This is a genomic window from Geobacter sp., from assembly GCA_009684525.1.
Classification (GTDB): domain Bacteria; phylum Desulfobacterota; class Desulfuromonadia; order Geobacterales; family DSM-12255; genus Geoanaerobacter.
The window spans coordinates 518,134-575,804 of the sequence record WKKR01000002.1 but is presented as its reverse complement, the minus strand read 5'-3'; the positions used below and the strand labels follow the sequence as shown (position 1 = coordinate 575,804).

The following is a 57,671-nucleotide window of genomic DNA, read 5'->3' as shown; positions in this document are numbered from 1 at the left end:
GTGAACGAGACTGCCCGGTCGACGGCATCACAGAATCGCGAGTCTTCCCGCACGTTGGGAATCAGGAGCGACTCGCCATGTTCCACAACCCAGCCTGCAATGCCGGTACCCTTTTCCAGGCGGGTCCCCTTGAGCAGCCGGGATGCGGTTGAAATGGCGATCTCGAATACCAGGTCGCCCGACTGTTGGTCAACCAGGAGCAAAGACCACGCAGTGGGCTGCAGAAGGCCGCTCACCCGCTCCATGATCGCCTGGAGCACCTCTTCCAGATCCAGGGATGCCGTGAGCGCCTTGCCGATCTCGACCATGGTAGCAAGCTCGGCGTTCCGTCTCTGGAGGGCTTCCTCCAGAAGATACCCAGTTGTGCCGTTCACCACGACTACCCCCTCTCGGAAAAACGGGCTGATGATCCTTTCACGGTCCGCTTACCGCGGCCTGCGCCTGGCGGGCCATGGATGCTGCCATCCTGATCGCCGCCGTCATGCTGGTTGCGCTTGCCGTGCCGCTTCCGGCAAGGTCATAGGCCGTACCATGGTCAACGGACGTGCGGATGATGGGAAGGCCGAGGGTTACATTCACACCGTCATCGAAATGGACCAGTTTCAGGGGTATCAGCCCCTGGTCGTGGTACATGCAGACCACGGCATCATAGCCACCGTCGATGGCAAAATGAAAGAGGGTATCCGCGGAAAGCGGGCCTTGCACCTCTATCCCCTCGCTCCGAGCCAGCGCAATTGCCGGCGCTATGATCCGCTGCTCCTCGTTGCCGAACAACCCCTCTTCACCGCAATGGGGGTTCAGCGCCGCAACCCCGATCCGGGGAGAAGGGATGAAGTAGCGTGCCAGATCACGGCTGGTGGTCCTGATGGTCGACAGTACCTTGTCAACGGTCAGGAGACCGGGCACGGCGGCCAGCGGCTCATGGATGGTCACGAGCGATACCCGGAGCCGGTCGCCGGCCAGCATCATGACGCACTCGCTGCTATTCGTCAGATGGGCCAGGAGTTCGGTATGGCCGGGATAGTGATGGCCAGCACGGTTCATCGCCACCTTGCTGATGGGCGCTGTTGCCATGCCTGCCACCCGCCCGGAACTGCAAAGCGTGGCAGCTTCGACGATGTAGCGGTAAACGGCATCGCCGGCGGTCGTTGACGGCTTGCCATAAACGATGTCGTCATCTGCGAGCCGCGAACAGGTCCGGAGGTAAAGCACTCCGGTGCGTTCATCCTCCCCGGGAAGGTCGTCGGTCTCCTCCACCTGCAACCGCACCCCGCTGTCCCTGATGCCCCTCTCCATGGCATTGCGATCGCCAACGACCAAGGGGCGGCAGCAGGTCTGTACGTCACTACCGGCTAGGGCCTTTGCGACGATCTCGGGTCCGATCCCCGCAGGATCTCCCATGGTTACGGCTATGATCGGTCTGTTCATGGTATTCTCCCGCTACAATCGCATCAGCGCCGATATACAATCTACGCCACGGCATGTCAAGAGTCGGCAAAAAAAAAGAGCGGCATAAGCCACTCTTTTCCCCATATCTGTTCCTGCCGGCGCTACTTCCGGGCAAGCTTGCTGGCAACCTGCATCCTGATCACGGCACGTTCCAGGGCAGCCTCCATGATCTTGTAGCTCTTGTCCTCGGGGGAGAGCTTCTTCAGCGCCTCCTCCGCCCGACCGAGCGCTGCCTTGGCCCGCTCGACATCGATCTCTTCGGCAGCTTCGGCGGTCTCGACAAGAACCGTGACCTTGTCGTCTTCGATCTCGAAGTAACCCCAGTTGACAGCCATATGCTCGACCTTGTTCCCGATTCTATAGGTAAACTCGCCTATTTTCAGGGAAGAAAGGAAAGGGGCATGGCCAGGCAGTATGCCGAATTCCCCAAGCGAGCCGGTAGCGGTTATCTCATCGACATCCTCTTCGAGGACCTTTTTATATGGTGTTACCAGTGTAAGCTTCAGTGATTCAGCCATGTATCAATCCTTGTAGGGGTGGAGTCAGTCCGCCCTTCATTTTGGCGCATGCAATGCGCCCCTCCAGAATTACGCGTTAAGCTTCTTGGCCTTCTCGATAACCTCTTCAATGGTCCCGACCATGTAGAACGCCTGCTCAGGGAGGTCGTCATACTTGCCGGCAACGATTTCCTGGAACCCTTTGACAGTGTCTTTCAGCTCAACGTAAACGCCCGGAGTGCCGGTGAAGGCTTCGGCAACATGGAACGGCTGCGAAAGGAACCGCTGGATCTTTCTGGCGCGGGAAACAACCAGTTTATCCTCTTCGGAAAGTTCGTCCATGCCGAGAATGGCGATGATATCCTGCAGGTCCTTGTACTTCTGAAGCACGTACTGCACCGAACGGGCAACGGCGTAGTGCTCTTCGCCGACGACCTGGGGATCGAGGATCCGGGAGGTGGAGTCGAGCGGGTCAACTGCCGGGTAAATCCCGAGTTCTGCAATCTGACGGGAAAGAACCGTGGTTGCGTCAAGGTGGGCGAAGGCAGTAGCCGGAGCCGGGTCGGTCAAGTCGTCAGCAGGGACGTAGATGGCCTGGACCGAGGTAATGGATCCTTTGTTCGTTGAGGTGATACGCTCCTGCAGCTCACCCATTTCAGTGGCCAGGGTCGGCTGGTAACCAACGGCGGAAGGGATACGGCCGAGAAGTGCGGAAACCTCGGAACCTGCCTGGGTGAAACGGAATATGTTATCGATGAAGAGGAGAACGTTCTGGTTCTCTTCGTCACGGAAATATTCTGCTACGGAAAGAGCAGAGAGGGCAACGCGGGCACGTGCCCCCGGAGGCTCGTTCATCTGGCCATAGACCAGAGCGGTCTTCTCAAGAACCCCTGATTCGCTCATCTCGACCCAGAGGTCGTTCCCTTCACGGGTACGTTCACCAACGCCGGCGAAGACGGAAAAACCGCCGTGCTGCTTGGCAATGTTGTTGATCAGTTCCATGATGAGAACGGTCTTGCCAACGCCGGCGCCGCCGAAGAGACCGATCTTGCCGCCTCGTGCATACGGTGCGAGCAGGTCAACGACCTTGATCCCCGTGGTAAAGGATTCGACTTTCGTCGACTGGTCCTGGAAAGACGGAGCAGAACGGTGAATCTCGTACTCTTTTTCGTTCCCTACCGGGCCTCTTTCGTCAACAGGCTCGCCTACGACATTAAGGATGCGGCCGAGTGTCTTGCGACCGACCGGCACGACGATCTGCTTGCCGGTGTCGAGCGCCTGCTGGCCACGAACAAGACCGTCCGTAGCGTCCATGGCGATGGTCCGAACTGCATTCTCGCCAAGGTGCTGGGCAACTTCGAGAACCAGGTTCCATTCCTTGTCATCAATGGCCGGGTTGGTCACGCGGAGGGCGTGGTAGATCGGGGGGAGCTTGCCAGGCTCGAACTCGACGTCAACAACTGCGCCGATAACCTGCGATATTTTACCGAAATTCTGACTCATGGTTTTTCTTTCCTCCTGCGGCCGGTCAGGCCATATGTTTTCGTAACGGAACGGTTTATTAGCCTTTAATCGATTCGGCGCCGGAGATGATCTCCATCAGCTCCGTAGTAATAGCCGCCTGACGGGCGCGGTTATATTGAAGCGTCAGCCTGCCGATCATCTCGGAAGCGTTTTTCGATGCACTGTCCATGGCGGTCATACGCGCACCGTGCTCGGAAGCGACAGACTCCAGCATCGATTTGAACATGGTGACTTCCACATATTTGGGAAGCAGCTCGCTGAGCAGTGCGGCCTTGGACGGCTCGTAGATGTATTCAGGCACATACTCGTCAACTGCGTCATTGGCCGCCTGGGGCGGCGTTATCGGCAGCAGCTGCTGAATCGTTATGTCCTGGGACATGACGCTGCGGAAAGCGTTGTATATCAGGTACACGGCATCATAGTCTTCTGCCACATAGCCATCGATGACTTCATGAGCAATGCTTGCGGCGGTCTGGTAACTGGGAGCAGCAAGAACCCCTGTATAGGTCTTGTGGATCTGCTGGCGGCTCTTCAGGTATTCATGACCTTTCCGGCCGATGCACATGACAGAGATTTCGGAGATTTCGCCTTTTTTCTCCTTGGCGAAACGGTCGGTCGCCTTGGAGATGTTGGCATTGAAACCGCCGCAAAGTCCGCGATCCGACGTTACCAGTATCAGCAAAGCCTTTTTCTGCTCCCGTGTCTCCAGGAGCGGATGACAATCGGCGTCCTGCTGACGCGCCAGGCGCTGTAGCACTTCCTCCACCTTCTTTGCGTAGGGGCGGGCGGCAACAACATTTTCCTGGGCCCGGCGGAGCTTCGCAGCCGAGACCATCTTCATCGCCTTGGTTATCTGGCGAGTATTTTTAACGGAAACTATCCGCTTTTTTATTGCCTTGAGATTTGCCATGTGTGGCTTTCCGTCCTTTTTAGGCAGTGAACTCTTTTTTCAGCTCATTCAATGCGGCGATCATCTTGGCTTTCAGTGCGTCGTCGATCGCCTTTTTCTCACGAAGTTCGGCAAGGATATCGCTCTTCCGGGTATCGAAGAAGGAGTTCAGCTCCTGCTCATACCGCTTGAGTTTCCCAACCGGGTATTCGTCGATAAAGCCGTTGTTGGCGGCAAAGATGATCAGAACCTGCTTCTCGAACGGCAGCGGCTGGTACTGGCCCTGCTTGAGGATCTCAACGAGTCGCTCACCCCGAGCGAGCTGCGCCTGGGTCGCCTTATCGAGGTCCGACCCGAACTGGGCAAAAGCTGCCATCTCGCGAAACTGGGCGAGATCGAGACGGAGAGTACCGGCAACCTGCTTCATCGCCTTGGTCTGGGCAGAACCGCCAACCCTGGAAACCGAGATACCGACGTTGATTGCAGGCCGTACGCCCGAATAGAAAAGGTCGGATTCAAGGAAGATCTGGCCGTCGGTAATGGAGATAACGTTGGTCGGGATGTACGCAGAGACGTCACCGGCCTGGGTCTCGATGATCGGCAGTGCGGTGAGCGACCCTGCGCCGCAATCGTCGGAAAGCTTGCAGGCACGCTCGAGGAGGCGGCTATGGAGATAGAAGACGTCGCCGGGATAGGCTTCACGTCCTGGCGGACGACGGAGAAGAAGTGAAAGCTGGCGATACGCCACAGCCTGCTTGGAAAGGTCATCATAGATGATCAGGGCGTGCTTCTTGTTATCGCGGAAATATTCGCCCATGGTAACGCCGGTGTATGGCGCGATGAACTGAAGCGGTGCCGACTCGGAAGCAGTGGCGGCAACAACGATGGTGAAATCCATTGCCCCGTGTTCCTGGAGCTTGGAAACAACCTGCGCCACCGTGGAACGTTTCTGGCCGATAGCGACGTAGATACAGACAACGTCGCCGCCCTTCTGGTTGATGATCGTGTCGATCGCAACCGCGGTCTTGCCGGTCTGGCGGTCGCCGATGATCAGCTCGCGCTGACCGCGGCCGATCGGAACCATCGAGTCGATAGCCTTCAGTCCGGTAGCCATCGGCTGATGAACCGATTTACGCTGGACGATACCAGGGGCCTTGATCTCGACCTGGCTGAACTTGTCGGTATTGATCGGGCCTTTGCCGTCGATCGGCTGACCGATGGCGTTGACGACACGACCGATAAGGGCGTCGCCGACCGGAACCTCGACGATACGACCGGTCCGCTTGACGGTGTCGCCTTCCTTGATACCCTCGAAGTCGCCGAGAATGGCAGCACCGACGTTATCTTCCTCAAGGTTGAGGGCCATTCCGGATATCCCGCCAGGGAACTCCAGGAGTTCGCCGGCCATCGCCTTGTCCAAACCGTGGATGCGGGCGATACCGTCACCAATGGAGATGATGGTGCCGGTCTCGGCAACCTCGACCTCCTTGCCATACTCCTTGATCTGCTTCCTGATGATCTCGCTGATTTCTTCGGCTCTGATTTCCATGGAACCCTCTTACCCCTTCTGTAATATATCTTGGATTCTATCAAGCTGAGTTTTGACGCTGCCGTCGTAGACACGGTCGCCGATCTTGGTGACAACCCCGCCGATGAGGGCAGGATCGACCTGGACCGTGAGCAGCACCTTTTTACCGGTGGATTTTTCGAGCGAAGCCTTGATCTCTTCCACCTGCCCGTCGGAGAGCGACATGCCCGAGGTTACCACCGGGCGGACAACCCCGGAAAGCTCGTCGGCAAGCTGGGCAAAGGTTGCCACAATCTGCTGCAGACAGGCCATGCGGCTCCTGTCGAGCAGCAGATGCAGAAAATTGCAGATGATCGGTGACAGGGAAAGCCTGGAGGCAATTTCCCCGAGAATTGTGTGCTTTGCATCAGCACCGTAGGCGGGATTGCGGAAGAGTGCCGAGAGGGGCGGATTGGCCGTCAAGGTATCATTGAAACTGACCAGCTCTGCATTGAATGCCTCAACGGTACCGGCTTCTGCACCCAGCTGCACCAGTGCCTTGGCATAACGTCTTGCTATTGCGCTTGCGCTCACTGTAGATGTACCACCTTGGCAAGATATTCGCCAACCAGACGATCCTGGTCGGTCTTCTCGATTTTTTCCTTCAGGGTCTGCTCGGCAAGCTGCACCGCAAGACGGCCAGCCTCCTCGCGCAGCTCAGTGCGGGCCTTGACAATCTCCTGGCTGGCGGCCTGAGCTGCCTGCTCGCGAATCTTGACCGCAGCAACCTTGGCTTCAGCGATGATCCGCTCCCTTTCGAGCTCCCCTTCGCGCTTCATTGCGGCATGGATCTCATCGATCTCCTTGTTTGCCTGCGCCAACTTGTCGGCATACTCGGCAAGCTTCCGCTCTGCAGCTTCGCGGGCAGTGACCGCTTCGGAGAGAGCCTTTTCGATCCCTGCCCGGCGATCTGACAGTGCCCCCTTGACATTGGCCTTCTTCAGCGCCCACCAGAGGATCAGGGCAAGCACTGTAAAATCGAGCACACGCCAGGCAAAATCCTTGAGCTGGGCACCGGTATCGGCATGGTGTGCTCCGCCGCCCCCCTCGGACGCAATACAGATCGCGGCGAACCCGACCGTTGCCAGGCCGGTGATAACAGGTATCAGCAGGGAACGCTTCCCCTCACGCTGAACAGAGTGTTGCATCTACAGACTCCTTCCGAGAACCTTCTCGCAGATCTCAAGCGACAGACTGCGGGCTTGCTCCTGCAGAGCAGACCGGGCATCTGCAGCCTCCTTGGCGATCTTCTGCTTGATACCGGCCAAGGATTCACCGGCCTCACCGCGAGCAGCATCCAGCAGCTTCGCCTCTTCGGCGGCAGCTTCCTTCTTCAGCGCCTCACGCTCTTCAAAACCCCTCCCCTTAACCTCTTTGAGGCGGGCCTCGTACGATGCCATTTTGTCGGCTACATCCTTATCCACTGCAGCCGCACGCTCACGAGCCCCCGCCAGCTCGGCGTCGCGATCGGCGAGTACCTTGCGGATCGGCTTGTAGAGGGCGAAATTGAGAATAACGAGCAGCAGCAGGAAATTGACAATCTGGATTATGAAGGACAGGTCAATATTGATCACACCAACACCCCTTGCCGCAAGATGTATACAGCATACATACTAGCGAGAACCTTTTGTTGTTACTGGAAAAACCAGAGATTGCTAACACAGGTATACAGTTATGTCAAGCATTTTTACCCCCGACGAGTATTTTTCATGAATGTGCCGGGAAGCAAAAATACCTGCATCAGAGCGATAATGCCTCGATAATTCTGGAGAGTTCATCCTGACTGGCAAAACTGATTTCGATGCGGCCACCTTTGCCGCTCGGCCGGATGGCGACCTTTGCCTTGAAGTGACGCTTCAGGCGCTCGGCAAGGTCGGTCATGTGCAGGTCGGGCTCTTTTTTCGGCTTCGGCCGCGCCCCGCCCTTGACCCGTTTGACCAGGGCTTCGGCGGCCCGTACCGTCAGGTCTTTCCCGACGATCTCATCGCGACAGCTCTTCATCTCTTCCGGACTCTCCAGGGCGAGCAGTGCGCGCGCATGCCCCATGGATAGCCGATCGTCCACCACATCCCGCTTGATCTCCGTCGGCAACCTGAGGAGCCTCAGAGCATTGGCCACCGTGGACCGGTCCTTGCCGACCCGCTTCGCCAGCTCCTCCTGGGAGAGCGAGAACCGTTCCTGCAGGGCGTGATAGGCCTCGGCCTCCTCGACTGCGTTCAGGTCCTCGCGCTGGATGTTCTCGATGAGCGCCATCTCCAGCGCGGTATCGTCGGAAACGTCCTGGATGACAACCGGGACCTCACGCAAGCCAGCTTTCTGCGCGGCCCGCCAGCGGCGCTCCCCGGCAATCAGCTCATAATGGTCGGCCTTCCTCCGCACGACCAGCGGTTGAATGATCCCCTTTTCCCGAATGGATGCTGCCAGCTCTTCGAGCTTGTCGGGAGAAAAGGTCTTGCGCGGCTGTCCCCGGTGCGGCCTGATCTCTTCGATGGGGCAGGAGAAAAAGGTCCCCTGCTCCGTCTCCTTCACCGGCAGAAGCGCTGCCATCCCCTTACCGAGGCCGGTCTTCTTAACCATGCGCACCCTCCCGCTGGAGCAGCTCCCGGGCCAGCTCAAGATAACTGGCAGCTCCCCGGGAGGCAATATCATACAGAATAATCGGCTTGCCGTGGCTCGGAGCCTCCGAGAGCCGGACATTCCGCGGAATCACCGTTGCAAAGGTCTCACGCGGGAAATGGGTGCGGATCTCGTCGCTCACCTGCCGGGCCAGATTGTTGCGGGCATCGTACATGGTGAGTAGTATCCCCGCAATGCTCAGACGGGAATTCAGCCCTTTCTGCACCAGGCGAATGGTCGTCAGGATCTGCGAAAGCCCCTCCATGGCGTAAAACTCGCACTGGATCGGGATGAGCACCGATGCGGCTGCGGTCAGGGCATTTACTGTCAGGAGATTCAGCGAAGGGGGGCAGTCGATGAGGATATAATCGTAGTCAGCATCAATAGTCGACAGCGCCTGGCGCAGCTTGAGCTCCCGCCCGGTGGTTGAGACCAGTTCCAGCTCGGCACCGGCAAGGTCAGGCGTAGAGGGGAGAAGGTGTAGCAAGGGGAGCCCGGTGGGAACGATCACCTGTGCCGGTGCCACATCGTTGATCAGGACATCGTAGATCGATTCTTCAAGAGAGGCCTTGTCGATCCCGACGCCGCTCCCCGCATTGCCCTGCGGATCTATATCCACGAGCAGCGTCCGCTTTTCTGCCGCGGCCAGCGAAGCTGCCAGGTTTACGGCGGTGGTGGTTTTTCCCACCCCACCCTTCTGATTGGCTATGCAGAGAATTTTGGCCATGGATGATCGAACATAATGGAATTATCTATGGAATTTGAGCATGACTAGGCTGCGAACGGTGCACTGTAGCATACTCCTCCCTGGATGAAAAGGGTGTTTTTCCCCTCATAAATTCACCCGGCAAAGCCGGGCCGATCATTCGGCAGGCGCCCCCGAAACGGTGGGGAACGGCCCGCCCGCAACGACGGTCATCGAGAATCGGGCTTCCTTGCACATCCCTTGCCGGCGGGTATACTGTCCTGATATGCCCGTTGGTGGAGGTCTGCATGTCCATTTTCAGCTCGTTGCGGCTCAATGCCAAGTTCAACATCATCCTGGCATCGATCTTCATCGCCATTCTCGTGTCCAACGCCATCGACGACTATCTGCGGCAGCAATCACTCATTCTGCGTGATGCCATAGATTATTCCCGCACCATGGCCCGCCAGATCATCGAAACCCGAACCTACCTCTCCGACGTGCTCAAAGGTGAGGCCCGCACCAACCCTGCGCTCATCCCACAGGTTGCAGCAACACAGGTTGCCCTGCGCATCAGCAAGGACAGCAAATTCACCATCAGGCAGGTTTCACTCCGTTATCGCAACCCTCATAACAGTCCCGACCCCTACGAAGCAGAAGAACTCAAGGCATTCTCCAAGGGTCCGGCCCGCGAGAAACACCAGATTGTCAGGGTGAACGGCCAGAAGGTCCTTCGCTACATGCTGCCGATGATTGCGGAGGAATCGTGCCTTGAATGCCACGGCAATTACGATTCCGCCCCTTCCTACATCCAGCAGCGCTTTCCGCGCGGACATTTCTCCTATAACTACCATGTCGGAGAGGTCATCGGCGCGGTTTCCGTATCGATCCCCATGTCCGAGCTCTACCGGACCATCGGCCGCAACCTCCTGAGCGACATCCTCTTCAGTGGCGGACTGGTCTTCCTCATCATCATCCTCCTCGGCAGCCTGATCAGACGCACCATCATCAGCCCGGTTCTGCGCCTTTCGGATTCCATAAATCAGGTCACCCTGACCGGCAGCTTCGACCAACGGCTGCAGGCCGCCACAAAGGACGAGATCGGTCAGCTCATTACCGCCTTCAACGCCATGATGGAGGAGATGGAGCAGCGGACCCTCCAGCGCCAGGAATCGGAAGAACGCTACAGGAACATGATCGAAATGGCCCAGTCCGCCATCGTGACCTTCCTGGGGGACGGCAAGATCGTCATTGCCAACCGGGCAGCCGAACGGCTTTTCGGCCTTCCCACCTCGGATCTCCTCGGGATCAGCTTCTACGACTTCCTGATCCAGGGGAACCAACTGCGCCAGGAGATCGACCAACGGGCCGATATGGACACGGCGTGGAGCGGCGAGGTCGTCCCCTATGTCTTCAAGGACATCCGCGGCCATCGCACGGCTGTGGAACTGGCGCTCTCGGCCACGCTCAGTGCCGGGCATCGCATGTTCACGGTCATCATCCGCGAAACCGGCAATGTGCGGTAACAGCTCCGATTTCTCATTCCAGCTGCCGTGCAATTACTGTTGCCAACCTGCCGTCACTCCTTTAGAATAGGTCCGTTTTGACGGTCCCAGCCAGGAGTGCCATGTTCAACGTTCTTCTCATATCCGACCAGCCGCGGCTGCACACCATCGTGTCGTCCGCCTGCGACCTGCAGGAGGGGACCTTCCGGATTGCTACCAGCCTCAACCAGGGATTGCAGGAGATCGGCAGGGATCTCCCCGATATCCTTTTCCTTCAGAACCGCCTATCAGGATTATCCGGGTCGATCCTCGTCCGCCATGTGCGGAGTCAGCTCAATGCTGCCACGCGCCTCGTACTCTTTACCGACGGCGGTGCGGACACCCCGCGTAGCGAAACGTCTGGCGATATCGAACTGGACGTCTCCGTTTCCGACACGGAGCTGTCCGACGCCATCTGCGAGATCATTGCCGACCAGATTGCCGCATTGGGGCAGGCCGGAGCGGAAGAGCCGCCGCAAACAGACGCAGCAGCTGTCGCGATCACATATCCGCCACCGGTTGCAGATGCAGATGTCGACAGCGTCATCCTTTCTACGGCACGACCCGTTTCCGGGGCCGGCACCGGATTCATGAACGACGAAACCAGACACGCCCAGGAGCCAGAACCCATTGACGATCCGCTCCCCCGGCAGGCAACGATCCTTTCCAGCAGCCCCCCCCCGATTCAATGGGAAAAGAAACGCGTCAAGGTGGCTTTTGCGATCATTGCCGCCGCATCTATCCTGGGATCGGGCGCTTTCCTCCTGGTCAGGCAGTCGGCCCAGCCCATACCCACTGCTGCGCCGTCTTCGAGCAAGGCAGCCGTCCGCCCAACCCCGCCCCCGCCCATGGCGGCTCCGATGGGGGCACCGTCGGCTCCACTCCCATCTTTCATACCTGTCCAGGCCCGCGATGCCGGATACTCCGCAGCAAACCCCGGCTGGGAGCGTTACACCAGCAGTGCGCGGGAGTACAAGATCTTCCGGGAACAGGGTGCCATGAAAGCGCTGCAGGTGCTTGATCGACGTAACGCCGGGATCGACCCGGCATTTTTCACCTCGGTGCTGCAGAATCTGGCGAAAGTCAGCGATTACCGTCTAGAATCCAGGGAAACCAAGGGAGAATTCCTCATGAAACGAGGGCGGCTCACCCCAACATCCCATGTAATTCTCTATAAAAGCAGATCGGACAAGACGCTGCATGCATTTGTCATCTATTTCGACGATGCGAGCACAGCTCCGTCTGACCGCAAGGGATTGCCATGACCAGAGATGCCCGACAGATCGGAAGATGGGGATGCTTTATCATGACTTTGGTAACATCCGGAACCCTGGCGTGGGCTGGCGGCCCAGCCCCCTATGAGATCAACATCAGGGATCTGGAAAGGCTGCGCAGCGGCGGGACAAAGGCGCGGAAAGTAAAGCCGGCCAAGCGGGCAACTGCAGCCAAACAGGCTCCAGCCGAACACCGCGACGAAACGCAACCCGCTGCCACAGACAGCTTCAGCATCTACACCGTGAAACCCGACGACAACCTCTTCAAGATTCTCATGCGCGACTTCGGCATGTCGAACCGCCAGGCAGAACTGTTGATTCCCGACGTCATGCGGGAAAACGGCCTATCGAGCAGCACCCGTCTCACCATCGGGCAGAAACTGCGCATTCCCCGGCAACACAGGAAATCATCTGCTCACAAGGCGCACAAGAGCCCACATCCCCCGCAGGCGGCAGAAACTGCAGAAGCCGAAACACCGGTTACAGCGCCTGAGCCCAGCAAAGAGGAGATCGCCTCTGTCGCGGAGAAACCGGCAGTGCCTGAACCGACCCCGGCAGCGGCAGAGCAGCCTGGTGCAACCGTGCACCCGATCACCAGCAGCGATCCCGACCAGATCGTGGACGGCATCCTTACCGCTCTCTCCCTGCCCTGGAGCCGGGATCGGGTCATTGAAGGGACTACCGGCCCCAAAGACGGCGAGCGGTTCAGCATCAAGGTGGATTGCTACGTGGAGAAAGAGGGAAAACGCTTCATCCTGACACGGGGAAAACAGGACCCCTTTGCCTATACCATGCTGCGACTCCTGGCAATGGCCGGCTACACCATCATCGAGCTGAACCGGGATGGGGGGTTTGCCTCCCTTGCCACACAGATCCTGACGGGATTGGAACTCCCCTACACCTCCGGCACGTTCCGGTTCATGCTGGCCGGAGGGGAGAACGGTGCTCGCGAGATGACCGGCTTCCTGACGTCACTGCCGCAGAAGCGGACCCAGGTCTTTCTCACCGACACCCCCCTGGATGCCATCGCCGTGGAACAGCTCGGTCACAGCAGCATCGAAGCGATAACGGTTCCTGAACCGGCGGTTCAGGAACCTGCTGCTCCGGCACCTGCCGAATAAGGCCACCTTGCTGCGCAGGGCAATCCTCTGTTCGGGACCTCCCTTGCAACATTCTGAAAACTACAGTCTGAACACAAAAAGGGCGATCATCCGATCGCCCTTTTTGTGTTGTCATATCTTGCCGGCAGCTAGTAGGTGTTACCCAACTGATCCTGGTAGCGGAGCAGGTTTTTCACCTGCAGGTTGGTGCCGACGGCGACACCGGACTTGACCCGGATGGAGACCCGCGCCCCCTTCTTCTCCCCGGCGCCCAGTTCTTCGAACTTCCAGGCATATTCACCGGCTCTCCCCCGGCTCACGGCCGGATCAGATGCCACCAGCTCGAGCGCCTCGGGAAGAATGGTCTGCAGCTCCACAACCCGTGCAATGCTCGAGCCGCGATTGATGCAGGTGAGATCGAAGGTTGCCACCTCGCCCGGCCGGAGCCTGCCTCCCCTGCCCGTCATGGCCAGCTCGACCAGCGGTCGGGAATAGGCGATCTTCAGATTAACCAGCGCGCTCTTGCTCCGCACACTTTCCGGCTCAAAGGCAACGCTCATCGGCATAACGGAACCGTCGCTCTCGCTGGACGGCGTCTTCAGCTCGAATACCACGTATGCCTCTTCGCGGGGGGCCAGCGGCCCGACATGATTGATCACCGGCTCGTTGGGCTGGCGGATCCCATCGCGGTTCAGGTCCTGGTAGACGGTATAGGAGAGACTGTCCGGCATGGTCGGCCGGATGGTGAAATCCTCGCGCTGGTTGCCGGTATTCGTAACGATGAAGGGAATGGTGACGGTCTGGCCGGGAATCACCACCAGCCGCTCTGCCGTGGTGCGGGCCGTGACGCCGCTGATGCCGGCAACCTGAGCCAGGGCGGAGACGAACGAATCAGAGGTTTCAAGCTCGTTGTTGATCAGGTCTCCGCGCAGGAACAGTTCCTGGCGCGCAATCGCCTCGTCCTTGAGCTGGAACGTAACCGTCAGCTCGCGGCTCTCCCCCGACTCCAGCTTGATGCCGTCGAGCACCAACGCAGCCTTCATCTCCTGCTTGAATCCGGCCTTGATGAAATCCACCGCCTCATACAGCGGAGGGTAGTTCAAGCGGAGCATCACGCCGCTGGCAGGGGCGGAACCGATGTTGAGCAACGCCACGCGGTAGGTAACCTTCTCGCCGGGAACCACCTCTTTTTTCTCGGTATTGATCACTGCCCGCAAGAGAGGTGCCGATGCGATCAGGGTTACCTGTCGCGACTGGGAGACATCGCGGGCATACTGGGAGGCGAGCTTCACCGGATAGCTGATCTTCTGGCCATCGATGGTGCCGCGGGGGATGGTGAGCGCCATGACACCGCGGAACCGCTCGCCCGGAGCCAGTTGCGGCGTGAGATTTACCGGCACATCAGGTTTCCCCTCGGCGACGAACTGGACGCCATACTCGGCTGGGAAGCCCGATTCGAGATAGAAGCTGTCCGGACCGTTGCCGCGGTTGAGCACCTCAAAGGGAACCATGAGCCGCCGCCCCACCGGGAAGGCCTGGCCGGCAGTCGCCACGGTGAATTCGACATCCGCAAACTGCCCGACTTCGAGGGTAAGGACCTGGGCGGTTGCTGGGGGTTCTTTTATGCGTGCAGCAGCCCTGACAGGCCCGGCAGGATAATCCACACCCATGGCCTTCAGCTTGGAAGATGCGGCCTCGGCAGCACTGCTCGCCGGAGCGCGGTCAATGATGGCCTTATACTCGGCAATCGTCTTCTCACGGGCTGTTTCGGCCCGCTGCACACCCTTGCGCTTGCCGGATGCCGCCTTGGCTGCTGCCCGTTTATCCTCGGCAACCCGCTTCTGCTCGGCTGCCGCCTTTTTCTCGGCCAGGCGCTTCTGTTCCGCTTCCGCCTGCTGGCGGGCATGGCGCTCGTCCTCGGCCTTGCGGGCGGCACGACGCTCCTGTGCAGCCTTTTCAGCTGCAGCTTTTTCCGTCTCGGCTTTTTCCATGGCCAGGCGGTTCTGTTCCGCATTGGCCTTAGCTTGCGCGAGCCGCTCGGCCGCAGCCTTTTCCCGCGCCAGGCGTTCTGCTTCCGCCTTGTCCCTGGCTGCCTGCTCAAGAGCGAGCCGTTCACGTTCAGCCTTTTCCTTGGCGGACTTCTCGGCTTCCGCCTTTTCCGCGGCCAGACGTTTGCGCTCCTCTAAAGCCTTCTGCTTAACAAGCCGCGCGGTCTCGGCTTTCTCTTTTGCCAGCCGCTCGGTTTCCGCTTTTTTCGCGGCAGCCTTCTCGACAGCGAGCTGCTCCTGTTCGGCTTTTTCACGTGCAGCCTGCTCGGCCGCTGCCTTTTTGGCTGCCAGGCGGTCCTGCTCCTCTGCAGCCTTCTCCTTGGCCAGCCGCTCGGCTTCGGCTTTCTCTTTTGCCAGCCGCTCGGCTTCCGCCTTTTTCTCAGCGGCCTTCTCGGCAGCCAGACGCTCGCTCTCGGCCTTTTTCCGGGCAGCCTTCTCGGCAGCTGCCACGCGACGCGATTCTTCTTCGGCCTTGGCCGCAGCAACCTTCTCGGCCTCCGCCTTTTCAGAGGCAAGCCGCTCCTCTTCAGCCTGTGCCTTCTCCTTGGCCAACCGCTCGCTCTCGGCCTTATCCCCGGCAACGCGGGACTTCTCATCCTTGGCATAGGCAGTGGCAAGGCCTGCCAGTTCATCCTCTACCGTCCCCTTCAGGGGGCTTTCGGGATACTCGCGGAAAAACTGGGCCATGTACCTGGCCGCATCCTGCCGGTTCCCCGCCTTGAAGTTGGCCCGCGCAAGCCAGAACAGGGCCATGTCGCGCAGCTGCGTATCCGGATACTTCTGCAGCACCTGGGACATCTTCTCGATGGAGGTCTGGTAATCCTTTTTCTGATAGGCATTGAAGCCGGCGATGAATATCTGGGAATCCTGTGAATCAAGGGCAAACGAGGGAGGGACTGCAAGAAAGAGACACAAGACAATAAGCCCGAGGAGGTATCTGGTCGCTATGGTCCGGATGCTTGATCGAAATGCCACTGGCGTGCTCTTTCCCGGCTTAATGTCTGGATCTGGAATCTGACGAAAAATATCACCATCCCCAAGGGTTGTCAATGAAGAATGCCTGGCTTTGGCCCCTCTTCGAACGCCTGATCCGCGCTCTTCCGCTCCGGCAGCCGATTGCATACCGGCCGGCGCAGGAGTATACTCTCGCCATGATCAGCGCCGACCGCATCAAAGCCATCTCTACCGCACCGGGCGTCTACCTGATGAAGGGAGCCCAGGGGACCGTTCTCTATGTCGGCAAAGCGAGAAACCTCCGCCAGCGCGTCCGCTCATATTTCGGTCCGGCACGCGATTCCCGCTACCAGATCCGCTTTCTGCTGGAACAGGTGACAGACCTGGAAATCATCGTCACCGACACGGAAAAAGAGGCGCTGATCCTGGAAAACACCCTTATCAAACAGCACCGCCCCAAGTACAACATAAATCTCCGCGACGACAAGACCTATTTTTCGCTCCGGTTGAACAGCGACGAAGAATTTCCCCGCCTTACCGTGGTCAGGAAGGTGGCCAAGGACGGAGCCGACTATTTCGGCCCATATGCCTCGGCTTCCGCCGCCCGTGCCGTGGTCAAGCAGCTCTATCGGCTCTTTCCGCTGCGCCATTACCCGCTGGAAACCTGTCGCCGGCGGCGGCGCCCCTGCCTGTTCTACCAGATCAGGCAGTGCTCGGCCCCCTGCCACGGCCTGATTTCCCGCGATGAATACCAGCGCCTGGTTGACGGCGTCGCCCTGTTCCTGTCCGGTCGCAGCCGGGATCTGGTCAAGTCGTTTCAGCAGTCCATGTCCGAGGCCGCAGCAGGCCAGCGCTATGAGGAGGCAGCACGCTATCGCGACCTTCTGCGCGACATACAGGTCACCCTGGAGCGTCAGAAGATGGTCACCCAGGGTGGCGATCTGGATGTCGTCGGCCTGCACAGCGAACAGTCGCTGCTGGTGGTCGTCCTCCTCTTTATTCGGGGCGGAACCGTTACCGGCAGCCGCAGCTATCATTTCTCCTGGGAACTGGACCTGGCCGAGGCCGTGGCATCATTCCTGGCCGAATACTACAGCCAGGAGGTTACCATCCCCGACGAGGTACTGCTCCCCCTGGCGCTCCCCGAGGGGGGCGGCCTTGCGGAGCTGCTCTCCGAACGCCGGGGACGCAAGGTGCTGCTCACCACCCCGCGACGCGGCATCAAGGCGGAACTGGTCGAGCTTGCCGCGAAAAACGCCATGACCGCTGCCAGGGAGTACCTGCGAGGTACTGAGGACGCAAACACCATTCTTGAGGAACTGGCGTCACGTCTCCACCTTTCCCGCCTCCCCCATCGCATTGAATGCTACGACATCTCGAACTTTCAGGGGGGGCATGCAGTCGGCAGTCGGGTCACCTTCGTGGGGGGGAAACCGGACACCTCGCTGTATCGCCGCTACCGGATCAGGACCGTCACCCAGTCCGACGATTTTGCCATGCTTGCCGAGGTGCTGAGCCGCAGGATACGCAGCAGCGACGAAGATCCGCTTCCCGACCTCATTATCGTCGACGGCGGCCTCGGCCAGTTGAACATCCTGGTCCACCTTCTGGAATCATTGGGGATTTCCGGGATTGAAGCAGCGGGGCTTGCCAAAAGCCGGGTCCGCCCCGCGCCGGGGCAGGCCGACGTGGTGCGTAGCGCAGAGCGGGTCTTTCGGCCGGGCCGCAAAAATCCCATCGTCCTTCGCCAGAACTCGCCGCCGCTGCTCCTTCTGGCGCGGATTCGGGACGAGGCGCACCGTTTCGCCGTCAGTTACCACCAGAAGCTGCGTGAGCGAGAGAGCAGCCGTTCGCTCCTGCAAGAAGTGCCGGGTGTCGGCCCGAAGCTGAGCAGGGTACTGCTCCGCCACTTCGGCAGCCTGGCCGAGGTGCGTAGCGCCACCATCGAACAGATTTCCGCAGTCGGCGGGATTACCCGCACGGTGGCAGAAGCCGTCAGCGCCGCACTTGACAGGCAGCACTCCATGGAAGAGACGCCCGAAACCGAATGACATCTTGGCTTGGCAGATCTTTCTGCTATACTGCGCAGCTGATACCTACACCAAGGAGCCGACACCATGCCCATCAATAAGTCACGCATCGTATCCTGGCTCGTAGGATTCGTTGTCCTCGCAATCGGACTCTTTGCGCTCTATACCTGGTTCTCCCTGACCTGGAGCTATTCCAAAGGCGACCGGACCGGCTATGTCCAGAAATTCTCCCACAAGGGATGGCTCTGCAAAACCTGGGAGGGAGAGCTCACCATGCTTCCCATGCCGGGCATGCTCCCGGAAAAGTTTCCTTTCAGCGTCAGGAGCCAGGCGTTGGCCACGGCGATCAACCAGTCCATGGGCAAAAAGGTGGTGCTGACCTACGAACAGCACAAAGGAGTCCCCACCCCCTGCTTCGGCGAATCCGAATATTACGTCACCGCAGTCAGGGTGGCTGAGTGAACGGGAGTGTCACGGAATCCGTGACGCCGCTCCGCGTCCGCTTGGCCGGTCTGCTGGCCATGCTGAACGCCCTTCTTGCCATCCCCTGGTTCATCCTCACCATCTACCTTGCCGAGAAGAGCGACCCCTGGACAAAGCTGGCAGAGGTCTCCATGATGCTGCTCAGCACCATTCTGTTCGTCTACATCATTGTCACCCTCCGCATCCTGGTGAACAGGCGCTACACCTTTCACGCCGCAGACCAGCTCATCCTCTGGCAGATCAAGCTCAATATCATTGCCCTTGCAGTCAGCCTCGTCGGCATCGCACTCCCCGATATCGCTTCTACGGCAAACATCCTGGCTCTTGTCCTTGTCGTCCCCATGGGGATCCTGCAGCTGATGTTCGGCCAGCGGCTCCTGCATCTCCCGGCTGACCTGAACGGACTCCTCCGCCCCTACTGCTACCTGAACATGGCCGCAGGTTTCTGTCTGGCCTCCATAGTCCTGATCCCCCTGGGCATCCTGGCCGGTGCGATCTCGGACATCATGCTCGGCACCATCTTTTTCCAGGCGCTCCCCACCAGGCCAATGATCGATACCGAGGCATGACACCGATTTTTGTGCCGACCAATTGAAGTAAGGAGGAACAACGATGGTAACGCAAGATCAAATCGACGCTTTTTTCCGCTCAGCGGCCTTCGGCGTGGTCGGCGCCTCTTCAGACCGCCACAAGTACGGCAACAAGGTGCTGCGCTGCTACCAGCAAAGCGGGCGAAAGGCCGTACCGGTAAACCCACGCGAAACGGAAATCGAGGGAATTGCCTGTGTTGCAGGTGTCGCGGATCTGCCGGACGAGGTGAAGAGCATTTCGGTTATCACCCCGCCACAGGTGACGGAACGGGTGGTGGAAGAGGCCATCGCCAGGGGGATCACGGCCATCTGGATGCAACCGGGAGCGGAGAGCCCCAAGGCAGTCCAGCGATGCCGGGAAGGCGGCATCAATGTCATTGCCGATGGAAGCTGCATCCTGGTGGTTGCGGGATATCGGGACCACTGACCTCTCCCTTGCCCGAAAAACGCAAAACGGCCCGTGCAGAAGCTTCTGCACGGGCCGTCTCAGTCTGGGCTGACCAGAGAGCGCCTATCTCCCTTTTTTCAGATCGATCAGAATCAGCTTGGCCACTGCCTTCAGGGTTTCGAAGACCCCTTCGCCGGTGGTGGCGCACGCCTCGAACTCGGGGACACCGGTAGGATTCAACTCGCGCCGCAACTCGTCCACGGTAACCGCGGTCGGCAGGTCGCGCTTGTTGTACTGAACCACATAGGGGAGCTTGTCAAGGTCGTAACCCTGCTCGTTGAGATTGATGCGCAGGTTGTCCAGCGACTCCACATTGGCATCCATCCGCTCTTCCTGGGAGTCGGCAACAAAGACGACGCCGTCGACCCCTTTGAGGATCAGCTTCCTGGACGCATCGTAGAATACCTGGCCAGGAACCGTGTAGAGATGGAAGCGGGTCTTGAAGCCGCGGATCTCCCCCAGCGCCAGGGGGAGGAAATCAAAGAACAGGGTCCGTTCCGTTTCGGTGGCAAGGGAGATCATCTTCCCTTTCGCCTCGGGAGCGGTCTTCTGATAGACATACTGGAGGTTGGTGGTTTTGCCGCAGAGGCCGGGACCGTAGTAGACGATCTTGCAGTTGATCTCCCGGGAAGCATAGTTGATGAAGGACATCGAGCTTACCCCTCTGAGTTATCGGAACAGATTGTCAATGTCATCGTCAGTGATCTCGGCAAAGGGGAATTCGGTATCACCGCTCCGCTCGCGTTCTTCGGCCTTCTCCATGAGTTTGGCGAAGATGGTGGTCAGCTCGTCCGAGGCCTTCTTGACCCGCAGACGGACCAGGCCGAGTGACGAACGGTTGTCGAAGAGGACAACCAGGATGACCCGGCCGCCAACAATGGAGATATGGAGGTTGTCCTTCTCTCCCTCGTGAAAAAGGATGGAGAATTCTTTTTCGCCGATCAGCTTGGCCAGCCCGCCGGTAGCGGCGATATTGCCGGCTGTCAGCGATGCCAGGGATGTGGTATCGAACCGTTCAACCTCACCGACCCCGGCAATCAGTTGACCATTCTTGTCCACAAGAAAGATCACCTTGGAATTGGCTTCCCGCAGCAGCTTCTCGATCACTGCCTGGATCTGCTTGAACTCCTCGTCGTACATCACCAACTGAGGATCGGCCATCCACAACTCCTTGCACCGCGGGAAGATATGCCAGACGCTCGTTTATAGCAGAATTATAACCACCCATCAACAAATTTCAATGGTTGCCCACAAGCGAAAGAGCCCCGGCAGAACTCTGCCGGGGCTCTTTCGCTCCATGTCAGGAACAATTACTTTTCGCAGGCGTCATCGTAATTGAGTGCCGCCAGCTTCTGGTAGTAGCCGAAGTGGGCCTTAGACCATGCGGCTGCCTTCTTCATCAGTTCGTCATACCCTTTCGGGTTGTTCTTCTTCAACACGCGGTAGCGGTTCTCGCTGGTGGCGTACTCGTTGAATTCAATGCTCGGCACCTTGCTGTCGAGCTGCAGCGGGTTCTTGCACTCCGCCACCAGGGCCGGGTTGTAGCGGTACAGCGGCCAGTAACCAGAATTGACGGCGCGCTTCTGGGCATCGATGCCGGCGGTCATGTCGATACCGTGGGCAATGCAGTGTGAGTAGGCAATGATCAGCGACGGTCCGTCGTAGGCCTCGGCCTCGATGAGGGCCTTGATGCACTGAGCCGGATTGGCCAGTGACACTGCGGCAACATAGACCGAACCGTAGGCCATGGCCATCATCCCCAGGTCCTTCTTGGAGACGGGCTTGCCGCCTGCGGCGAACTGGGCCACCGCGCCGAGCGGGGTCGACTTGGAGGCCTGGCCGCCGGTGTTGGAGTAAACCTCGGTATCCAGAACCAGCAGGTTGATGTTCTTGCCGGAGGCGATGACATGGTCGAGACCGCCGTAACCGATGTCATAGGCCCAACCGTCGCCGCCGATGCACCAGACCGACTTCTTGACCAGGTAATCGGCCACGGTCAGGAGCCGCTTGGCGTCTGCTTCGGGGCAGCTGGCCAGGGCCTTCTTCAACTCGGCAACCCTGTTGCGCTGCGCTTCGATCCCTGCCTGGGTCGACTGGTCCGCCCCCTTGATTTCGTTCATGAGGGGAACCGCGGTCTTGCAGGATGAACAGGAGCAGGACGAGGAGAGCTTGTCGATCAGCTCGGTCGCCATGACACTGAACTTGTCCACTGCCAGGCGCATGCCGTAGCCAAACTCGGCGTTGTCCTCGAACAGCGAGTTGGACCATGCCGGCCCGAGGCCGTCTGCCCGCTTGGCATACGGGGTGGTGGGCAGGTTACCGCCGTAGATGGAGGAACAGCCAGTGGCGTTGGCAATGAGGGTCCGGTCGCCAAAAAGCTGGGTGAGGAGCTTGAGGTACGGGGTCTCGCCGCAGCCGGCGCAGGCACCGGAAAATTCGAAGAGCGGACGAACCAGCTGCGAACCGCGAACCGTGTCCAGCTTGGCAACGGTCGAATCGACATCGGGCAGGGCGAGGAAGAATTCCCAGTTCTCGGCTTCCGGAGCACGCAGCGGCGGCTGGAATGCCATGTTGATCGCCTTGTGATTCGGGTCTTCCTTGCTCTTGGCCGGACAGTTGTGGACGCAGGCGCCACAGCCGGTGCAGTCTTCGGGGGCAACCTGGATGGTCAGCTTCTGCCCCTTGAACTCGGGGATCTTGCAGTCGACCGACTTGAAGGTCTTGGGTGCGCCGGCAAGGGCCGCTTCAGGGTATGCCTTCATCCGGATGACGGCGTGGGGGCAGACGAAGGAGCAGATGCCGCACTGGATGCAGAGCTGCTCGTCCCATACCGGGATGTCGACGGCGATGTTCCGCTTTTCGAACTGGGCGGTCGCAGTCGGGAAGGTACCGTCAGCCGGCATCCTGGAAACCGGCACATCGTCGCCGAGACCGGCAATAATCGGCGCTGTGGTATCCTGCACGAACTGGGGAGCCTTTGCGCTGACAACGGGCGGCTTCTTGATGGTGCTGGTGGCGGTTGCAGGAACCTTGACCTCGAAGAAGTTGTTCAGGCCGGCCTCAACTGCCTTGTAGTTCATCTCGACGACCTTCTCGCCGCTCTTGCCGTAGGTTTTCTTGATGGCATCCTTGATCTCGGCCACGGCCTGATCCAGCGGGATGATATTGGAGATCTTGAAGAAGGCGGTCTGCATGATCACGTTGATGCGGGGTCCGAGACCGATCTCGTTGCCGAGACGCACGCCGTCGATGACGTAGAACTTGAGGTTCTTGTCGATGATGGTCTGCTGTACGTCGGCCGGGATTTTATCCCAGATTTCATTCTGATCGAAGGGGGCGTTGAGCAGGAACGTTGCCCCTTTCTTTGCCTTGGCCAGCATGTCGTATTTCTCGACAAAGGCGAAGTTGTGGCAGGCGACGAAGTCGGCCTCCTGCACCAGATAAGGTGCGCGGATGTACTTTTTGCCGAAACGGAGGTGCGACGTGGTCATGGAGCCGGCCTTCTTGGAGTCATAGACGAAGTAGGCCTGGGCATTGTTGTCGGTCATCTCGCCGATGATCTTGATGGAGTTCTTGTTGGCGCCGACGGTGCCGTCGGAGCCCAGCCCGAAGAACATGGCCTGGTAGGCACCTTCCATCGGGTTGAAGAATGTCGGGTCGAAGTCGAGGCTGCAGCCGGTGACGTCTTCGGTGATGCCGGCAACGAAGTTCCTCTTCGGCTTGGCAGCGTCCAGGTTGTCGAACACGGCCTTGACGTGGGCCGGGGTGAACTCCTTGGATCCGAGGCCGTAGCGGCCGCCGACGATGAGCGGATAGCCGTCGAACTGGATCTTGCCGTCGGCCATGGCCTCGCCGATGGCGGTGCGGACATCCAGGTAGAGCGGCTCGCCAAGGGCGCCCGGCTCTTTGGTCCGGTCGAGCACGGCAATCTTCTTGACAGTCTTCGGCAGGGCGGCGATGAAGGCGTCCAGCGGAAAGGGGCGATAGAGGTGAACCTTGACGACACCGATCTTCGCACCCTTGGAATTCAGGTGCTCAACGGTTTCCTGAACGGTATCCGCACCGGACCCCATGATGACGATCACTTTCTCGGCATCGGGAGCGCCGACATAATCGATCAGCTTGTACTGGCGGCCGGTCAGCTTCGCGAACTTGTTCATCTCCTGTTCGACGATCTCGATGCACTTGGGATAGAACGGGTTGACCGTCTCGCGCCCCTGGAAGTAGACATCGGGGTTCTGAGCGGTACCGCGCATGACCGGATGATCCGGGGAGAGGCCGCGGGCCTTGTGGGCAGCGACCAGCTCATCGTCCATCATGGCGCGCATATCGTCAAAGGTCAGCTCTTCCACCTTCAGGACTTCGTGGGAGGTGCGGAAGCCGTCGAAGAAGTGGAGGAACGGCACCCTGGAACGCAGGGTGGCTGCCTGGGCGATCAGGGCGAAGTCCATGACCTCCTGTGAGTTGTTGGAGGCGAGCATGGCCCAGCCGGTGGAACGGCAGGACATGACGTCGGAATGGTCGCCGAAGATGGAAAGGGCCTGGGCGGCAATGGCGCGGGCAGAAACATGGAAGACCGTGGAGGTCAGTTCTCCGGCGATCTTGAACATGTTGGGGATCATCAGCAGGAGCCCCTGGCTGGCAGTAAAGGTCGTGGTCAACGCCCCGGCCTGGAGGGCACCGTGCACCGCACCGGATGCTCCCCCTTCCGATTGCATCTCGACCACGGACGGGATCGAACCCCAGATGTTTTTCTCGCCCATGGCGCTCTTCATGTCGGAAATTTCACCCATGACCGACGACGGAGTGATGGGATAGATGGCGATCACCTCGTTGGTGGCATGGGCCACATGTGCAGCCGCGGTGTTGCCGTCGATGGTTACCATTTTACGACTCATGTAGACTCCTCCTGTTTCTCCTTTTGGTAAAGCGGAACGCTTTTCTATGCAGCCGTTCACACCTAATACTCAGATCGACCTTCAACAGCTCGCTGCACTGTCGCGGCATCGATATATTCGATATCGCTTCCCAGCGGAATCCCGTGGGCAAGGCGGGTGACCCTGATCCCCAGCTCCTTGATCGCACGGCTCAGGTAGAGGGCGGTTGCTTCTCCCTCGACCGTAAAGTTCGTTGCCAGGAGTACTTCCTTTGTCCGCCCCTGCCGAAGCCGCTCCAGCAGCTCGGCGATGCGGAGCTGCGACGGGGTAATCCCGGAAAGCGGCGAAAGAGCCCCCTGCAAAACATGGTATCGGCCACGGAACGAGTGACTTCGTTCAATGGCCAGCATGTCCTGGGGCTCTTCCACTACGCAGATAACCGTATCGTCCCGGTCGCCCGTACATATCCCGCAGGGGTCGGCCTCGGTGATACCGAAACAGACCGAACAGAAGCGGACGCTGGCACTGACCAGGCGCAGACTCTCCGCCAGATCGTGCATCTGTCCGGGGGACTTCAGAAGATGAAAAGCAAGCCGCAAGGCGGTCTTTTCTCCGACGCCCGGCAGCTTTTTTAGTTCTGATAAAAGTTTCCCGAATGACGTTGAAAAATGTAGCATATTTTCACCAAAGGTAAAACAATTTTTTATAATAAGTTTTAGTAAAAAAATTTACCCATGATAAAACAGCCTAACATGCCGCTATCATTTGCTATTTTTATTAAAAAACCTGTCGAATTGGTGCCTGGTCGGAACGGAGTGAAGAGCCGGGACAGAAAATGTCCCGGCGTTGTGCATCTCGGGGGAAGACAGGCGGAGGTGGGGCAATTTTTATCCTCGCTAAAACATACCCGGAATATTGAGGCCTCCGGTCACCTTGCTCATCTGCTCCGCCATCTCGGCCTGGACCTTTGCCAACGCCTCGTTGACAGCCGCTTTCACCATATCCTGCAACATTTCAACGTCTTCCGGATCAACCGCATCCTTCTGGATGGTCAGGGAGAGGATCTGATTCTTCCCAGTCACCACGGCGGTAACGGCTCCCCCTCCTGCCGACGCTTCGGCGGTTCTCTGGGCAGCCTCTTCCTGCAGTTTGGCCATCTTCTGCTGCATCATCTGCGCCTGCTTCATGATCTGCGCTAAACCCTTGGACATCCCTGTCGCCTCCTGTCGTGCGTGGTAGTGTCCGGCAGTGATCCCGTTCGCCGCAGGGCAACGGGGACAGCCGACATCATTCCTTCAACTCTTCGATCCTGCCGAGCGAACCGCCGAAAACATTCAGGGCGGCCCGGACCGCTGGATCGGTATGAACCGATTCCTCCAGCTCCCGGCGGCGGTCGGCATCGTCACGGCTTTTTTTTTCCGCAAGACTCATCGGAGCGCCGTCACTTGCGTCGGCAACAGCCACCTTGAGCCTGACAACCGTCTCCACGCCGAAATGGGTCCGGCCGAATGCAGCAAGATCGGCAAGATTCGACGGCGTATTGAGCGCGCTGTACTCGAAAGAGTTCGGCGCAAAGCCGAATTCCAAAAGACCCGGCGCAACAGCAAGCGGGCGGGCATGCTCCAACAGCGAGCCGATCATCGGCTTTTCCCGCTTGACCAGCGCCACGAACCCGGCCCAATCGCAACCCGGCGCCGCAACGGCGGTATCGCCCGGAGCCGGAACAGGAGCCGCGGTCGTTTCAGCAGGCCGGGCAGGAGATGGTTCGCGCACTGCCCGCGCAGGCTCGGCACTTGCGGCATGCCCAGCGGGCTCAGGCCGGCGGGGCGGGGTACGCTGGGCAGCCGGCGCCGAACGCTCCCAGACCGGAGCACCCGAGGCAACGCCTCCCTGGGCGCCGCGGCCGGCAGCCAGGGCATCGAGGCGAGAGAGGATCTCCTGCACGGGAATTGCAGGGGCGAGCATGGCCATTTTGAGCAGCGCCATCTCCAGGACGAGACGGGGGAAGCCGGACTGGTTCAGCTCGCTTTCCGCCTTGAGGAGGATGGCGACGTGCCGCTGCAGGTCTGTCAGCTCCAGACCGGCAGCCTGCCGGACGATCTCGGCCAGCTCGGCCTCGGATAGTTCGGTAAGGTCGGCGATGTCGCCCACGGCGCGGCAGAGGGTCAGGTTCCTGAAATGGTCGATCAACTCCTGGCAGAACTGGCGGATGTTGTAACCGCTGGCATCGACCTGCTTGACGATATCGAGCACGCCCCGGTTGTCCCTGGCAAAGACCGCCTCCGAGGCCGCGACCAGCAGCCGCCGGTCCACCACTCCCAGAAGCGTCATCACATCCTCGTCAGCCACCTCGCTGCCGCAGAAGGCGAGCACCTGGTCGAGGGTGGAGAGCGAATCGCGCATGCTGCCGTCACCCTTCCGGGCGACCACGGTGAGGGCCGTATCGGAGATGGCCACCCCTTCCTGCTCCACGATGCTCCGCAGCCGCGCAACAACGGTGGAGAGGGCTATGCGGCGGAAGTCGAACCGCTGGCAGCGCGACAGGATGGTGATCGGGACCTTATGGGGCTCGGTAGTGGCGAAGATGAACTTGACGTGGGGTGGGGGCTCTTCCAGGGTCTTGAGCAACGCATTGAAGGCGTTGGTGGAGAGCATGTGCACTTCGTCGATGATGAAGATCTTGGACCGCAGGCGCGACGGCAGGTATTTGACGTTTTCCCGCAGTTCGCGGACATCGTCGACGCCGGTGTTGGAGGCGCCATCGATCTCGATCACGTCCACGGCAGTGCCGGCGGTGATCTCCTGGCAGGCCGGGCAGGCGTTGCACGGCTCGGCAGCAGGCCCCTGCTCGCAGGTCAGGGCCTTGGCCAGGATCCTGGCGGCGCTGGTCTTGCCCACCCCGCGGGCACCGGTAAAGAGGAAGGCATGCGCCACCCTCCCCGTTTCGATGGCATTCTGCAGGGTCTGGCTGACGTGCTCCTGTCCGATGAGATCACGGAAGGTCTGCGGACGCCACTTTCTTGCTAGGACAAGGTATGACACGACGATGGCCTCGTTGGGTGCCGAGCGATCAGGTTGGGAGCACGGGCTGGAAAAACTTTGCGGACACGGCTGATAGCTGGGTTACCCCACGGCACACGGAGGCGGTTACTGCCGCTGCTTCCTTCCGGACCTGACGGGGTTCATAACCTTCCATTGCGTGGGACCCAGCTATCAGCCGTATCCGCAAAGAGCTGGACGTGGGCAAGACCTGCCTGTGGGGGCTCCGGCTGACCAGCCTTGGGTGGCACTGAGCGGGACGTTGGGAATAAATCTGGCGGAGAGAGAGGGATTTGAACCCTCGGTACGGTATTAGCGTACACACGATTTCCAATCGTGCTCCTTCAGCCGCTCGGACATCTCTCCGCAGCAACGGACTATAGAATAAAGCTGCCCGGTTTGTAAAGGATTTTATGGCGGGCCAGCCGGACACCCCCTTGATTTTCGGAAAGCGCTGCTTATATTTCCGCCAGAAGCAGCCAACACTCTCGACAGAAGGAGGAGACAAGCAATGGCAAGCTGGGATGTATTCAGAGAACTCGACAGCCTGCGGCGCGAAATGGACGAAGCCCTGCGAGGGGCGGGCATGGGGCGGGTCCTGGTACCTGCCTTTCTGAGCCAGGGGGGGAGCCGGCGCTTTCCCTTGCTGAATCTCACCGAGGATGACAATGCCATTTACGTGGAGGCCCTGATCCCCGGCGTAGATCCGACACGGCTGGACATGACGGCCCTGCGCAACACCCTGACCCTGGCCGGAGAGCGCAAGCCGTTTGCCGGCGAAGGGAACAACCACGTCTGGCACCGCAGCGAACGGGGCAGCGGCAGTTTCTCGCGCACCATCGAGCTCCCCGTGGAGATCGACAGTGACAAGGTATCGGCCACCTGCCAGAACGGGGTCCTGACCGTCACCCTGCCCAAGGCGGCAGCGGCAAAACCGAAGAAGATCGCCATCCAGGCGGCATGAACATGAGCGAAAGGGGGAACCTGAACATGACAAACGATAGATTGACTACCCAGGAGCAGACACCGGCTCCCCGCGAGGAGACCCGCTCGGATGAGCGCTATATCAGGCCGGCAGTGGACATCATCGAAACAGCGGAAGGGATGACCATCCTGGCGGACATGCCGGGGATCGGCAAGGAAGACCTGGAGATCGGCATCGACAAGGGGATTCTGACCATCCAGGGGCAGGTGAAACCGAAGGGGGAAGCCAAAGAGATCTACCGGGAATTCGAACTACACAGCTACTACCGCCAGTTCCAGCTCCCTGAGACCATCGACCCGGACAAGACCAGGGCGGAGTTCGTCCAGGGGGTGCTTGCCCTGCACCTGGCCAAGCTGGAAGCGCTCAAGCCCCGCAAGATCGAAGTACAGGTGCAATGATGTCCGGTGCAGCGAGAGGCCGTGCAGCGCGGCGGCCTCTCATGCGCTACTCCGCCCCCGGAGTCTCGCCGCAGCCGGGATCGACATCGTCCCATTCCTTGCGCCCGGCATAGCCCCGCCCCCGACACCCCCCCCGGCAGTCGGCCTGTCGCCCACAACCGCTACACGCCTCAGGCAGCGCCAGAATCCGCCGGCGCACCTCCTGCTTTTTCCCTGAAGCGACGATCTCGCGCCACGACTGCGTTAAAAGGCTGCCGAGCCGGACCGGCATGGCCGGGCAGGGGTAGACGTCCCCCAACGGATCGACATAGAGCATGGTATTGGCGGCCTGGCAGACCCCATCGGGAAACGGGACCCGCGGATGGAAGATCCTCCAGAGAAAGGGATCGTGGATGGTTACCGAAAGGGCTTCCAGAGAGCATGCCGCAGCCAGTCGCCCGGAGAGTTCCGCCTGCTCCTGCCGGTCGAGACAGAGCGGGTCCTCTCCCGTAACCAGCCGCTCCATGGGCAGCACCAGCTCGACGCGGTGCCGCTCGCACCATGCCGCCACCGTCGGCAGATCGGCCAGATTCTCCCGGCCCACCCGGAAGGAGACTCCGCCAGGCTTGTCGCTTCGTGCCAGGAGCGCGGTGCCGGCCTCCTCCACCTCGCCGGCATGGGCGCAGTCCACCAGGAGTTTCTGAGCCTTTCCCGCTTCAGGGAGGGCAAGCGCCTGCTGCAGGGCCTTGGCGGAAACGGTGAGCGACAGCTGCGGCAGGGAGAGATCCCGCAGCACCAGGAGCGTTGCAGGGCTCAGGGAGGGGCCGAGATCGGTGAGGTTGAGGCTTAGGACCCTGCTGACCGCAACCTGGGCAGAGATGCGGCCGTAGTCGGGGGGAGCAGCGGGAAGTGGGGAGATGTCCCAGTAGAGCCTGATGGGAGAACGGAGCTCCATCCCCGCGTCACTCTTCCCAGCAGTGGGGGTCGGGGGCATTGAAATCGCCGCCGATGGCAAGAGCGCGGGCGCTGCAGCCGCCGAGACATTCATCGTAATGCCCGCAGGAGACGCACTTCCCGGCAGGCTCCTTGTGGCGCAGCTTGCCGAGGACCGGCGAACTCCGCCAGAGTTCGGCCAGGTCGTCGGTGACGACGTTGCCGATGACGATGGGGATGAAGCCGCAGGGGGTGATGTCACCGTTGCTCTTGATGTTGAGGGAGAGCTTGCCGCAAACGCTCCCCTTCACCAGCGAGCCCGCCCCCCCCTTGAGTCCGAGGGAAGCGATGATCGGATCGTCGAAGGAAAGGTCGATACCGACGCCCCGCTCCCGCGCAGCCAGGGCTTCGCGGTAGAACGCGCGCCATTCGCCGGGGTCGAGATCCAGTTCGTCCCGGTTGGCCAGCCCGAGCCCGGCGCACTTGAAGTTATGTACATTGAGCTGTTCCACCCCGTGGCGCAGGGCAAAGGAGACGAGCTCTTCGAGCTGGCCGTGATTGATCCGGCAGATGACCGTAGAGAGGGAGGTGCGGACCCCGGCAGCGGCAAGGTGCCCGAGTGCCGCGCAGGCCCGCTCGTGACTGCCGGGAACGCCGCGGAAGGCATCGTGCACCTCGGGGAGATGGCTGTCGATGCTGATGCCGATCTTGGCAAACCCGGCGTCTTTGAGGGCGCGGGCAGTCGCGGCATCGATCAGGTAGCCGTTGCTGTTCATGGAGACCTGCAGGCCGCTTTCCGCCGCGCACGCGGCGATCTCCAGGAGGTCGGGGCGCAGAAGCGGCTCCCCGCCGCCGAAGTTCACCGCCAGCACCCCTGCCTTGGCCACCCTGGCCAGGGCGGCGCACAGCGTCTCACGGTCGAGTTCCCGGTCGGTGTCGACCCGGCTGTAACAGTGGCGGCAACGGAAGTTGCAGCTGTTGTTCAGCGCCCAGTTGATGGTGAGCGGTGCCTTGACGATCCAGTCATGCATACCGGATGAACCCCTTGCCCGTGAGCTCGGCGAGGAATGCCGTCACATCGGCTCGGAGCACCGCCTCCTCCACCTCGTACTCCTCCAGAAGCCCGGCAACCAGTTCGTCGATGCTCTTCCCCTCGCAGCTCTGCCAGATGTCGGCACCGAGCATGTTCAGGACCAGCATCTGCCCGTTGGCAAAGAGGAGGGCAGTCCCGACCTCTGCCGCATCCTCGCCGCGGTCAAGCCCGGCCATGGCCTCTTCGCGGGCACCTTCCTCCTCGCGCCAGAGCACATCGGGGTTACGCTGGATTTTCTGCATTGGCCTGCTCCTTCATCGTTCATTATACGTCCGACTGTCGTGCGCGAGACATCCCCGCAGCAACCGGTCAGTCGCCCGATGCCATGATCGATGCGATCACCAGGTTTTCCCCGGAGACGTTCCGGATACCGTGATCCTCAAGCGGGGGGACGACAACTATCTGCCCGACCGCGATGGTCTGCGGACGGCCGCCGGAAAGGAATTCGCCCGACCCTTCCATGACCATCCAGATATGGCTGCCATGATGGGTGTGGGTGACGATCTCCTGGCCCGGCTTCATGCAGATCAGGCTGATCCTGGCATGGTCGTCGGACCAGATCGTTTCCTGGTGACGCTTTTCATCGCTGAATTTCTTCAGCTCCTTGACATCGAGTACCTGTGTCTTCATTTTTCCCCCTCGCACGAACATTGATAAGCGGCCGGTACGGCTGCCGCCAAGGCGCATCAGGCCTTATGGACAAGTTTGAGCAGCCTGCCGAGGAGTTCGGCAGACCGGTTGAACAGATTGGAGGCAACGGAGACGGGGAGCTCGCTCCCCTGATCGGCAACCCCGGCGAACTCGACCCCGAACCGGGTAGCGAGACTGTTTGCCCCGGACAGGTCATCGGTCCCGCCGGGCGATTGCCCCGCCACCACGAGCAGCCCCTTGCCCCCGGCGACGAATTGAGAAACCCTCTCCAGCTCGGCCGCCGTGAGCCGGCTTTCCGGGCCGGCCCCGCCGCAGAAGACCCAGAGCTGGCCGGTACGGTCGAGCATCGGTTCGGAGAGCTGCGGCGCAGTGCGCCGGGTCAGCACGCTGACCGAGTAGCCTTCGCGTGCAAGCCGGTCGAGCACCCCCTTGCCCAGGTAGGGGAGGTCGTCGTGCAGCGTGTAGACGAGGATCTGCCTCCCCACTGCGGAACTGTTGTTCTCTTCCAGCCAGCGGGCGATATTGCCGACATAGGCGCGGTTATCATAGAGACCGGCCGACCGCTCCAGGAACCTCTCCCTGCAGCCGTCGAACACCACCCCTCCCTGCCCCTCCAGATCGTTGGTGCAGGTGGCAATGGCATTCTGCCGCGTCGGATCCATGACGATCCTGACCGTGCTGCTCTGCTTCTTGATGACTGCCGACACGCCGCCGGACAGGGATCGGACCCCCCGCAGCAGGTCATTGCCGGTATCGACACCGGGGACGAAGAGTGCGGCCCTGAACCCGTAGGCGATGAGGAGCGTCCCGGTAAGGCAGACAAAGAGATAGAGGAAGAAGACCCGCTTCTTGAACACCGACCAGAAGAGCACCATGGTCGGCATGGCGGTTACCGGCCCGCCGATCATGAATGCCAGGCCGACACCGCCGTCCAGGGTCCCGTCCAGCGAGCTCTTGATGTGGTAGAGGATGCTCGATGCGCTGATCTGGTGCAAAAAGACCGGGACCGACCCGAGGGTGACCCAGACGATGTTCAGGGGGTCGTCCTTGCCGAAAAACCGGTAGATCCACTGGGCGGGCATGTACCGTTCCACGATGGCTCCAATGGCAACGCCGACCAGGATGTACTTGCCTACCGTCCAGACCATCTCAGCCGATTTGGCCAGGAAGACGAGGAAGGTGTTCCCGGTCCTGACAGCAACCCGGTTGCCGAACTTCTGCCGACAGTTGCATCGCAGGCGCTCGTCAGGATAGTCCTCGTCGTGGAAATCCCCCCTGACGACGGCCCCTTCGATAAAGAGGTTTTCTCCCAAGAGCCCCCGCTTCCAGAGGAAGTGGGTGACCAGACCAGCGAATATCCCCATGGAAAAGGCGGACAGGGTCCTGATCACCGTCCACTCCGGGCCAAGGTCGTTCAGCGTCAGGAGATAGGTCGAGGGGCTCAAAAGGGGCGAAGTCACCATGAGCGCCATGACCGGCGCCAGCGGCAGGCCGGCGAACAGCAGGCTCACCGCGGTCGTCAGGGTGCCACAGGCGCACAGCGGCGTGATGATCCCGACAAAGGAAGCCAGGAATACGCTCAGGACCCCGTACTTGCGCAACATCGCCTGCAGTTTGACAGCGATCTTGTAGGTGCGCAGATACCCCGCCAGGAGCACCCCGACGATGAAATAGGGGAATACCTCCCGTAGTTCCGCCAGGATACCGTGTTTGTTGGTGAGAAGATCCCAGACCTCGGCGCCGAGGAGCAGCGGGAACGACCTCGCCTCCCCCTGGTAAGGGGCTGCGTGGCCGCTCGGGCCATAGACCCAGACATGCCAGATGACCAGGGAAATGGAGGCCAGCACCATCCAGACGAGCGCCCGGTTCACCGTCCGCGCCGAGCTGCCATGGATATCGCACTGCGGTGCCCGTCTCATTTCCAGCAATCTACGCAACATGCTGCACGCTCTCCATTCCTCTCACCCCTGTTCCGGAGCCGCGGCAGGTCGGTTCCCACGGCCGGACATCCTCCGGACAAAGGCAAGCACTACCCCCAGCGACGTTATCAGCAGACCGGCAAAGGCGACCTGGCGACCGGGGTCCTTCACGATCTGAATGCCGGCATACAGCCGGCCGGCCTCATCCGAACTGACCCTGGTATTGAAGAACGAGAACCCGTCCCAGTCCAACGGGCTGTTGACCTCGCTCACCCCTTCGGCAAGGAGCTCTCCCCCCCGGCTCAGGCGAAGGGATACCCACATCCGCTTGAGCTTGGGATTCTGGAAGGCCACCAGCTTGAACGTGTAGGGGAACCCCGCGGGGAGATCCGTTTTACCGTCGGTAACGGCCGTACCGACCCGTTGGCCCTTCTGCGACACCGTCAGCCCGAGCTGCCGGCCGGCCGGGTCGAGCCGGTTGACCTGTACCCGGTAACCGCCCAGGTCAAAGCTCTCCCCCGTCTTCAGGGTGAAGAGCCCTTCCTTTTCCCCGTCGTGCAGGACACCCACCTTGACCGGAACCGGGTAGTAATCGGTGTTAATGTCGGTGACCGTCAGGGAGAAGCCCAAGGGAGCATCCTGCTCCAGGTCCCAGCGAAAGGCAGTATCGACCGTATCCCCCTCGTAGATGTTGACGGTCGCAACCGAGCCGAGTCCGCCGATCATCCCGCCTGCCAGGGTCAGGATCACGCCGGCATGGACCAGATGGACCTGCCAAGCGATCCCCTTCCACCTGCGCACCGTGCAGCAGAGGGTACAGAGGCCGAGGATCCCGAGCAGCCCCCGGAACGGCATCTGACGGTAGATCGTCTCCAGGCCGGGAATGGTTCCCACGAGCGACAGGCAGGCGATCACCCCGAAGAGGATGATGGCGAACCGGGTCGAAGTGAGGAATCTCCAGAGGCGATCGAGCATGACGGGGAAGGAGGCGATGCCCCTCAGATCAGCCGTTTGGATTTGAGGAAATCGCGCGCCACCTTTTTCGTCCTGTCATCACCCCTGGCAGCCTTGACCAGCCTGGCACAGACATCCTCGGTCAGCATGCCGGCCAGCTTGTTCAAAAGCTTGGGCAGCGCGGGGAGCGAACTCAGGGTCTCGGTGGTAATGACCGGCGCATAGGGTGGATTCCCGCCGAAGGGCTCCAGCCAGACCATGTTCAGGGTACGCTGGTACTCACGGCGTAGCGTTTCCATGGCTGTTTTCGGATTGCTCTCACGCGGCCGGCCCAGGACGTCGAAGCCACGGTCGCGGTTCTCGATCACCAGCCCCACGCTCCCTTTCTTCACCGCTGCATAGAGTTCACGGGAATCCTTGAACGGAAGGATCTTGACCGTGGTGCCGGTCCGCTCGCTGACGAGGGTGGCGACCAGTTCGGCCAGTACCTGCTCGGCCGGGGCATTGGGGATGCCGATATAGAGGATCTTGCCGACACAGGCCCCGGCTTCGCCGGCCGTAACCAGGAGCAGGGCGAGCAGGACACCTGTCAACCATCTCTTCATGTTCTTCCTCCTTCCGGACAACCGTCTTCTGTTCCGGCTGCCCGGCTATTCATCGCTGATCGACAGTCCGTCGCCCGGCGAACCGCCTGCGTTGAGGGCTGCGGGTGCAGGCTCTTCGGTCGTTAGCTGCAGGTCCAGGACCAGCGCCTTCTCCCCCTCATGGATCACTACCCGGTGCAACTCCGCGCGGGGCGGTGGAGGAGGAAACGTGGCAGTAGGCGTCATTGTGTACGTCCCTGCCGGCAGAAAGAGGAGATAGCCGCCATCGGCATCGCTCCAACCCGAAACGACATCCGGCAGGCGCGCGGTTACCGGTTCGCGCCAGACAGAGACGGCAGCTCCGGCAACCGGCTTCCCTTCCTGATCGGTAATGCGCCCTGCCACCCGCGCCAGGTCGCTACGGGTCTTTTCCCTGGCCCTGGCCGTGGCGCGGATATCGGCCACGGTAAAGTCCGCCTGCAGGTCGCTGCCGGAGAGGTCGAGTTCCTGGGGGTCGCCTGAATGCAGGTCCCCCGGCATGAGCGGACCGAATTTGTCCCCGTGCCGCACCCGTGCCACAGCCCAGTACGTGGCAGCAGGAACCTGGAGGGAATACCTGCCATCGCTGGCGGTCTTTGCCGAGATGAAATCGGCAGGGCGCTTGATCCGGGGGGAATCGTAGAGAAAAAGCTCTGCCCCGGCCACTGGCCTACCGGCCTCATCCAGGATCACCCCCTGCAGAAGGCGGCCTTCTCCCTGGGCGACCGCGGCGATCAGCAGCACGAGGAGCAGCACTCCGAATCCAAACCTGGCCCTCACCCGTTATTCCTCCGGTCCGGTCTGCAGCGGCCCGTTCAGCACCGGCTCGAAGCGGACAAAACCGATGCCGCTCTCCTGGCGGGCATCGAAGATCATGCTACCCGGCTCATCGACCCCCCACCAGTTTTCCGGGGCCCGGACATCCTCGTCATTGAAATCGCCTACCCTGATGGCCACGCCGTTGTTGCCGGCAAGACTGTTCCGCCTGATCTCCAGACCGCTCCCCTTTTCCCGCACGAAGATGCCGGTCTCGTTGCCGGTGATGACGTTCTCAGTGATGTGGGCATTCCCCCGGTAGGAGCGGATGCCGATGACATTGTCGCGGAACAGCGAGCGGGACACCTCGACCGGGCCGCTCCGGAAGCGCATGCCGCCGTAGTTTCCGCTGAAACGACAGTTTTTCACCACCAGGTTTGTGAAATGACTGTGGATTCCCCAGGTGGCCGACGTGATGTCACAGTATTCCAGTCGGCTTCCGGTGGCATGCTCAAGGAGGATTTCCCCCCATGCAGCGGGCTGCGGGGCGCCATCCGCCCGGAAAGTGATACGTTGCGCCTTTTCTCCTGTTGCAAGGAGCTTGCCTTTTACGGAAAGGCCGGCATCGGCGGAAAAACGGACCGTGCTCCCCGGCGTCACGGCCAGGGAAACCCCGGAGGGGACCGCGACCTGCCCCTTCACCGCCACCGTCCCCTGCCAGGTGAGACTCACCGGCACCTCGGCCAGGGGCCAGACAAAGGGGAGCGGGCCGGTGCTCGGGGAACCCGCCACGACCCTCCCCCGGCCGGGGATGTCGTCACGGTCGCAGATCACCGTTTCCGGCTGTTTCCCGCCCCACCAGTTGGCCGGAGCCGATACGTCCCGGCTCCCTTCCAGGTCGATGGCATAGAGGCCGTTGTCGCTAAAGGAGTTGCCGGTGATGGTCCCGTCGAAGGAGATGATCCCCAGGCCCCGTTCGCCGTTGCCGGTGAAGCTGTTGCCGCGGACCAGCGCCCTGACGTCCTGGAGGCTCATGCCGTTTATGCCGTTAGCGGCGACAAAGTTCCCGGAGATCTCCAGGTTGTCCAGGTTCTTCAGGGAAAAACCGATCTCGGCATTGCGGACCACGACGTTGCCGGTATACCTGCCGTAGAGCGTGTCCTGGGCCATGACGCCATAGCGGTTGCCGTCGATCGTGTTCTGTTCCACCACGGCCGAGGAATCCCTCAGCCTGAGGCCATCCAGGGCATTGTGCGAAAACCGGTTGTCCCTGACGACGGCATCGGCGCGGAAGAAATTGACCCCACGCAGATTGGCGACGACGCGGTTGCCCGTGAACGAAACCTCGGAATCCCTCCCCTGGACAGCGCTCTTGTTGCCGCTGAAACGGTTGTTGCGGAGATCGACCCTGGACTCCTGGAACTGGATCCCCCGATAGTTGTTGCTGAACTGGGAGCGGTTGACCAGCACGTTGGAAAAGTGGAAATGCAGCCCGCGGTAGGCGTTCTCGATCCGGCAGTACTCGATCAGGTTCTGGATGCCGTCGCTGTTCATGATGTTAATGGCATCCCAGTCGGCCATGGTCGGTTGCGGCTCTGCCGAGCGGAACAGGATCTGCCGGTCCGGCATCCCCTTGGCCACCAGGACCCCCTGGATCAGGAGCCCGTTTTCGCCGATACCGTCAGCGTTGGTGTCACGCCGTCTGAATTCCACGATGGTTCCCGGCAGGATGACCAGCCGGGCGGTCTCCGGGACCCTGACCTGGCCCGCCACCTCGATCCGACCCTGCCAGACGGTCTCCCCCAGAAGGACCTCGTCGCGGTAGACCCTGGCGACCGGCAGTTTTGTGGGCGCCGGCGGATTCGGCGAAACGTCCGTCGGGGGATCGTCCCAGGCGCGACGGTCCCGTTTCCGGTTGGCCGCGACCTGCCCCCCCTTCTCGTCAAGCCGGGCACCGTCGAAGAGGGAGACCCCGTAGTCGTTCTCCCGGATGCTGCTGCCGGTCAGCCGGACCCGGCTCAGCTTCCCCTGGGCAACCAGACCGTAACGGTTTCCCGTAAGGGTGGAGCTGTCAAGCTCTGCCTCCCCGGCCAACAGATGCAGGGCGGCCTCGGCATCCTCGATCCGGCAGTGGCCGAACCTGGCTGATCCGCCGTCGATCATGATCCCTGCCCATGCGCCGGGCGTGCCCGGCGCCACCCCGGCGATCCGGATCGGTGCAGCACTGCTCCCTTCTGCCTTCAAGACACCGCGGACGGTAATCTCGGTCAAGGGGGAGAGGTATTCAGGATCGGTCTTGGTGCTCTCTGCCGCCACCACCCTGACATCGGTGCCGGGCAGAATGGTGAGGGTGATTCCGGAGGGGACAAGCAGATCCTCGTTAAGGGTGACGGTCCCGCTCCAGACCGTATCGGCAGTCAGGACCGTCGCAGCTGCGGGAAAAGCCCCGCAGCAGACGACCAGCACCTGGCAGATGAGGCCGGCCAGCCAGCCGGCAGCAGTGCTGCCGCGGCGTCCGGCAACGGCGACCGGCCCGCTTTCCGAAACGCTAGCAGCCTTTTTCACAGTCTCTCACGCAACGCCTTGATCTTTTTCTCCGTCTCCTGCACCTGCCGGAACAGTTCGTCCGCCTCGGCGGTGGTCTGGGTGACCGACATGGAGAGCGCATACATGTCGTGCAGCTCCTGCCCCATCTCCCGGAGCAGCTGCGCAACTTCGACGGCCGTCGCCCCTTCGGGGCGCTTCTCCAGGAGGTCGGCCAGCGACAGGGTCATCGGCCCGAACTTATCCAGCATGCGCGGGATGTGGGGACGACGGTCCCCCCCGCTCAGCAGGGGATGGTCCCGGCCACCGGGGACTTCCAGCCCCCATGCCGGCATCGTCCCCGCACAACAGCACAAAACCCCCACCAGCAGCACCAGCCTGGCACACTTCATATCTCGCCCCCTTCCGGGTCGCACCGGCTCAGGGCTTACGCCCCTGACCAGGGAACCGCAACCCCTTGATACTGATCCCCTTGGCAATGGCTCCGGACTTGACCTTCACCGCCTTGGGTTCGTCGTCGCCATAGGCGCCGATGATCCCCCCCTGCCGGGGTGGACCGCCGCCGTAGAGTTCCTTGGCCTTCAGATAGTACTCTCCCCCCTCGGCGAGCCGCAGGAGAAACCTGCCGTCCGGGCCGGTCTTTTCCGACACGAACAGCGGCCGTCCCACCATGGCCGGGGTCAGGAAGGCAAAGACGAAGACGCCGACAACGGGTTTGCCCTCAGGGCCGACCACCACCCCTTCGATCCCGGTGGTTCCGGGCCGTACGGTTGTCTTGCCGAAAGGGAGCGCACCGGCAATCGTCCCCAGATCCTGCTGCTGACCGGCCTTGACCGTGAAGGTCCGGGGCTTGCCCTGCGGATCGCGGCCGACGAGGAACAGGTCACCCTCGATGGGCGGTCCGACCTCCTTGGCCCCCATCCGTTGAATGGCCCCAACGAAGTAGGTCCCTTCCAGGAGCTCAGCGGAAAACCGGCCGTCGTTGTCCAGGTCGGCGATCTCATCCGGGACCCGCCAGTATTCCTCGGGCGAAGGTGGCGGCCCTGAAACCTGGTTGAAAAAGAAGACCAGCCCCCCGGACAGCGGTGCGCCATTCTTTTGCGCCAGTTTTCCGGTCAACGTGCCGGTCTGCCGCTCCGCGGCAATGCCGGCTCCAGCCAGCAGCAGCACCAACCCGGCCGCAATCAGCCCCCTGCATGCGATTCTCATAGCGCTCCCTCCTTCCGTGGTCCGACCCCCTGCGCAGGTGAGCGCAGAAAGGGCGCAATCCCGGCCTTTCCCAGGGTCGGGTCGTCACTGCCATCGTAAATGCCTGCCCGGATGCTCCGCTCCGATACGGAACCCCACCAGTTGTCCCGCAGATCGATATCGTACCCCTGGCGTTCGCCGAACTTATAGGCGTACTCCCGGTTCCCGACCAGGCTGTTGAAACGGACCACCGGCTGATAGGGCGCAGGCGCCTCCTTGAGGTTAAAGGTATCCTCGAAATTGACCACATTCTGGTTCGAGGGGACCAGGAAGATCCCGACCTCGTTCCGCCTGATGGTATTGTACTGTATCAGCACCGGCCCCTCAAGCCGGGTATGGCGGATTCCGTAACGGTTTGCGTCGAAGTCGTTATGCTCGATGGTCAGCTCGGCACGACCGAAGCGGATCCCCTCCTGGTTGCCGCGAAAAGATGAATTGGTGACCTTTGCCTGGGAAAAATGGACCTGGAGGCCGGTGAAGGCGTCCTCCACCCGGCAGTGGTCCAGGATGCTCACCCCCTCGGCAGCATAGACCAGGAGATATGACCAGTCCCCGGCCTGCGGACTGGTTTCCCCGGACATGAAACGAACCGGCTGCCGGGCCGTACCCTGTGCAACGAGCCGCCCCAGGACGCGCAGCTCACCGTCGCCGATGCCGTCGTTGTTCCGGTCGACCTTCAGGAACCTGACCCTGGTTCCGGGGAGGATGGTGAGGGTTGCCCTGCGACCGACCAGCACGGTACCGCTGATTTCCACCTCGCCCGACCAGGTGGTGTCTGCGGAGATGACCGCATCGGCGAGCCGCAGCGGACCGTGATGAGCCTTCACAGCGGCCTGCGCAGTATTTTTCCTGCTGTCGACCGTAGCGGACATCAACCTGCTGACGACGATCTCGGCAGTGCCAGGCAGGTGGGCGACAGAGACCGCATGGTCCACATTCCCTTCGTAGAGACCGTACCATTCCCCCTTAAGCGGAGCCTGCCCCGCATACTCGCGGGCAACAACGGCATAGTCCCCGTCAGACGGCAGGGAGAGCCGGAACGACCCGTCCGCGGCCGTCTCTGCCTGCCGGTCGGGCATCAGCCTGAGGTAGTGCATCAGGAAGGGCTTTCCCTGGGCCAGGCGGTATGCCTGGACGGAAATCTTGACCGGCCTGCCGGCGATATCCACGACCCGCCCCGCAAGGACTGACCCTTCCCGTGCAGCGGTTGCACCCTTGTCGCGGAATCGGGCCAGCCCCTCCCGGCTCTTCTTTACCGAGGCGCCGGCGCCGAGAAAACCGTCCACGTCGTCCTTGGGGTAGCAGGGGAGTTCTATGCTCAGTTCCTCATTATCGGCAACATGCAGCGGGTTCCCCGGATAGAAGCAGAACAGGTCCCCTTTCCTGAGCTGCATGGAGCCATCGGCAGCGGCCCGTTTGCGGGCAACCACCAGATAGCTGCCCGGGGCAACAGAGAAACGGAAAGCCCCGTCTGCAGCCGTGACGTTGCTCAAAAGCCCCAACCCCTTGAACCGGCCTCCGGCCGCACCGTACAAAGAGACCTGTGCAACCGAAACCGGCTGCCCGTGGTAGGTTACGGTACCGGAGAGCGCCGTCGCCGGGGCGGCACGGCTGACCGGCGCCCGGTGGGGCACCACAGCGAATGGCAGCCAGAGTTTTTCATCCCCGGCAACCACCGGGTTGGCGCCGTGAAAGGCGAAATACGCCGTATCGGCAACGGTCCCTTCGGCAACGAGGTAATACTTGCCCGCAGGCAGTTCGAGGCGGTAGAACCCCGGCTTGTCGCCGGTTGTCGAGACAGCCAGCGGAGTACCGGAGGCAATGTCGGCAAGCCGGGCATACGCCTTTACCTGTCCGCCCGGCACCGGGCCCGCCTCGTTGAGCACAACCCCCTCGATCTCGGCAGCATGGACCGGCCGGTCTGCCGCCACGAGCCAGAACCAGCAGGCCATCCCCATCAATCCGGTCCAAAGCGCTCGTTTACACCAGGCTGTCATCACCCCATCCCCCACTATCGTTTTCCCGTATCCTACCAGAAAAAAGAAGGGCATCACCAATATATAGTGAATGCCCTCCATAACAGCGGAATATTCTTCATCAACAGGGATGCACCGCAGCGCTCCCGACGACTCTGGGTGGGATGTAGCGCTTCTTCATGGTCAGCCTCCTTTCTCTGCGAGAGGCAGCGAAATCCTCTCCCGCATGAACTACGGACAGGTATTGGCTCCCGGGACATAGGGAGACGTCGTCGTTAAAGCCTCGTTGCTGTAGGCGGAGCGCTGCGAGGTTGCCTCGAAGTTGTCGATGCTGACCTTCAACGTTGCCGCCTCGTTCCGCTGGACATACTGAGTCACGTTTGCCTGGTTTGCCGCGGCTGTGGTGGCACCCGTAACCTCATGGATCAGCACCCACGCGCCCCCCGTCCAGGCATAGGCGGAGATCCGGTCGCCCATCCGGGTCAGCCTGAGCTTGCCGATGGAATCGCCGGTAAGGAAGCTGTTCGCGGACTGCGCCCCGTTCGCCATGATGGTGGCGCTGTAACTGTTCCCGGAGCGCTCGACATAGGCAAAGTTGGAGCCGGTGCCGTTGGGGAAGCCGATGTGCAGACGACCGTACACGTGGTATTGGGCCAGGGTCGCCGGCGGATCGACAAGGCTGTAGTCGATCTGGACATCGAAGTTGTCGTGAATGGCTGAAACATCGGTCAGTGTCAGACGCGAATAATTGTAGCTGCTCGCCAGACCGCCGCCGGCACTTGCCGTGGCAAGCTGCACCGCCCCGTTGGCCGCGGTAATATTGGCCGAGCCATCGCTTCCGGACAGGTTGATCGGTGCCGTGGCGTCGCTGGAAGAGACCACGCCGGAAGAAGAATACAGGGCACCCTGCTGACCCCAGGCCGCGGCCTGAATCCCCTTGTCGAACCCTTCGAGGAAGCCCTTGTACGACCTCACCCTGAATGCATACCGCGAGTTGGGGTTGATCCCGGTCCGCTGGGTAAATGACGCATCGACCGAGGGGAGCACGGCCAGGCGGGCAAACGCGACGCTGTCGAGTTTTCCCTCTACTTCGTAACCGTCGGGCGTTTCGCAGGTGCCGCTACAGCCTCCGGCCAACCAGTCCAGCCTGACCGAGAAGGTGCTCGGGGCAGCCGACAAGACCACCGAGGCCAGCGATGGCGTCGTGATGCACTGCTCCGGGCTCGGCGCACCGGTCCCGCTGCTGTTGGCGGTCTTGACCTGATAACAGTAGGTGGTATTGGCGTCGAGTCCGGCGTCGCGATAGACCGTGCTTGCCGCCGAGATCGTCGGGCAGGCAATGGACGGGGTGGGCTTACCGCAGTAGTTCTCGGCATAGGCAACGGCAAGCGACGTGATCTCCGCCCATGACCCCACTGTCCCGGTCTTGCGTTCCACCTTGTAATCGGTGGCACCGTAACGAAGGAGCCAGGCAAGGTCGACCTCTGCGCTGGAAACCTGGGAAACGGTCAGGGTGGTGGCGGTCGGCAGCGTGAAGGTCGATTGCTCGTTGCTGTAGAATGCCCCCCCGCCGGTCGCGGGGTTGATGGCCATCACCCGGTAGAAATAGAGGGTGCCGGCGCTGCAGCCGGTATTGGCGTAGGCAGTCAGATTGGCGCCCACCGTGGCGATCTGCGACCAGCTGCCGCCAGCCCCGATCTTCCGCTCGATCTTGTAGCCGTTGTTGCCGGAGACATTATTCCAGGAGAGGTTGATCGTGCTGGTGGTGATCCCGGAAAGTGCATTCAGGGTCGGCGCCGGCAGGACCGACACCTCGTTGCTGGTTGGTGAGGAGCCATAAGCGGTCACGGCCTTGACCCGGTAGTAATAGTCGAGCGAGGAGTCGACCGGCGTGTGGGTATAGCTCGTCGTGTTCATGGCGAAGGAAACCGGTGTCCAGGTCCCTGTTGCCCCCTGTTTCCACTCCAGGCTGTAACCGGTATCGCCGTTGACATTGGACCAGGAGATGGAGAGCGACGATGCCGCCGGGTTTGTCGGCGCATTCATCACCGGGGCGGCCGGAGTGGTGGTGGCAAAGAGGATGTTGCTCCAGCCCGAATAACCGCCGGTGTAGAGGTCGCGCACCCGGTAGCGGTAGGTATAGCCGGTGGTAAGCCCGGTGCTCGAATAGGTGACCTGGTCCTGCGGCACCGAACCGATGACGGTGCAGGCCCCCCAGTAGGTGTTCGTCGGGCTGGTGTTCGCATAGGTGGGATTGTCCGGGTAATTCAGCGAACAGCGCTCGATCTCGTAGCCGGTATTGCCGGCAACGTTGCTCCAGGCGAGGTCGATGGCGCTTGACGAAAGTACGGTCAGCTGATTGAGCACCGGCGCCGGCAGCGGCGTGGTGGCCTGCTTCACCGCGCTGTACTGCGGCTGGGGCACCCAGAGGTTCGCGTTCGAGACCGTATTGTAGGCCTTCAGCCGGTAGTCGTAGGCAGTCTGCAGGGCAAGACCGGTATCGGTGCAGCTGAGCACGTTGGTATTGAGGGCGGTACATGCCGCAGCTGCAGCTCCCCAGACACTGTCCGTCGAGAGCTTGCGTTCAACCGTGTAGTTCGTCTCTCCGGTGATGTCGACCCAGGAGATGGTGAGGGAGGTCTCGCTGGCAGGAACGATGGTGATCACCGGCTGTGCCAGCGTCGTCCAGGAGCCCCTGATGTTGCTCGGCAACGACGAATTGCCGGTCACCGTGGCAGTGACCCGGAAACGGTAGGCAGTACCCGCCACCAGAGAGGCTTTCCGATAGGTCGTGGTGTCCGCTGCCAGGGTGGCGGCGGTAGTCCAGGTTGTCCATCCCGAGGTCGACGTCAGGTAGGTGGAGCAGAGCGTCGGACTGCTGTTGGAATAGCTGCAGCTCGCATATTCGACGGTATAGCCGGTCTCTCCCGTCACATCGCTCCAGGCAATGTCGATCTCCGTGGCCGAAAAGCCGCTGGCCGCAGTAAGGGTCGGCGAAACGAACTTGGTGAGAACCGCCTGTTCAGCACTGTCGGCAGAGCTCCCTGAGCTGTTGAAGGCCCTGATCTTGTAGTAGTACTGGGTATTGGGCGTGAGGCCGGAATCGTTAAAGGTCAGCACGTTCTGGCCGGGTTTCGGCGAGAGCACGCCCCAGGTACCGGCAGCCCCTTCTTTCCGCCAGACCTCGTAGCCGGTCTCGCCGACGACATCCGCCCAGTTGAGGGTCACGCTGGTGCTGGCCAGGTTGGTAGGGGCGCTCTGCACCGGCGCCAGCGGCAGGGTCGCAGCCGGGACCTCGGTGCAGGGATTGGAATACCCGGCAACACCATTCGTCGAGATCCTGTACGCATAGGTGGTTCCCGGCGTAAGGGAGCTGTCCGCATAGGTCGTGACATCGGCCGCCAGCGTGGCGAGCGTACTCCACGAACCGCCGGCCGGCATCCGCTCGATCTTGTAGCCGGCATTGCCAGCAACGTTGTTCCAGGTGATGGTCATGCCCGTCGTGGTGATCGCCGACAGGGTGAGGCCGCTGGGAGAGGGGAGCGCCGTGGTGGCGCAGGCCACCGCCTTCCGCGATACCAGGGTCCCGTTCTCCGCTGAAATCCGGTAACAGTAGAGAGTCCCCGGCTGCAATCCCGTATCGGTGTGGGTCGTGCTCCCCGCTGGCTTCACGATGACCGGGTTCCAGATGCTCCCCGAAGTTACCGGCCCCAGGGTCCGCTCGATGCGGAAACTGGTCCCCGGCGTATTGTCCCGCCAGGTGAGGAACAGCCGGTCGATATTACCCTGCGGTTCCATGGAGAAGGGGGTCGGCACGAGGATATAGTTGTTCTTCTGCTTGATGACGGCATAGTCGGCATTGCCGCTGGCATTGGTACTGTAACCGGCAATGAACGCCTCTCCCTTGTGGTTGACGGCAATCGCCGTCGACTCGTCCATGCCGCCATTGGCGCCGCCGTAGACGGTCGCTCCCAGGAGAGTCCCCTCGTAGTCGTAGATGACTCCCAGGATATCCTTGTCCAGATCGCTGCCGCTGTCGGCCGCGATGTAGATGTAGCCGGCCGCATCCATGGTCATGGCAACGGCGGCATCGTCTATGTGCGGACGCTGCAGGGTCCGCTCCCAGACCAGATCGCCCGCCTTGTTGTAGCGAATCAGATGGATGTCCTGATCGTCAGCCGAGGTCAGCTGCGTCCCCACCACCACGATGTTGCCGTCCAGGGGGTTGCTTCCCGCAATCGGATCGACCTTGATGGCCACGGCCCGGTCGTCACCCTGGACCGGCCCGTCATAGGTCCGTTCCCAGATGCGGGCACCGGTGGCACCGTTGTACTTGATGGTATAGAAGTCCTCGTTGCCGGCGGCGTTGACGACAAAACCGGTGACGTAGGGGTCGTTGTCCGGGTCCAGGGCGACCGACATGGCCCGGTTGTTGGTGGTGCCGCTGACCCGGTAGAGTTCGTGCCAGAGCATGGCGCCGGTGGCGCCGCTGTACTTGGCCACGAAGATGTCGTAATTGGTGAGGTCTTCCGGCAGACCGGTCGAATTCTGGCTGTAGCCGACAATGACGACGTTGCCGGCCGCATCGAGCGCTACCGACGAAGGATAGTCGTTGCGACCACCGTCGAAGGGGGTGGCTGCCCAGGCCTGGGTGCCGTCGGCAAGATACTTGACCAGGTAGATGTCGTCGTTGTTCTGCACATTCTTGCCGTAACCGACCACCAGGGTAATGCTGCCGTCGGTGGCCGAAGCAACGGCCGTCGCCCGGTCGTCGATGCCGCCGGGGCCGTTGTACTGCCGCTCCCAGGTGATGGGAGGACCGGCCGAGGGGTATTTGAGGGTAAAGATGGAATAGATGTTCTTGGAGACCGGCGCAAAGTACTGGAAGGAAAAGCCGGTGACGATCACGTTGTTGGCGCTGTCAACCGCCAGGGCCACGCCATGGTCCATCTCGTTCTGCATGCTGTCGAACCGGTCGGCCCAGATGACGCTCTTGTCGGCCCGGTTGAGCTTGACGGTGTAGTAGTCGAACATCCCGACCGACCCGCTGTCGCTCTCTCCGGTCACCACGGGGTGATCATCGCTGCCGACGGAAATGGCACGGGCATAGTCCTCAAGATGATAGGTGCTGTCAAAAATGTAGGACCAGTCCGGCTGCGCATAGGTGACAAGCAGGGTCAGGGTGTGGGTATCGGTGCTCGGATAGCTCTCCTCGGCGACACGATAGCTCTTGACGCGATAGTAGTAATAGTTGTTCTCCACGAGACCGGGGTCGTCGTAGGTCGTCACATTCGCGCCGACCGTGGCAACCACCCCCCAGGTGCCATATTCGCCCATCTTGCGCTCGATGACAAAGCCGTCCTCGTCGGTGGTATTGTCCTCCCAGGTAAGCCGAACAGTATAGGTGCTGTCCGCCTGTTTCGACAGCGGCTCCGCAACGAGGCCGGTGGGGGGGTCCAGGGTGCCGTGATCATAGCGGATTACCTGGGTGTCGTAGTCATCCTTGTCATAGAGGTAATAGGTGTCTCCTGCCGCAATGGGAGAGCCGAAATCCACCGACAGGCTGAGGGTATCCCCGGTGTTGCCGCTCACCTGACGCACCGCGCCGGCATTGGCCCCGCTGGTGACCATGACGAAGAAATCCTGCCACTGGTTGGTGCTCCAGCTCTTGCCGCTCACCTGGATGGTGTTCGAACTCCCGCCAGTTGCAGCGGTTGTCCCGCCGTCCAGGGGCGCCAGCTGGTCGGACCAGCCGGTGACGTAGACGTTGCCGTCAGGTGCGAGACCGATCCCGACGGAACGGTCGTTGCGGTTGACGGCGCCGTTGAAGCTCTGGTGCCAGATGAGATGACCGCTCGCCTTGGTATATTTGACGGTCTGGAAATCGAAATTGCCATTCGCCTCGGTGTAGCCCGTGACATAGACGCCGCCGCCGACGGTCTCGTCGACGACGATGCCAGTGGCAGTGGCGATGTCGGAATTCTCCAGGGCGGAATTGAAGGACTGCTGCCAGACCACTGCGCCGTCGACGCTCCGGTATTTTGCCACATAGAAGTCGTTGGCACCGCTCAAGGTCCAGGTATAGCCGGCAACATAGGCGTCGCCGGCAGCATCCACCCAGAGGGCGGCCGGCTCGTCGTCAAAGGCGCCGTTGTAGGTCTTCTCCCAGAGCACCTCGCCGTCAGCGGCACGATACTTGGCAGTGTAGATGTCGTAATCGATGGCATTGCCTGCCGTGCCTGTGACGATGACGTTGCCGGCAGAGTCGAACCGGACCTGACGGCCGTTGTCGCCAAAGGTCCCGACGCCCGGATGACGCTTTTCCCAGAGCAGGCTGCCACCGAAGCCGTAGGCGACGGTCATGATGTCGTTCTTCAGGCCGTTCCACGAACTCCCGGTCACGGCAACGCCGGTGGTGCCGCAGGTAACCGCCGTGACCCGGTCGGCACCGCCGGCACTCCCCGCGTAGATGATTGCCGGCCCATCGGGCGGGTTGGCCGGACCACTGGTTGGGTTGGCATATCTGAGCAGAAGATAGTCGTCGTTCCCGGCGCCGTTCTGGGAATAGCCGCCGACATAGATCTTGTTGTTCACCCGGTCGATGGCGAGCGAAGTCCCCACGTCGGCCCCGTCGGCAGGGCCGTTGTAGGTATCCGACCAGATCGCCGCTCCGGTGGAGCCGTCGTACTTGATCAGATAGAGATCCTTGTTCAACCCGTTCCAGACGAAACCGGCAACGATCACGTCGTTATTGGCGTCGACGGCAACGGCCAGGGCCTGGTCCTGCCCGTGGGCAGCCTGGTCGTAGGCTGCCTGCCAGGCTATCGTCCCGTCCGCCCGGTATTTGATAGTCCAGAAGTCGTCATTGGGGTCGTTTTTCAGGTTGCGGTAGCCAGTAACGATAACGTTGCCGGCTGCATCGACCACAGAGGCAACCGCCTCCTGGCGGTGCGGCCTGACATCACGGCTGGACCAGACCACGTCCCCACCCTTGGCAGAAGCGACTGCCGGGGAAAGCACGGCAGCTGTCACCGCCACAACCAGTGCTGCCGCCATGCGGGCGATGCCGCGCCAGTTGGCGAAGCAGGACCGTCTTGCCACGATTCTATCCTGAACAGACCCCATGAATCTCCCTCCGAGAACTGTCGTTACCTAGAAAGCAGCAGTGTCCCATCCGGTGTTTCCGGATGGACACTGCCAGATCACTCACCGGATTACTGCCACGGTGTCACGTTGTTCCACCGGGTATCGGTGGGGAAATTGCTGGTGCCGTCACTGTCTCCGTGACAGCTCACACCCTGGTTGAACGAGTATTTCCCCCGCGGGAACCCCTGGACGCTGCCGCAGCGCCAGCCGCTGGTATTGGGCGTACCGCCGGACTTCACCTGACCCCGGTGCGTCCAGTCGAGGCAGTTGGTCTTCATCAGGCGCGGCAGCCCGGAATTATGCGGCTGGTGGCACTTGGAGCAGGTAAAGGAGTGCTCGTCATTGGCACCCCAGCCTTTCACCGACTCATGCACGCGATCGAGGCTCTTCATCGACGTGTTCTTGTTCACGCCGTCGGTGAGGTTCCCCTTTTTGTGGCATCGGAGGCAGAGGCCGGCAAACTGGCTGTCACTCTCGTTCACCCGTTTCGTGTTGTCGGTCATGGTGGAGAAGGTATTCCGGTCGCTCCGCCAGGTCGGCTCGGCATAGACATAGCTGGAGCCGAGGGCCGTCTGGGCGCTGTCGTCCTGGTACGGCGAGGTGAGCCAGGTCCCCTTCAAAAGCGGAACCGCATAGGATCGGTTGCCCCCCAGCGTCGGGCTCACTCCGTGCGGGTCGTGGCATGGCGTACAGAGTCCGCCGATTCGGTCTTGTGCTGCCGTGGTGTAGTTCAGCATGCTCGACGCCTTCAGGTGGCCGCCGACAATGGTCTTCTTCGTGTCGCGATAGGTAAAGCGCGCGATCGAGCCCTTCATCCCTTGACCGAAGCGCTCGGTATCGCCGTAGCCCATGATCGGCTTGGTCGCGCCGAAGGTGGACTGGTAACCCCAGGGTGTGGTGCCGGCATTCTGCGTCAGGTGGCAGTCGAAGCACTGCCCGGCCCCCGTGTTGTAGGGGTTGACGGAACCGCTGTCGGCATTGCTGGAGGCCTTGTAATTCATGGTATAGCCACCCTTGCCCGCCTGGGTTTCTTTCAGGTTGGCACCGTTTCTGGTACCGTTGAAGGTGACGTAGCTGGAGGTCACTCCAACCACCTTGGAACCGTGGGAGCTGTGGCAGTCGAAACAGTTGACGTTGTAGGTACCGTTACGGGAGTTGCTGATGGCGCCATCGTAACCGGTGGCCGTCTCCCAGCCCCCCTGGTTGGCCTTGGCATTGCCATGGGCAGAGAAGGCCTTGGCCAGGGTGTCCTTCTTGTTGGCCTTGGCAAAGGTCGTGGAATTGTATTTGCCCCACGGCGTGGTGCCGAGCTGGCTGTACCGGGCAGCGATGCTCTGACCGTCCCAGGCGTACTGGCGCGGTGTCTTGCAGTCGCCGAACGGCTGGGTGTCGTTGTTCTGGTCGCTGTGGCAGGAGATACAGTGGTTGTTGACCTTGGACGATTCGGCGCGGGAGACGGCAACATCGCTGCTACCGATATTCGACGCCAGGAAGCTGATGGACGTGGTGCTGTTGTAGAATGTCGGCCTGATCCCAGCCTCCCAGACCACCAGGTCGACCTTGGCGTTTTTCACCGAAGAGTAGTTCTTGTAGTTGTAGCCTTCGTGGTGCTTGATATCGATCAGCCCCTCGGGGGTCGATTCCCAGTGACAGGCGTAGCAGTGCTTGTTGTTGGGATCTATCCCCTGGATATGATGCGAGTTCGCCTTGAGCTGGCTCATGACGTCCATCCGGTTGCCGATGATGCCGCCGTGGCACTTGGTGCAGTCGCGGGGGAGGCCGAAGCCGGAGTGCCGCGGTACCGGCTTGTTCAGGTGACAGGTGTTGCAGGCCAGATCATCGGCGTGACTGTCGGTGAACCGGTGCTCGTGGCAGGAGGTGCAGATACGGCCTGCGTTGTGCCCGTCGCCGCCGTCACTCCGGTAGTGCTGGCTGCCAGCGGCATGGCAGACGTTGCAGATCCCGTCGTAGGGAGCATTGATCCGCGCATAGTCCAGACCGCTCTGCTTGCGGGTAAAGGTTACCGTGGCCCGACTGAGCGGCTTGCCGAAGGTGCCGTCGGTGGAGGTAGCCACCTTACCCTGGATCATATAGATGTTGGTGTCACCATGGGGATCATGGCAGTCCCAGCAGAACTTGCCCCCCTTCCAGACACCGTTCTGCTGGTAGGCACGGTAATGCTTGTAGCCAAAATGGACCGACGATGCCCTCGCCTTCTGCGGCTTGATGAACCCGGTGCCCGGATCGAAGCCCAGGGAGTACTTCATCGGATTTTCAGGTGGTGCCACATGGCACTGGTTACACTTGCCGCCGGTGTCATCGTCGTGGCACTGCAGGCAGACCCCCATCATTTCATACTGGTTTCTGACATCTTCCTTTTTGGCGGCATCCCAGAAGCCGGCGCCTGTCTTGTGCAGGCTGGCATCGCTGTCATGGCAGCCTGCATTGCGGCAGCCGGTAGTAACCAGGCTGTTGCCGTGCTTGGTCATGACCGATGAATAGGAAAGCTGGATGGCAAGCGATTCGCCCGAATTGTGGCAGCCGAGGCACTCGCTTTCGAGCCCCTCCATGTGGCAGTAGACGCACTCCTTCTCGAACCGCTTGCTGAACTGCGGGTGCTTGCGCAGGCGGAAGGGGTTGGTGCCGTCCATATGGAGGACGTTGTTGTCATGGCAGTACCAGCAGGGGTTGCCGGGGAAATTGGCTGGAGGGTTGCCGGATGCCGGGTAGGGGCCGCTTGCCAGCTGGCGGCCATGACCCGTGGTCTGCCATTCGTTGAGATTGATCTTGGCCCGGGTGCCGTTGAAGATCATGCCGAAATCGTCATAATCCGCCGCGGTGGTGCCGTGGCAGTTGAGACAGATCACGCTCCGCGTCACCGAGTCGCCCCAGACCGGGTCGGTCCCGCCGGTGTGGCATACCGTGTTGGTGCAGACCTTGGTCACCGGGTCGTAGGAGCCGCCGTTCAGGAAGACCACGTCCCGTGACTTGTTCACATGGTAATTGGCGTTGATATGGGCCACTTCTCCCATCTGCCCCGTGGGGATGCCGGTCTTGTGGCAGTCGGTGCAGATGCCGTTGACAACGGTTGAGGCATGACAGTTGTCGCAGGTAAAGCTGGTTTCCGTATGCCGCGGATGGGAGTTTGCCCGCGGCATGCCGGCGCCTTCATTGGCAAACATCGGGATGGCAGCCTTCCACTCCTGGCCGGAAGGCCAGCCGGTCTTGACCGTCCAGACCTTGCCGGTGGTGTCCGTACGTCCGTCATGGCAGCCAGCAGACGAACAGCTGCCGCGCGGATGGCCGTGGCAGGTATTGCACTCCGTTTTCGGTTCGGTCCAGGCAAAGGGGCGCACGGTTTCGGGGTTTGCCGTGCCGTCGCTGTGGCAGTAGACGTTGTCGCAGATCTTGGTCTGCGGATCGTAGGAAGGAAGCGGCCTGCCGACGATGTTCCATTGCGGCGACATCTCCACGTCCCGCGCACCGTTTACGTGCATGGACTGGTCCTTCAGGGTGCCGTCCGCGTTGGTGGTGGCATTGTGGCAGTAGTAACAGGAATACTTGCGAACCCACTGGGGTCCGACCAGGCGCGCATGACCGTTGGAGCTCATGGTCAGGGAAGGGGTGCAGATCTGACTCGTGCTGTCCCAGTTCCCCCCCGACGCGCTGCAGTCCGCCTGGGTGTTATCCTCTTTGCGCCCGCCGTGGCAGGAATAGCATGTGGTCGTTCCCTGGCCGCTCCACCGCGGCGTAACCCGCGGCGCTCCGCCGGCACCGTTGCTGTGGCAATAGAGATTCAGACAGCTTCCCGACCGTGCCGGGTTCTTGCTCGGCAGGAAATCGGGATAGCTCACGTTGCCGGAATAGCGTCCCTGGGCATTGACCCCGCCGAACTGGACAGCCAGGGGGCGCGTGCCGACATCAGCCGCATGCGCCAGGGGATTGGACTCCTGGGTATGGTCGGAATGGCATCTGCTGCAGCTGTCGGTCCCGGTGCCATAATATTCGCCATGCTTTTTGCCATGGCTGCCGGTGGCGGGCGGGGCACCATGACAGGTGGTGCAGTCGTTTCTGGCAAGCGTGGGGCTTCCCCAGGGGGGGGTGAGGGTTTCAAAGTGGCAGTTGACGTTGGAGCATTGACCCATGTCCGGAAAGGCGTTCTGCTGCCAGGCAGTGGTATGGTTGGTATAACGGGTAGCTGCGGGAGAGTTGTTGAGCCGCGGGGCAAGGGTCACGACGCCGTCCCGGTGCGAGGTGGTGTAGGCATCGCTTCCCGGATGGCAGAGCGTACAGCTCGCCGGACCGGCACCCGGCTGAAGATGGTTTCTGTGATTACCCTGGAAGCCGCCGCTGGTAATATTCCGGTATGCTGCGTCCAGCGGCCGGAAATCCACCGGATTCCTGGTCCCGTGGCAATCGTAACACTGGATCGTCGCCTCGGCCCTGCCGACCAGCAGACATCCCACTATGAACAGAACCAGCACAAAAACAAGACGTTCCCGCCCTCTACTATCATTCATCAAGGTATACCCCCAGCGCTGCAGCTTGAGCTATTCCGTCATATCACGATACCGCTCCGTCATCACCACTCACCTCACCCTTGACGAGGCAGCGAGATAACTTATCGGCAGATAAGTATATTTTAGTTACCCCTGTACATAAAAAAAATACAGCACACTGGAAACAGAATTTTACTATGCGAAATCACGGAACGGCCCGACTCGACATCATGACACGCAGAATCGGTCAACAACGGCATTTACAAGGGGATATTCCGTTATCATATTAATTTTGATGCAAAACTTTTACCCCACTCTCATTAATGGACATATTATAATCATTATATTACACTAATTTAGCTCACAACTGACCACTTCCATTCCCAAAAGGCACCAGGTTTGCTATAGTACCAACCATGCTCACGACCATGCGTACTGCCTGCCATCGCTTCTTCATCCTGCTAACCGTTGCGCTTCCGCTCTCCTGTGCCTCCTGCGACAGCATCTCGGAAAAACCGACCGTCAAGATAGGCTACATGAACTGCAACAATCAGCAGGAGACCATGCAGCGATTTCGCCCACTGACCCGCTATCTCTCCGAGAAGGTCGGCGTCAATTTTGTCGCGGTCCCGGTGGACACCCACGACTTTGAAACGCGCTTCAAGGCAGGGGAATTTGCCATCACCCACACCAATTCGCTCCTCTATATCGTCCTGAGAGAACGCTACGGTACCAACCTGATAGCTGCCGAGAAACGGGGGCAATTCGGCTCCCGCAGTGCAGGTGCCATCATCGCCCGCAAAGGAAGCGGCATTACCCGCCTCAGCGACATTCGCGGCAAGCGCCTCGCCTTCGGACCGATGCTCGCCCCCACCGGGTATCTGGCCGAATACGACCTGATGCTGGCAGCGGGCATCAACCCCGAATCGGATCTCGCCTTCTATTCCATCCCCTCAGGCTCCTACAAGCACGAAAAGGCGATCTATGGCGTCCTCTTCGGCCAGTACGATCTGGCTGCCGCACCGATGCTGGACCTGGAAGTCATGACCCGCGAAGGGAAGATCTCGCCGGACGATTTCACCATCGTGGCGCAAAGCAAGCTCATCCCCTACTGCACCTTCGCTGCAGCCAAGGAAACCGACCCCGGCCTCACGGAAAAGGTCCGCAAGGCCCTGCTGGAACTGAAACCGACCGACACTGTCGAGATGGACGGCGAGCGAGTAAAGGTGATGAAAGCGGCCTGGATCGACGGATTCGAGGTTCTCACCGATGCGGAGTACAATCCGCTACGCGACATGGCGCGACACACCAACATGCCCCCATACCAGCACTATTAGGCAGACATGCTGAACGACACCTACGACAGGCTCCTCTGGATCGGCATCGCCCTGGTTGTGGTTGCCATTGCCCTGCTCCCTTTCATGCAGCGTGACGACTCCACGCAGAGCGCAGCCAGGTTACTGGGAAGGGCTAACGACCAGCAGGCCATTGTCGAGGCCCGCCGTTACCTGCTCCGTCAGCGATACGAACCGGTCGAATTGCTGCTGCAGCAGGGCCGGCCCCAGCAGGCGCTGCTCAAGCTCGAAGAGCTCTCCCGTACATTTCCCGGCGACGCCCACGCCTTTATCCTGCGCGGCCAGATCCTGGCAGACCTTGGCGCGCCTGCGGAGGCTGCGGCATCTTTTGCCCAGGGAATCCGCCTCGATGGCAGTTACGTGGACAAGACAAGCCCTCTCTCCCGACGGAACGCCATCAGCCGCCTGGTCGACGGCATCCGGGCCAAGGCTGCCGCCTCATCGGCCGGCACAGCTTCTGCGGCGCCGGAGATGGCGCAGAACCTCCGCTACCTCCAGAGTCGCCTGGCCGGAGGGTGCGAGTAACGACATGAATCTACCCGACCGACATACCGGGACGATTGCCGTCACTGGCATGGCCATGGGACTGCTCGGGGTCATGCTGGCCTATTGGGGTAATCCGGAAAACTCCGGGATCTGCATCTCCTGCTTCATGGAAAACAGCGTCGGCGCACTGGGACTGCACGACAATGCCCGCCTGCAATACCTCCGTCCCGAGCTCCCCGGGTTCGTCATCGGTGCGGTGCTGAGCGCCATTGCCGCCAGGGAGTTCAGGCCACGCGGCAGCTCGGCCCCAATGCTCAAGTTCTTTGCCGGCCTGTTTCTCATCGTCGGTTGCGCCATTTTCATCGGTTGCCCCATCAAGCTGCTGCTCCGCCTCACCGCAGGGGACCTTACCGCCGTTGCCGGCATGGCAGGCCTGACAGCCGGGGTCTGGACCGGGCTCACCGCATTGGACCGGGGCGTCGAACTAGGTGAACAGAAACCCGAAGGATCGCTCAACGGGATACTCGTTCCGGCTCTGTTCTGCCTGCTTCTGCTGTTCATCTTCCTCCGCCCCTCTTTTCTTGCCCTTTCCAACGAGGGGAGTTCTGCCAGGCATGCGCCCCTTATCGCATCGCTCGGCAGCGGACTGCTCCTGGGAGTGCTGGCGCAGCGGAGCAGGTTCTGCATCACCGGCAGCATGCGCGACATCATCCTCATGGGGCGCCGGGCACCGCAACTCGTCGGCCTTGCGGCATTCGTCACTGCCGCCGTCTGCGCAAGCCTGGTCACCGGCGGCTTCCACCTGTCGCTTTACGGGCAGCCCGGGGCGCACCTGGAATACCTCTGGAGCTTTCTCGGCATGGGTCTGGTGGGATGGATCTCGGTACTGTTCGGTGGGTGCCCGTTCCGTCAGCTGATCAAGGCGGGTGAGGGTGATGTGGACGCCGGCCTGATGGTATTGGGGATGGTTATGGGGGGAGCACTGGTGCAGGCGTGGGGAATTGCCGCAACAGCGGCAGGCGTCTCCCTGAACGGGAAAATGGCTCTACTGGCGGGGTTTGCCTTCATACTTCTTATTTCATTGCTGTACCGGCGGCGTTGCACTCGCTAGCACATTCGTAAGCAGCGCTATGAGTCCCCGGACAAAGCCAGATAGAGTTCGCAGCGGGCGATTTCCTGGAAGAATTTGGGCAACAGCTTGATCCTTCTCCCCTCGACCATCTCGATCTCGCCGTTGTTCTTCATCTTTTTCAGCATCCGGGTCACGGTCTCGCGGCTCACCTGCACGCGATCCGCTAGTGCCTGGTGCGTAAAGGGTGCATTGATGATGACCCCGTTGCTGTTCGGCACCCCCAGGGTCTTGCCGAACCGGGCGAGCGTGACCCTGATTTTCGACTCTGCATCATTGGTCCCGATGATCGTGTGAAACAGCCAGCATTCCCGCAGCCGCCGGCACAGCTCCGTGATGATCCCCTGCATCACCATGACATTCTCCCGCAAAAATTCGTCGAACAGGCTCTTGGTCAGCAAGAGGACCTTGCTGTCTTCCATGGCAATCACCGTGGCAAAATCGGTTTTACCATCGAGAATCCCCATGTCGCCGAAATAATCGCCCCGATGACGGATGGCCATCACGCGCTCCTGACCCTCCCGCGTGATCTCGACTACCTTCAGCCGACCGGCGAGGATCACGTACATGAATTGTTCCTCTTCATCCTCAAGAAAGACGGTTTCCCCCCGCTGGCAACTGTAGGCATTGGTCCTCTCCAGCAGGGCATAAATTTCCGCATCGCTGAAGTTGGCAAACAACGGCACCTTCTTCAACAGCGACAGCACCTTGTCCCGATTGAAACGTGTCCTGATCATGGAATCTCTTCCTCCAAATGGACGGAACCCGGCACAGATATGCAACGGGGCACTGCATCCGGTTCCTGCCTACTACATTCGGCTCATGAGATCCGGATAAAAAGTATTATGCACAAGTATATATTATTTCAATCTAACATTCAGCTCTGGTTCTACGCAATCATGAAATATTATACAGCCCGGCAACAGGGGAACGCCACCTTTCAGATGCATTGACGACACTCGTCATGTCGACAAAATTGACACGAAAGGGTTTTCCACGCACCCTGTTGATAACTTGCCGTCAGCTGTGGAAACGTTTCCATAATGGCACGAAAATTTGAGATCTTTTCCTCCTTGCCCAGAGAATAGGCTGCGCCCGTAACTACCCGATATGACGTGTCAATACATATTTGAACCTGTATACAGTTCTGTCAAAAAAACAACGCGCATGGAGGGCTGAAAACGACAGGTAAAAAGTGGATAACTTTCACCTCAGTCATGAAAACGCCATGTTTTTCGTTACGGGTAAACAGCATACAATATATTAATATTATCGTATTAAGGCGGCTTTTCCATTATTGTCCTATTGTATCAACTGTCATCACCTGTAATCCCTCGTCCCGCGCCTATCTACAGGCGTTCCCATATGTGACACCTAAGTACA

Annotated in this window: 45 protein-coding genes, 1 tRNA gene and 1 other RNA gene (1 of these 47 running past the window's edge); 12 read left to right on the top strand and 35 right to left on the bottom strand. The window is 60.7% G+C overall.

Going from position 1 to position 57,671, the window contains the following annotated elements:
• The 11 genes from GJT30_08775 to GJT30_08725 all read right to left on the bottom strand — a co-directional run.
• A protein-coding gene (locus tag GJT30_08775) for a diguanylate cyclase (protein ID MSM39694.1) crosses the window boundary here: on the bottom strand, window positions 1-377 show its 5' portion. The gene continues 700 nt to the left of window position 1, outside the view; 377 of the gene's 1,077 nt are visible here — the first part of the coding sequence; its start codon is at window positions 375-377; the stop codon falls past the left edge of the window.
• A 37-nt stretch (window positions 378-414) separates the two neighbouring features.
• Window positions 415-1,428 (bottom strand): 4-hydroxythreonine-4-phosphate dehydrogenase PdxA, encoded by a 1,014-nt coding sequence (pdxA, locus tag GJT30_08770; protein ID MSM39693.1) that lies wholly within the window; start codon window positions 1,426-1,428, stop codon window positions 415-417.
• Between the two features lie 122 nt (window positions 1,429-1,550).
• A complete protein-coding gene (locus GJT30_08765) occupies window positions 1,551-1,967 on the bottom strand; it encodes a F0F1 ATP synthase subunit epsilon (protein MSM39692.1) in 417 nt (138 codons plus the stop codon).
• A 69-nt stretch (window positions 1,968-2,036) separates the two neighbouring features.
• The gene (gene atpD, locus GJT30_08760) at window positions 2,037-3,449 is read right to left on the bottom strand and encodes a F0F1 ATP synthase subunit beta (GenBank protein MSM39691.1); all 1,413 of its coding nucleotides are present in this window, start codon (window positions 3,447-3,449) and stop codon (window positions 2,037-2,039) included.
• 58 nt (window positions 3,450-3,507) lie between these two features.
• Window positions 3,508-4,380, bottom strand: coding sequence for an ATP synthase F1 subunit gamma (gene atpG / locus GJT30_08755; protein MSM39690.1), 873 nt, complete (start codon window positions 4,378-4,380; stop codon window positions 3,508-3,510).
• Window positions 4,381-4,399: 19 nt separating this feature from the next.
• The gene (locus GJT30_08750) at window positions 4,400-5,908 is read right to left on the bottom strand and encodes a F0F1 ATP synthase subunit alpha (protein MSM39689.1); all 1,509 of its coding nucleotides are present in this window, start codon (window positions 5,906-5,908) and stop codon (window positions 4,400-4,402) included.
• A gap of 9 nt (window positions 5,909-5,917) precedes the next feature.
• Window positions 5,918-6,460 (bottom strand): F0F1 ATP synthase subunit delta, encoded by a 543-nt coding sequence (locus tag GJT30_08745; protein MSM39688.1) that lies wholly within the window; start codon window positions 6,458-6,460, stop codon window positions 5,918-5,920.
• On the bottom strand, window positions 6,457-7,074 hold the full coding sequence (locus tag GJT30_08740; protein MSM39687.1) for a hypothetical protein: 618 nt from the start codon (window positions 7,072-7,074) through the stop codon (window positions 6,457-6,459). Before GJT30_08740 ends, GJT30_08745 begins: the two co-directional genes overlap by 4 nt.
• The gene (locus GJT30_08735; protein ID MSM39686.1) at window positions 7,075-7,500 is read right to left on the bottom strand and encodes a hypothetical protein; all 426 of its coding nucleotides are present in this window, start codon (window positions 7,498-7,500) and stop codon (window positions 7,075-7,077) included.
• 166 nt (window positions 7,501-7,666) lie between these two features.
• On the bottom strand, window positions 7,667-8,503 hold the full coding sequence (locus tag GJT30_08730) for a ParB/RepB/Spo0J family partition protein (GenBank protein MSM39685.1): 837 nt from the start codon (window positions 8,501-8,503) through the stop codon (window positions 7,667-7,669).
• The gene (locus tag GJT30_08725; GenBank protein MSM39684.1) at window positions 8,496-9,269 is read right to left on the bottom strand and encodes an AAA family ATPase; all 774 of its coding nucleotides are present in this window, start codon (window positions 9,267-9,269) and stop codon (window positions 8,496-8,498) included. The genes GJT30_08730 and GJT30_08725 overlap by 8 nt, the downstream gene beginning before the upstream one ends.
• Before the next feature lie 266 nt (window positions 9,270-9,535).
• Between GJT30_08725 and GJT30_08720 the strand changes: the two genes are divergently transcribed.
• From GJT30_08720 to GJT30_08710, 3 genes are all read left to right on the top strand, one after another.
• On the top strand, window positions 9,536-10,753 hold the full coding sequence (locus GJT30_08720) for a DUF3365 domain-containing protein (GenBank protein ID MSM39683.1): 1,218 nt from the start codon (window positions 9,536-9,538) through the stop codon (window positions 10,751-10,753).
• Window positions 10,754-10,854: 101 nt separating this feature from the next.
• Window positions 10,855-12,036: a hypothetical protein gene (locus tag GJT30_08715; GenBank protein ID MSM39682.1), complete on the top strand. Its 1,182-nt coding sequence runs from the start codon at window positions 10,855-10,857 to the stop codon at window positions 12,034-12,036.
• Window positions 12,033-13,166: a LysM peptidoglycan-binding domain-containing protein gene (locus GJT30_08710; protein ID MSM39681.1), complete on the top strand. Its 1,134-nt coding sequence runs from the start codon at window positions 12,033-12,035 to the stop codon at window positions 13,164-13,166. The genes GJT30_08715 and GJT30_08710 overlap by 4 nt, the downstream gene beginning before the upstream one ends.
• Window positions 13,167-13,294: 128 nt before the next feature.
• Here GJT30_08710 and GJT30_08705 read toward each other — a convergent pair whose 3' ends face one another.
• Entirely contained in the window at window positions 13,295-16,315 is a 3,021-nt protein-coding gene (locus GJT30_08705) for a tetratricopeptide repeat protein (GenBank protein MSM39680.1), read from the bottom strand.
• Window positions 16,316-16,344: 29 nt separating this feature from the next.
• Here GJT30_08705 and uvrC point away from each other — a divergent pair, with 29 nt between their 5' ends.
• The 4 genes from uvrC (at window position 16,345) to GJT30_08685 (ending at window position 19,677) form a co-directional block, all read left to right on the top strand.
• On the top strand, window positions 16,345-18,198 hold the full coding sequence (uvrC, locus tag GJT30_08700) for an excinuclease ABC subunit UvrC (protein MSM39679.1): 1,854 nt from the start codon (window positions 16,345-16,347) through the stop codon (window positions 18,196-18,198).
• 66 nt (window positions 18,199-18,264) lie between these two features.
• Window positions 18,265-18,639, top strand: a complete 375-nt coding sequence (locus tag GJT30_08695) for a hypothetical protein (protein ID MSM39678.1) — start codon at window positions 18,265-18,267, stop codon at window positions 18,637-18,639.
• A complete protein-coding gene (locus GJT30_08690) occupies window positions 18,636-19,229 on the top strand; it encodes a hypothetical protein (protein ID MSM39677.1) in 594 nt (197 codons plus the stop codon). The genes GJT30_08695 and GJT30_08690 overlap by 4 nt, the downstream gene beginning before the upstream one ends.
• Window positions 19,230-19,272: 43 nt before the next feature.
• Window positions 19,273-19,677: a CoA-binding protein gene (locus tag GJT30_08685; GenBank protein MSM39676.1), complete on the top strand. Its 405-nt coding sequence runs from the start codon at window positions 19,273-19,275 to the stop codon at window positions 19,675-19,677.
• 84 nt (window positions 19,678-19,761) lie between these two features.
• On the opposite strand, the gene GJT30_08680 is transcribed toward GJT30_08685, so the two are convergent.
• From GJT30_08680 to GJT30_08645, 8 genes are all read right to left on the bottom strand, one after another.
• Window positions 19,762-20,349: a gliding-motility protein MglA gene (locus GJT30_08680; GenBank protein ID MSM39675.1), complete on the bottom strand. Its 588-nt coding sequence runs from the start codon at window positions 20,347-20,349 to the stop codon at window positions 19,762-19,764.
• An 18-nt stretch (window positions 20,350-20,367) separates the two neighbouring features.
• Window positions 20,368-20,859 carry a roadblock/LC7 domain-containing protein gene (locus GJT30_08675; GenBank protein ID MSM39674.1) on the bottom strand — a complete coding sequence of 164 codons (492 nt, stop codon included), beginning with the start codon at window positions 20,857-20,859 and terminating at the stop codon, window positions 20,368-20,370.
• Between the two features lie 149 nt (window positions 20,860-21,008).
• Window positions 21,009-24,596: a pyruvate:ferredoxin (flavodoxin) oxidoreductase gene (gene nifJ / locus GJT30_08670; GenBank protein MSM39673.1), complete on the bottom strand. Its 3,588-nt coding sequence runs from the start codon at window positions 24,594-24,596 to the stop codon at window positions 21,009-21,011.
• Between the two features lie 62 nt (window positions 24,597-24,658).
• A complete protein-coding gene (gene recR / locus GJT30_08665) occupies window positions 24,659-25,252 on the bottom strand; it encodes a recombination protein RecR (GenBank protein ID MSM39672.1) in 594 nt (197 codons plus the stop codon).
• A gap of 219 nt (window positions 25,253-25,471) precedes the next feature.
• Complete coding sequence (locus tag GJT30_08660) at window positions 25,472-25,786, bottom strand: YbaB/EbfC family nucleoid-associated protein (protein MSM39671.1); 315 nt, start codon at window positions 25,784-25,786, stop codon at window positions 25,472-25,474.
• Window positions 25,787-25,862: 76 nt separating this feature from the next.
• A complete protein-coding gene (gene dnaX, locus GJT30_08655) occupies window positions 25,863-27,617 on the bottom strand; it encodes a DNA polymerase III subunit gamma/tau (protein ID MSM39670.1) in 1,755 nt (584 codons plus the stop codon).
• Between the two features lie 71 nt (window positions 27,618-27,688).
• Window positions 27,689-27,787: signal recognition particle sRNA small type (ffs, locus tag GJT30_08650), an RNA gene on the bottom strand.
• Window positions 27,788-27,889: 102 nt separating this feature from the next.
• Window positions 27,890-27,980: transfer RNA gene (locus GJT30_08645), tRNA-Ser, on the bottom strand.
• 145 nt (window positions 27,981-28,125) lie between these two features.
• Here GJT30_08645 and GJT30_08640 point away from each other — a divergent pair.
• Both GJT30_08640 and GJT30_08635 read left to right on the top strand, forming a co-directional pair.
• Window positions 28,126-28,578 carry an Hsp20 family protein gene (locus GJT30_08640; protein ID MSM39669.1) on the top strand — a complete coding sequence of 151 codons (453 nt, stop codon included), beginning with the start codon at window positions 28,126-28,128 and terminating at the stop codon, window positions 28,576-28,578.
• Between the two features lie 26 nt (window positions 28,579-28,604).
• Window positions 28,605-28,997: an Hsp20 family protein gene (locus tag GJT30_08635; protein MSM39668.1), complete on the top strand. Its 393-nt coding sequence runs from the start codon at window positions 28,605-28,607 to the stop codon at window positions 28,995-28,997.
• Window positions 28,998-29,043: 46 nt separating this feature from the next.
• Here the strand turns inward: GJT30_08635 and GJT30_08630 are convergent, their stop codons facing one another.
• The 14 genes from GJT30_08630 to GJT30_08565 all read right to left on the bottom strand — a co-directional run bounded on the left by GJT30_08630 (window position 29,044) and on the right by GJT30_08565 (window position 53,339).
• Window positions 29,044-29,931 (bottom strand): SPASM domain-containing protein, encoded by an 888-nt coding sequence (locus GJT30_08630; protein MSM39667.1) that lies wholly within the window; start codon window positions 29,929-29,931, stop codon window positions 29,044-29,046.
• A 7-nt stretch (window positions 29,932-29,938) separates the two neighbouring features.
• Window positions 29,939-30,940 (bottom strand): GeoRSP system radical SAM/SPASM protein, encoded by a 1,002-nt coding sequence (locus tag GJT30_08625; GenBank protein ID MSM39666.1) that lies wholly within the window; start codon window positions 30,938-30,940, stop codon window positions 29,939-29,941.
• Window positions 30,933-31,244 (bottom strand): GeoRSP system PqqD family peptide chaperone, encoded by a 312-nt coding sequence (locus tag GJT30_08620; GenBank protein MSM39665.1) that lies wholly within the window; start codon window positions 31,242-31,244, stop codon window positions 30,933-30,935. Before GJT30_08620 ends, GJT30_08625 begins: the two co-directional genes overlap by 8 nt.
• A gap of 67 nt (window positions 31,245-31,311) precedes the next feature.
• Complete coding sequence (locus tag GJT30_08615; protein MSM39664.1) at window positions 31,312-31,632, bottom strand: cupin domain-containing protein; 321 nt, start codon at window positions 31,630-31,632, stop codon at window positions 31,312-31,314.
• A 56-nt stretch (window positions 31,633-31,688) separates the two neighbouring features.
• On the bottom strand, window positions 31,689-33,593 hold the full coding sequence (locus GJT30_08610) for a permease (protein MSM39663.1): 1,905 nt from the start codon (window positions 33,591-33,593) through the stop codon (window positions 31,689-31,691).
• 21 nt (window positions 33,594-33,614) lie between these two features.
• Window positions 33,615-34,547 carry a ResB-like family cytochrome C biogenesis protein gene (locus GJT30_08605; GenBank protein ID MSM39662.1) on the bottom strand — a complete coding sequence of 311 codons (933 nt, stop codon included), beginning with the start codon at window positions 34,545-34,547 and terminating at the stop codon, window positions 33,615-33,617.
• A 23-nt stretch (window positions 34,548-34,570) separates the two neighbouring features.
• Entirely contained in the window at window positions 34,571-35,131 is a 561-nt protein-coding gene (locus GJT30_08600) for a hypothetical protein (GenBank protein MSM39661.1), read from the bottom strand.
• Window positions 35,132-35,176: 45 nt separating this feature from the next.
• Complete coding sequence (locus GJT30_08595) at window positions 35,177-35,929, bottom strand: carboxypeptidase regulatory-like domain-containing protein (protein ID MSM39660.1); 753 nt, start codon at window positions 35,927-35,929, stop codon at window positions 35,177-35,179.
• 3 nt (window positions 35,930-35,932) lie between these two features.
• On the bottom strand, window positions 35,933-38,392 hold the full coding sequence (locus GJT30_08590; GenBank protein MSM39659.1) for a right-handed parallel beta-helix repeat-containing protein: 2,460 nt from the start codon (window positions 38,390-38,392) through the stop codon (window positions 35,933-35,935).
• A gap of 74 nt (window positions 38,393-38,466) precedes the next feature.
• Window positions 38,467-38,841, bottom strand: a complete 375-nt coding sequence (locus GJT30_08585; GenBank protein ID MSM39658.1) for a hypothetical protein — start codon at window positions 38,839-38,841, stop codon at window positions 38,467-38,469.
• Window positions 38,842-38,869: 28 nt separating this feature from the next.
• Complete coding sequence (locus tag GJT30_08580; protein ID MSM39657.1) at window positions 38,870-39,658, bottom strand: carboxypeptidase regulatory-like domain-containing protein; 789 nt, start codon at window positions 39,656-39,658, stop codon at window positions 38,870-38,872.
• Window positions 39,655-41,775, bottom strand: coding sequence for a hypothetical protein (locus tag GJT30_08575; protein ID MSM39656.1), 2,121 nt, complete (start codon window positions 41,773-41,775; stop codon window positions 39,655-39,657). Before GJT30_08575 ends, GJT30_08580 begins: the two co-directional genes overlap by 4 nt.
• A 129-nt stretch (window positions 41,776-41,904) precedes the next feature.
• Window positions 41,905-48,798: a hypothetical protein gene (locus tag GJT30_08570; GenBank protein MSM39655.1), complete on the bottom strand. Its 6,894-nt coding sequence runs from the start codon at window positions 48,796-48,798 to the stop codon at window positions 41,905-41,907.
• Window positions 48,799-48,887: 89 nt separating this feature from the next.
• The gene (locus tag GJT30_08565; protein ID MSM39654.1) at window positions 48,888-53,339 is read right to left on the bottom strand and encodes a CxxxxCH/CxxCH domain-containing protein; all 4,452 of its coding nucleotides are present in this window, start codon (window positions 53,337-53,339) and stop codon (window positions 48,888-48,890) included.
• A gap of 407 nt (window positions 53,340-53,746) precedes the next feature.
• On the opposite strand from GJT30_08565, the gene GJT30_08560 reads away from it, so the two are divergent.
• From GJT30_08560 to GJT30_08550, 3 genes are read left to right on the top strand one after another with little or no spacing between them, the layout of a single operon-like run.
• Window positions 53,747-54,655 carry a PhnD/SsuA/transferrin family substrate-binding protein gene (locus tag GJT30_08560; GenBank protein ID MSM39653.1) on the top strand — a complete coding sequence of 303 codons (909 nt, stop codon included), beginning with the start codon at window positions 53,747-53,749 and terminating at the stop codon, window positions 54,653-54,655.
• A 6-nt stretch (window positions 54,656-54,661) separates the two neighbouring features.
• Window positions 54,662-55,198 (top strand): hypothetical protein, encoded by a 537-nt coding sequence (locus GJT30_08555; protein ID MSM39652.1) that lies wholly within the window; start codon window positions 54,662-54,664, stop codon window positions 55,196-55,198.
• A 4-nt stretch (window positions 55,199-55,202) separates the two neighbouring features.
• Window positions 55,203-56,270: a YedE-related selenium metabolism membrane protein gene (locus GJT30_08550; protein MSM39651.1), complete on the top strand. Its 1,068-nt coding sequence runs from the start codon at window positions 55,203-55,205 to the stop codon at window positions 56,268-56,270.
• A gap of 17 nt (window positions 56,271-56,287) precedes the next feature.
• On the opposite strand, the gene GJT30_08545 is transcribed toward GJT30_08550, so the two are convergent.
• Window positions 56,288-57,025 (bottom strand): cyclic nucleotide-binding domain-containing protein, encoded by a 738-nt coding sequence (locus GJT30_08545; GenBank protein ID MSM39650.1) that lies wholly within the window; start codon window positions 57,023-57,025, stop codon window positions 56,288-56,290.
• Window positions 57,026-57,671 lie beyond the last annotated feature (646 nt).

Excerpts from the sequence above, each read along its gene's own strand:
- pdxA (MSM39693.1), bottom strand. The coding sequence starts at position 1,428 with ATGAACAGACCGATCATAGCCGTAACCATGGGAGATCCTGCGGGGATC.
- GJT30_08765 (MSM39692.1), bottom strand. The coding sequence starts at position 1,967 with ATGGCTGAATCACTGAAGCTTACACTGGTAACACCATATAAAAAGGTC.
- atpD (MSM39691.1), bottom strand. The coding sequence starts at position 3,449 with ATGAGTCAGAATTTCGGTAAAATATCGCAGGTTATCGGCGCAGTTGTT.
- atpG (MSM39690.1), bottom strand. The coding sequence starts at position 4,380 with ATGGCAAATCTCAAGGCAATAAAAAAGCGGATAGTTTCCGTTAAAAAT.
- GJT30_08750 (MSM39689.1), bottom strand. The coding sequence starts at position 5,908 with ATGGAAATCAGAGCCGAAGAAATCAGCGAGATCATCAGGAAGCAGATC.
- GJT30_08740 (MSM39687.1), bottom strand. The coding sequence starts at position 7,074 with ATGCAACACTCTGTTCAGCGTGAGGGGAAGCGTTCCCTGCTGATACCT.
- GJT30_08730 (MSM39685.1), bottom strand. The coding sequence starts at position 8,503 with ATGGTTAAGAAGACCGGCCTCGGTAAGGGGATGGCAGCGCTTCTGCCG.
- GJT30_08725 (MSM39684.1), bottom strand. The coding sequence starts at position 9,269 with ATGGCCAAAATTCTCTGCATAGCCAATCAGAAGGGTGGGGTGGGAAAA.
- GJT30_08720 (MSM39683.1), top strand. The coding sequence starts at position 9,536 with ATGTCCATTTTCAGCTCGTTGCGGCTCAATGCCAAGTTCAACATCATC.
- GJT30_08715 (MSM39682.1), top strand. The coding sequence starts at position 10,855 with ATGTTCAACGTTCTTCTCATATCCGACCAGCCGCGGCTGCACACCATC.
- GJT30_08710 (MSM39681.1), top strand. The coding sequence starts at position 12,033 with ATGACCAGAGATGCCCGACAGATCGGAAGATGGGGATGCTTTATCATG.
- GJT30_08705 (MSM39680.1), bottom strand. The coding sequence starts at position 16,315 with ATGCAATCGGCTGCCGGAGCGGAAGAGCGCGGATCAGGCGTTCGAAGA.
- uvrC (MSM39679.1), top strand. The coding sequence starts at position 16,345 with ATGATCAGCGCCGACCGCATCAAAGCCATCTCTACCGCACCGGGCGTC.
- GJT30_08695 (MSM39678.1), top strand. The coding sequence starts at position 18,265 with ATGCCCATCAATAAGTCACGCATCGTATCCTGGCTCGTAGGATTCGTT.
- GJT30_08685 (MSM39676.1), top strand. The coding sequence starts at position 19,273 with ATGGTAACGCAAGATCAAATCGACGCTTTTTTCCGCTCAGCGGCCTTC.
- GJT30_08680 (MSM39675.1), bottom strand. The coding sequence starts at position 20,349 with ATGTCCTTCATCAACTATGCTTCCCGGGAGATCAACTGCAAGATCGTC.
- GJT30_08675 (MSM39674.1), bottom strand. The coding sequence starts at position 20,859 with ATGGCCGATCCTCAGTTGGTGATGTACGACGAGGAGTTCAAGCAGATC.
- nifJ (MSM39673.1), bottom strand. The coding sequence starts at position 24,596 with ATGAGTCGTAAAATGGTAACCATCGACGGCAACACCGCGGCTGCACAT.
- recR (MSM39672.1), bottom strand. The coding sequence starts at position 25,252 with ATGCTACATTTTTCAACGTCATTCGGGAAACTTTTATCAGAACTAAAA.
- GJT30_08660 (MSM39671.1), bottom strand. The coding sequence starts at position 25,786 with ATGTCCAAGGGTTTAGCGCAGATCATGAAGCAGGCGCAGATGATGCAG.
- GJT30_08640 (MSM39669.1), top strand. The coding sequence starts at position 28,126 with ATGGCAAGCTGGGATGTATTCAGAGAACTCGACAGCCTGCGGCGCGAA.
- GJT30_08635 (MSM39668.1), top strand. The coding sequence starts at position 28,605 with ATGACAAACGATAGATTGACTACCCAGGAGCAGACACCGGCTCCCCGC.
- GJT30_08630 (MSM39667.1), bottom strand. The coding sequence starts at position 29,931 with ATGGAGCTCCGTTCTCCCATCAGGCTCTACTGGGACATCTCCCCACTT.
- GJT30_08625 (MSM39666.1), bottom strand. The coding sequence starts at position 30,940 with ATGCATGACTGGATCGTCAAGGCACCGCTCACCATCAACTGGGCGCTG.
- GJT30_08620 (MSM39665.1), bottom strand. The coding sequence starts at position 31,244 with ATGCAGAAAATCCAGCGTAACCCCGATGTGCTCTGGCGCGAGGAGGAA.
- GJT30_08615 (MSM39664.1), bottom strand. The coding sequence starts at position 31,632 with ATGAAGACACAGGTACTCGATGTCAAGGAGCTGAAGAAATTCAGCGAT.
- GJT30_08610 (MSM39663.1), bottom strand. The coding sequence starts at position 33,593 with ATGTTGCGTAGATTGCTGGAAATGAGACGGGCACCGCAGTGCGATATC.
- GJT30_08605 (MSM39662.1), bottom strand. The coding sequence starts at position 34,547 with ATGCTCGATCGCCTCTGGAGATTCCTCACTTCGACCCGGTTCGCCATC.
- GJT30_08600 (MSM39661.1), bottom strand. The coding sequence starts at position 35,131 with ATGAAGAGATGGTTGACAGGTGTCCTGCTCGCCCTGCTCCTGGTTACG.
- GJT30_08585 (MSM39658.1), bottom strand. The coding sequence starts at position 38,841 with ATGAAGTGTGCCAGGCTGGTGCTGCTGGTGGGGGTTTTGTGCTGTTGT.
- GJT30_08580 (MSM39657.1), bottom strand. The coding sequence starts at position 39,658 with ATGAGAATCGCATGCAGGGGGCTGATTGCGGCCGGGTTGGTGCTGCTG.
- GJT30_08575 (MSM39656.1), bottom strand. The coding sequence starts at position 41,775 with ATGGAGGGCATTCACTATATATTGGTGATGCCCTTCTTTTTTCTGGTA.
- GJT30_08570 (MSM39655.1), bottom strand. The coding sequence starts at position 48,798 with ATGGGGTCTGTTCAGGATAGAATCGTGGCAAGACGGTCCTGCTTCGCC.
- GJT30_08565 (MSM39654.1), bottom strand. The coding sequence starts at position 53,339 with ATGAATGATAGTAGAGGGCGGGAACGTCTTGTTTTTGTGCTGGTTCTG.
- GJT30_08560 (MSM39653.1), top strand. The coding sequence starts at position 53,747 with ATGCGTACTGCCTGCCATCGCTTCTTCATCCTGCTAACCGTTGCGCTT.
- GJT30_08555 (MSM39652.1), top strand. The coding sequence starts at position 54,662 with ATGCTGAACGACACCTACGACAGGCTCCTCTGGATCGGCATCGCCCTG.
- GJT30_08550 (MSM39651.1), top strand. The coding sequence starts at position 55,203 with ATGAATCTACCCGACCGACATACCGGGACGATTGCCGTCACTGGCATG.
- GJT30_08545 (MSM39650.1), bottom strand. The coding sequence starts at position 57,025 with ATGATCAGGACACGTTTCAATCGGGACAAGGTGCTGTCGCTGTTGAAG.